57 protein-coding genes (1 of these 57 running past the window's edge) are annotated in these 56,240 nt (G+C 58.0%); 11 read left to right on the top strand and 46 right to left on the bottom strand.

All coding sequences use genetic code 11. The annotated features are described in order from the left end of the window. Positions 1-658: 658 nt before the first annotated feature. The 25 genes from AC1RTP_RS26675 to AC1RTP_RS26795 all read right to left on the bottom strand — a co-directional run bounded on the left by AC1RTP_RS26675 (position 659) and on the right by AC1RTP_RS26795 (position 21,788). Positions 659-1,351: a lytic transglycosylase domain-containing protein gene (locus AC1RTP_RS26675; RefSeq protein ID WP_498611663.1), complete on the bottom strand. Its 693-nt coding sequence runs from the start codon at positions 1,349-1,351 to the stop codon at positions 659-661. Between the two features lie 120 nt (positions 1,352-1,471). Beyond that, on the bottom strand, positions 1,472-2,485 hold the full coding sequence (locus AC1RTP_RS26680; protein ID WP_498611664.1) for a CAP domain-containing protein: 1,014 nt from the start codon (positions 2,483-2,485) through the stop codon (positions 1,472-1,474). Positions 2,486-2,564: 79 nt separating this feature from the next. Beyond that, positions 2,565-2,843 carry a hypothetical protein gene (locus AC1RTP_RS26685; RefSeq protein WP_498611665.1) on the bottom strand — a complete coding sequence of 93 codons (279 nt, stop codon included), beginning with the start codon at positions 2,841-2,843 and terminating at the stop codon, positions 2,565-2,567. A 199-nt stretch (positions 2,844-3,042) separates the two neighbouring features. After that, a complete protein-coding gene (locus AC1RTP_RS26690) occupies positions 3,043-3,342 on the bottom strand; it encodes a hypothetical protein (protein WP_498611666.1) in 300 nt (99 codons plus the stop codon). A gap of 580 nt (positions 3,343-3,922) precedes the next feature. After that, positions 3,923-5,176: a hypothetical protein gene (locus AC1RTP_RS26695; protein WP_498611667.1), complete on the bottom strand. Its 1,254-nt coding sequence runs from the start codon at positions 5,174-5,176 to the stop codon at positions 3,923-3,925. 69 nt (positions 5,177-5,245) lie between these two features. Beyond that, a complete protein-coding gene (locus AC1RTP_RS26700) occupies positions 5,246-5,782 on the bottom strand; it encodes a type 4 pilus major pilin (protein WP_498611668.1) in 537 nt (178 codons plus the stop codon). A 63-nt stretch (positions 5,783-5,845) separates the two neighbouring features. Continuing rightward, positions 5,846-6,946, bottom strand: a complete 1,101-nt coding sequence (locus AC1RTP_RS26705; RefSeq protein WP_498611669.1) for a type II secretion system F family protein — start codon at positions 6,944-6,946, stop codon at positions 5,846-5,848. Next, a complete protein-coding gene (locus AC1RTP_RS26710; protein WP_498611670.1) occupies positions 6,943-8,745 on the bottom strand; it encodes an ATPase, T2SS/T4P/T4SS family in 1,803 nt (600 codons plus the stop codon). Before AC1RTP_RS26710 ends, AC1RTP_RS26705 begins: the two co-directional genes overlap by 4 nt. Before the next feature lie 14 nt (positions 8,746-8,759). Then, positions 8,760-9,281: a hypothetical protein gene (locus AC1RTP_RS26715; RefSeq protein WP_498611671.1), complete on the bottom strand. Its 522-nt coding sequence runs from the start codon at positions 9,279-9,281 to the stop codon at positions 8,760-8,762. Next, positions 9,268-10,545: a type 4b pilus protein PilO2 gene (gene pilO2 / locus AC1RTP_RS26720; RefSeq protein ID WP_498611672.1), complete on the bottom strand. Its 1,278-nt coding sequence runs from the start codon at positions 10,543-10,545 to the stop codon at positions 9,268-9,270. The genes AC1RTP_RS26715 and pilO2 overlap by 14 nt, the downstream gene beginning before the upstream one ends. Positions 10,546-10,554: 9 nt before the next feature. Beyond that, positions 10,555-12,126, bottom strand: a complete 1,572-nt coding sequence (locus AC1RTP_RS26725) for a hypothetical protein (RefSeq protein WP_498611673.1) — start codon at positions 12,124-12,126, stop codon at positions 10,555-10,557. Positions 12,127-12,158: 32 nt separating this feature from the next. Next, a complete protein-coding gene (locus AC1RTP_RS26730; protein ID WP_498611674.1) occupies positions 12,159-12,608 on the bottom strand; it encodes a TcpQ domain-containing protein in 450 nt (149 codons plus the stop codon). Positions 12,609-12,823: 215 nt separating this feature from the next. Beyond that, positions 12,824-14,041, bottom strand: coding sequence for a hypothetical protein (locus AC1RTP_RS26735; protein WP_498611675.1), 1,218 nt, complete (start codon positions 14,039-14,041; stop codon positions 12,824-12,826). Between the two features lie 258 nt (positions 14,042-14,299). Further along, positions 14,300-14,629: a helix-turn-helix domain-containing protein gene (locus AC1RTP_RS26740; protein WP_498611676.1), complete on the bottom strand. Its 330-nt coding sequence runs from the start codon at positions 14,627-14,629 to the stop codon at positions 14,300-14,302. Positions 14,630-14,729: 100 nt separating this feature from the next. Continuing rightward, entirely contained in the window at positions 14,730-15,905 is a 1,176-nt protein-coding gene (locus AC1RTP_RS26745) for a carbon-nitrogen hydrolase family protein (protein ID WP_498611677.1), read from the bottom strand. Further along, positions 15,893-16,204, bottom strand: coding sequence for a hypothetical protein (locus AC1RTP_RS26750; protein WP_498611678.1), 312 nt, complete (start codon positions 16,202-16,204; stop codon positions 15,893-15,895). The genes AC1RTP_RS26745 and AC1RTP_RS26750 overlap by 13 nt, the downstream gene beginning before the upstream one ends. 52 nt (positions 16,205-16,256) lie before the next feature. Next, positions 16,257-17,126 carry a hypothetical protein gene (locus tag AC1RTP_RS26755; protein ID WP_498611679.1) on the bottom strand — a complete coding sequence of 290 codons (870 nt, stop codon included), beginning with the start codon at positions 17,124-17,126 and terminating at the stop codon, positions 16,257-16,259. Between the two features lie 15 nt (positions 17,127-17,141). After that, entirely contained in the window at positions 17,142-17,822 is a 681-nt protein-coding gene (locus AC1RTP_RS26760) for a hypothetical protein (protein ID WP_498611680.1), read from the bottom strand. A 2-nt stretch (positions 17,823-17,824) separates the two neighbouring features. After that, positions 17,825-18,565: a hypothetical protein gene (locus AC1RTP_RS26765; RefSeq protein WP_498611681.1), complete on the bottom strand. Its 741-nt coding sequence runs from the start codon at positions 18,563-18,565 to the stop codon at positions 17,825-17,827. Further along, positions 18,558-19,160, bottom strand: coding sequence for a hypothetical protein (locus AC1RTP_RS26770; protein WP_498611682.1), 603 nt, complete (start codon positions 19,158-19,160; stop codon positions 18,558-18,560). Before AC1RTP_RS26770 ends, AC1RTP_RS26765 begins: the two co-directional genes overlap by 8 nt. Before the next feature lie 25 nt (positions 19,161-19,185). Beyond that, entirely contained in the window at positions 19,186-19,959 is a 774-nt protein-coding gene (locus tag AC1RTP_RS26775) for a nucleotide-binding protein (RefSeq protein WP_498611683.1), read from the bottom strand. Between the two features lie 16 nt (positions 19,960-19,975). Next, complete coding sequence (locus tag AC1RTP_RS26780; protein ID WP_498611684.1) at positions 19,976-20,176, bottom strand: DUF3717 domain-containing protein; 201 nt, start codon at positions 20,174-20,176, stop codon at positions 19,976-19,978. Positions 20,177-20,196: 20 nt separating this feature from the next. Beyond that, positions 20,197-20,643: a hypothetical protein gene (locus AC1RTP_RS26785; RefSeq protein WP_498611685.1), complete on the bottom strand. Its 447-nt coding sequence runs from the start codon at positions 20,641-20,643 to the stop codon at positions 20,197-20,199. A 66-nt stretch (positions 20,644-20,709) separates the two neighbouring features. Then, positions 20,710-20,859: a hypothetical protein gene (locus tag AC1RTP_RS26790; protein WP_498611686.1), complete on the bottom strand. Its 150-nt coding sequence runs from the start codon at positions 20,857-20,859 to the stop codon at positions 20,710-20,712. Positions 20,860-21,569: 710 nt separating this feature from the next. Beyond that, positions 21,570-21,788 carry a hypothetical protein gene (locus AC1RTP_RS26795; RefSeq protein WP_498611687.1) on the bottom strand — a complete coding sequence of 73 codons (219 nt, stop codon included), beginning with the start codon at positions 21,786-21,788 and terminating at the stop codon, positions 21,570-21,572. Positions 21,789-21,933: 145 nt separating this feature from the next. On the opposite strand from AC1RTP_RS26795, the gene AC1RTP_RS26800 reads away from it, so the two are divergent. After that, the gene (locus AC1RTP_RS26800; RefSeq protein WP_498611688.1) at positions 21,934-22,734 is read left to right on the top strand and encodes a hypothetical protein; all 801 of its coding nucleotides are present in this window, start codon (positions 21,934-21,936) and stop codon (positions 22,732-22,734) included. A gap of 17 nt (positions 22,735-22,751) precedes the next feature. Here the strand turns inward: AC1RTP_RS26800 and AC1RTP_RS26805 are convergent, their stop codons facing one another. The 4 genes from AC1RTP_RS26805 to AC1RTP_RS26820 form a co-directional block, all read right to left on the bottom strand. Beyond that, the gene (locus tag AC1RTP_RS26805; RefSeq protein ID WP_498611689.1) at positions 22,752-23,153 is read right to left on the bottom strand and encodes a hypothetical protein; all 402 of its coding nucleotides are present in this window, start codon (positions 23,151-23,153) and stop codon (positions 22,752-22,754) included. 17 nt (positions 23,154-23,170) lie between these two features. After that, positions 23,171-24,646 (bottom strand): DNA cytosine methyltransferase, encoded by a 1,476-nt coding sequence (locus AC1RTP_RS26810; RefSeq protein WP_498611690.1) that lies wholly within the window; start codon positions 24,644-24,646, stop codon positions 23,171-23,173. Next, positions 24,643-24,885, bottom strand: coding sequence for a hypothetical protein (locus tag AC1RTP_RS26815; protein WP_498611691.1), 243 nt, complete (start codon positions 24,883-24,885; stop codon positions 24,643-24,645). The genes AC1RTP_RS26810 and AC1RTP_RS26815 overlap by 4 nt, the downstream gene beginning before the upstream one ends. Before the next feature lie 62 nt (positions 24,886-24,947). Continuing rightward, the gene (locus AC1RTP_RS26820) at positions 24,948-25,916 is read right to left on the bottom strand and encodes a hypothetical protein (protein ID WP_498611692.1); all 969 of its coding nucleotides are present in this window, start codon (positions 25,914-25,916) and stop codon (positions 24,948-24,950) included. 149 nt (positions 25,917-26,065) lie between these two features. Between AC1RTP_RS26820 and AC1RTP_RS26825 the strand changes: the two genes are divergently transcribed. The 3 genes from AC1RTP_RS26825 to AC1RTP_RS26835 all read left to right on the top strand — a co-directional run bounded on the left by AC1RTP_RS26825 (position 26,066) and on the right by AC1RTP_RS26835 (position 28,098). Further along, positions 26,066-26,311, top strand: a complete 246-nt coding sequence (locus AC1RTP_RS26825; protein WP_498611693.1) for a hypothetical protein — start codon at positions 26,066-26,068, stop codon at positions 26,309-26,311. A 33-nt stretch (positions 26,312-26,344) separates the two neighbouring features. Beyond that, positions 26,345-26,749 (top strand): hypothetical protein, encoded by a 405-nt coding sequence (locus AC1RTP_RS26830; RefSeq protein WP_498611694.1) that lies wholly within the window; start codon positions 26,345-26,347, stop codon positions 26,747-26,749. A 134-nt stretch (positions 26,750-26,883) separates the two neighbouring features. After that, on the top strand, positions 26,884-28,098 hold the full coding sequence (locus AC1RTP_RS26835) for a DNA methyltransferase (RefSeq protein WP_498611695.1): 1,215 nt from the start codon (positions 26,884-26,886) through the stop codon (positions 28,096-28,098). Positions 28,099-28,123: 25 nt separating this feature from the next. Here the strand turns inward: AC1RTP_RS26835 and AC1RTP_RS26840 are convergent, their stop codons facing one another. After that, positions 28,124-29,044, bottom strand: a complete 921-nt coding sequence (locus tag AC1RTP_RS26840; RefSeq protein WP_498611696.1) for a hypothetical protein — start codon at positions 29,042-29,044, stop codon at positions 28,124-28,126. 633 nt (positions 29,045-29,677) lie between these two features. Between AC1RTP_RS26840 and AC1RTP_RS26845 the strand changes: the two genes are divergently transcribed. The 6 genes from AC1RTP_RS26845 (at position 29,678) to AC1RTP_RS26870 (ending at position 35,402) form a co-directional block, all read left to right on the top strand. Further along, on the top strand, positions 29,678-30,031 hold the full coding sequence (locus tag AC1RTP_RS26845) for a hypothetical protein (protein WP_498611697.1): 354 nt from the start codon (positions 29,678-29,680) through the stop codon (positions 30,029-30,031). A 52-nt stretch (positions 30,032-30,083) separates the two neighbouring features. Then, on the top strand, positions 30,084-30,833 hold the full coding sequence (locus tag AC1RTP_RS26850) for a competence protein CoiA family protein (protein WP_498611698.1): 750 nt from the start codon (positions 30,084-30,086) through the stop codon (positions 30,831-30,833). 538 nt (positions 30,834-31,371) lie between these two features. Then, entirely contained in the window at positions 31,372-31,710 is a 339-nt protein-coding gene (locus tag AC1RTP_RS26855) for a plasmid mobilization protein (protein ID WP_498611699.1), read from the top strand. Further along, a complete protein-coding gene (gene traI, locus AC1RTP_RS26860) occupies positions 31,707-33,884 on the top strand; it encodes a TraI/MobA(P) family conjugative relaxase (RefSeq protein WP_498611700.1) in 2,178 nt (725 codons plus the stop codon). The genes AC1RTP_RS26855 and traI overlap by 4 nt, the downstream gene beginning before the upstream one ends. A 76-nt stretch (positions 33,885-33,960) precedes the next feature. Next, a complete protein-coding gene (locus AC1RTP_RS26865) occupies positions 33,961-34,452 on the top strand; it encodes a helix-turn-helix domain-containing protein (protein ID WP_498611701.1) in 492 nt (163 codons plus the stop codon). Beyond that, the gene (locus AC1RTP_RS26870) at positions 34,443-35,402 is read left to right on the top strand and encodes a nucleotidyl transferase AbiEii/AbiGii toxin family protein (RefSeq protein WP_498611702.1); all 960 of its coding nucleotides are present in this window, start codon (positions 34,443-34,445) and stop codon (positions 35,400-35,402) included. The genes AC1RTP_RS26865 and AC1RTP_RS26870 overlap by 10 nt, the downstream gene beginning before the upstream one ends. Positions 35,403-35,419: 17 nt before the next feature. Here the strand turns inward: AC1RTP_RS26870 and AC1RTP_RS26875 are convergent, their stop codons facing one another. From AC1RTP_RS26875 to AC1RTP_RS26885, 3 genes are all read right to left on the bottom strand, one after another. Continuing rightward, positions 35,420-37,705 (bottom strand): site-specific integrase, encoded by a 2,286-nt coding sequence (locus AC1RTP_RS26875; RefSeq protein WP_498611703.1) that lies wholly within the window; start codon positions 37,703-37,705, stop codon positions 35,420-35,422. A 421-nt stretch (positions 37,706-38,126) separates the two neighbouring features. After that, the gene (locus AC1RTP_RS26880; protein ID WP_498611704.1) at positions 38,127-38,768 is read right to left on the bottom strand and encodes a hypothetical protein; all 642 of its coding nucleotides are present in this window, start codon (positions 38,766-38,768) and stop codon (positions 38,127-38,129) included. Next, on the bottom strand, positions 38,765-39,349 hold the full coding sequence (locus AC1RTP_RS26885; RefSeq protein WP_498611705.1) for a hypothetical protein: 585 nt from the start codon (positions 39,347-39,349) through the stop codon (positions 38,765-38,767). Before AC1RTP_RS26885 ends, AC1RTP_RS26880 begins: the two co-directional genes overlap by 4 nt. A gap of 248 nt (positions 39,350-39,597) precedes the next feature. Between AC1RTP_RS26885 and AC1RTP_RS26890 the strand changes: the two genes are divergently transcribed. Beyond that, entirely contained in the window at positions 39,598-40,482 is an 885-nt protein-coding gene (locus AC1RTP_RS26890) for a DNA-binding protein (protein ID WP_498611706.1), read from the top strand. Between the two features lie 376 nt (positions 40,483-40,858). Here the strand turns inward: AC1RTP_RS26890 and dnaB are convergent, their stop codons facing one another. The 13 genes from dnaB to AC1RTP_RS26955 form a co-directional block, all read right to left on the bottom strand. Next, on the bottom strand, positions 40,859-42,241 hold the full coding sequence (gene dnaB, locus AC1RTP_RS26895; protein ID WP_498611707.1) for a replicative DNA helicase: 1,383 nt from the start codon (positions 42,239-42,241) through the stop codon (positions 40,859-40,861). 23 nt (positions 42,242-42,264) lie between these two features. Beyond that, positions 42,265-42,480: a hypothetical protein gene (locus tag AC1RTP_RS26900; protein WP_498611708.1), complete on the bottom strand. Its 216-nt coding sequence runs from the start codon at positions 42,478-42,480 to the stop codon at positions 42,265-42,267. Between the two features lie 183 nt (positions 42,481-42,663). Beyond that, positions 42,664-43,128 carry a thermonuclease family protein gene (locus AC1RTP_RS26905; RefSeq protein ID WP_498611709.1) on the bottom strand — a complete coding sequence of 155 codons (465 nt, stop codon included), beginning with the start codon at positions 43,126-43,128 and terminating at the stop codon, positions 42,664-42,666. Positions 43,129-43,196: 68 nt separating this feature from the next. Then, on the bottom strand, positions 43,197-43,553 hold the full coding sequence (locus AC1RTP_RS26910) for a hypothetical protein (protein ID WP_498611710.1): 357 nt from the start codon (positions 43,551-43,553) through the stop codon (positions 43,197-43,199). 59 nt (positions 43,554-43,612) lie between these two features. Next, positions 43,613-43,861, bottom strand: coding sequence for a hypothetical protein (locus tag AC1RTP_RS26915; protein WP_498611711.1), 249 nt, complete (start codon positions 43,859-43,861; stop codon positions 43,613-43,615). A 1-nt stretch (position 43,862) separates the two neighbouring features. Further along, positions 43,863-45,215: a KfrB domain-containing protein gene (locus tag AC1RTP_RS26920; RefSeq protein WP_498611712.1), complete on the bottom strand. Its 1,353-nt coding sequence runs from the start codon at positions 45,213-45,215 to the stop codon at positions 43,863-43,865. A 40-nt stretch (positions 45,216-45,255) separates the two neighbouring features. Beyond that, positions 45,256-45,654, bottom strand: coding sequence for a hypothetical protein (locus tag AC1RTP_RS26925; protein ID WP_498611713.1), 399 nt, complete (start codon positions 45,652-45,654; stop codon positions 45,256-45,258). Positions 45,655-45,790: 136 nt separating this feature from the next. Further along, complete coding sequence (locus AC1RTP_RS26930; protein WP_498611714.1) at positions 45,791-46,042, bottom strand: hypothetical protein; 252 nt, start codon at positions 46,040-46,042, stop codon at positions 45,791-45,793. Positions 46,043-46,116: 74 nt separating this feature from the next. Beyond that, positions 46,117-47,319 (bottom strand): DUF1173 domain-containing protein, encoded by a 1,203-nt coding sequence (locus AC1RTP_RS26935; RefSeq protein ID WP_498611715.1) that lies wholly within the window; start codon positions 47,317-47,319, stop codon positions 46,117-46,119. Positions 47,320-47,672: 353 nt separating this feature from the next. Further along, on the bottom strand, positions 47,673-48,074 hold the full coding sequence (locus AC1RTP_RS26940) for a hypothetical protein (protein WP_498611716.1): 402 nt from the start codon (positions 48,072-48,074) through the stop codon (positions 47,673-47,675). A gap of 70 nt (positions 48,075-48,144) precedes the next feature. Further along, positions 48,145-49,332: a DNA-methyltransferase gene (locus AC1RTP_RS26945; protein WP_498611717.1), complete on the bottom strand. Its 1,188-nt coding sequence runs from the start codon at positions 49,330-49,332 to the stop codon at positions 48,145-48,147. A gap of 10 nt (positions 49,333-49,342) precedes the next feature. Further along, positions 49,343-51,025: a DNA cytosine methyltransferase gene (locus AC1RTP_RS26950; RefSeq protein WP_498611718.1), complete on the bottom strand. Its 1,683-nt coding sequence runs from the start codon at positions 51,023-51,025 to the stop codon at positions 49,343-49,345. A gap of 61 nt (positions 51,026-51,086) precedes the next feature. Next, positions 51,087-56,240: the 3' portion of a helicase-like domain-containing protein gene (locus AC1RTP_RS26955; protein ID WP_498611719.1), read on the bottom strand. The gene runs 984 nt beyond the window's last position; only the last 5,154 of its 6,138 coding nucleotides appear in the window; its start codon lies off the right edge, out of view — the gene reads right to left on this strand; the stop codon is at positions 51,087-51,089.

Genomic DNA, 56,240 nt, shown 5'->3' on the forward strand with positions numbered 1-56,240 from the left:
TTTTGTCGAAATAGGAAGCACGACTTTCATTCGCGCCGCCTTTAGGCCTTCAGGGGCTGGGATTGCGTGCTTGCGATGCTGGTCGTACCAGAATAAGTAACTGGCCGCGGCATAGCCAGTAATGGGTCGGTCGTCTTCAATTGCGACCACAGCGCCTGGCGCCACCCGCGCGACGGTACGCCCAAGCCACCTACACCACACTGCGGCCCTGGATGCCCTACCAAACAAGGGCGACCGCAATACCACGCCGTCGTACTTTAATTCTTGTGCGAGGACGACCGTCTCGCGTACCGCCTGCTCCAACATTTTCGCGCTCGGTATATGCCGCCGCAGATGGGCGGAAAATGTCCCAGATCCGTCCAGCTGCAGGACGACTGCTGGCACGTCGGCACACGGAATACAAAACACTCCCAAAAAGGCCCAGCTCACTAAAGCGATCAATAGGACGCCGGCGCCGGCGGTAATTGGCCAGCCCAACTGGGCGTTGCAGACACACGCCCAACAAGCGATTGCGGCAATGGATGCCAACACGTACCAAAGCCGATGGTCGGGAAACTTTGCAACACAGACGAATAGGCGCCGATGGTATCGGCCAGCGAGCAAACGGCTAATCATGGGACAAATCCATGAATGTAGCCCACCGAGACGAGTTCTTTCATCACCGTAGCGCTTGCTGCACGCCGTCCGGTGCAGGGAGAATGATCACCCGTTCCGTCGTCTTCGTCTTCGCGCTGGGCCTAGGATTGCGCCGCTGTATTGGCGCAAAGGCGCCCAATCCAGGTACGCGTGCGCCGGCATTAATAAGAACCTTCCTGACGTATCCATTTGCAAAACCGTCTTCGAAGTTGCCAGTGTTGAATGCCGATATAGCCGCGCCCAGCGCAAGCTGTTCATCAGGATATTTAGGTGTAGCCTTTTCGAACAGCTCGCTTAAAATTCTGCCGCCCACCGCCAAGTTCGTACAGGGATCAAGCAGCTGCTCTACGGAGACGCCGAAGCGCGCCATGTGCTGGCTACTAACTTGCGTCAACCCTATTCCCACCAGGTGCCCGCTATCAATTAAGCTGCGCGCCAGCACAGATGCTTCCAACGCCGTCGCAGGATACAGACTGCGCACCATGTACTTCCTCTTCTCCCACGGTAGGTTACGCGGGCCGTCATCGGATAACACAAACGTATGGCCACTAGATTCGGTCCTTACGATGGCCCCCAAGGTTTCGATGTGCACCTTCGGGGCACACCGGCTCATCAAGGAGGCAATTTCGTTGCCTGCAGCTTGAGCGCCAAACGGACAAAGCGTAAGCAAGATCGCACCGAGACGTACCTTGATAAGAATAAATTGAATTGACATGGACGAATGCCTAGCTAAAGACGGAGGAGCCCGAATGAGGGATAACGGAACGCCGGCTGCAAACGAGGAAAAGGAGGCACACGTACTGTCGTGCCTCCCATTTGACCAACTCGACCTTGCTTACGAACCGGTCGTGAAGCTCCACGTCTTCGCGACGGCGGCGCCGTTGACGGTGCCTGTGAAGCTCACGTTGTAGGTAGTGTTAGCCTTGAATGGCGATTTGCCGACCAGGTATGCGGTGTTGGCCGCCAGCTGCTTGTTTGGATCGGTGTCTTTAGTCAGCAAGCGCGAATCGTGAGGCGCGCTCTGACCCGCCTCCGTTACCGTGAACGAGGTAACCGCCAGCGTCGTGCTCTCTTCCGACACGACGTTGATCGGGAACGAAGTCTTGGTATTGAAGTCGGCGTAGGCGACATCAGGGAACGGGTTTGGCGTCTCGATGTAGGCCACGCGCGGCACGTTGGTCTGCTTGTCGGCCGGATAGGTCCCGAAGAAATTGCTTGCGTTATATTGCTTCGTGGTCTGGTAGCCGAGTGTCACGACGATGGTTTGGTTCGGATCGTTGGCGACGGCAATGCCCACTTCACGAGGGAACTGGAACATCAGACCCGAGCGGTGATACACCGTCGCGATCAGATCCGTGATCGCCACCGCTGCTCCCTTGCCTTTGCCGTATGCGCCGAATTCGCCGACATACACGCCAGGGTACTGGGTGAACTTTGCGCGGTCCAGTTCCGTTACGCCGGTGTAGTTCGGGCGTGCAGGGTCTTCCAGGTGGAAGTAGGGACGGCCAGTTTTCGGGTCAACAGCCGAAAAGTCCACGTCAGTGTTGGTCATCAGGTACTTCATGTGGTTCTGGTCGGCGGTGTCGAGCTTCGTGTTCTGAGCTACCAGGCCGAGGCCGAGCTTGGAGCGGAAGTCGTTGAAGATCGTGAAGAACGCCAGTTCTTGCGAGCCAGCGGCATACGTCGGAGCCGCAACGCTGGTTTGGATATCCGATGCAGGGGGCGTTACAACAGGGGGCGTGACCGGCGTGACGGGCGCAGTCGAAGCGCCGTTGCCGCCGCCACCACCGCCGCAAGCAGCCAACAGGAATGCGCAAGCCACGGCGGTCAACGAATAATTTGCTTTCATGTTCATACCCTTTTCTGGACGGTTATTTGATTTGCTGCTGAGAATCATTATATCACTTTTGTTGAGTGTATCAACATAATTATCCATCTTTTTTTTCTGCCTGTTGTGCGAGCCGATCGAGCACCTCGCCTACCGTCGAACACGAGAGCGCTCCTTTCTGGGCCGCCAACCATTCTTTAGTTTCGGGACTTACAAAGCATTTCAGCTCAACCTTTCCACTTTCGAGCTGCTTTGCTCGATTAGCCTTTGATGCGCGCTTGAACGTTTCGCCGCGAGAAATTCCGCGAGATGGTCGTCCTCTTTTCGGTTCGGCATCGCGCACCTCATCGATGGAGGCTTCGTTTTTTTTGGTCGTCATAGCGGGATCACAATTCAGATAAATAAAAAGTACGCGGCACCGGCCACGTACTTTGAATTGCTGCGTCAGCCCTTGCCCGCTATGTCAGTAAGGGCAATCGGGCGAATCAACATAGAACGTCTGCGTGGTCGTTTTTGCCGTGCAGCTAGGGCCGGAGAACGTCGTAGTATAGATCGTCATCTTGATCACGCCCAATTGCTCAAAGCCGCACGAATACATCGTCGCCGGGCACGCTGGCGGCGGCGGCGGTGGCGGCGGCGGAGGGAAGGTGCAAGTCGGATAGTTGCTCGCGCCGTTCGCGCACGTTGGAGGCGGCGTGTACGGCGGCGTACAGGTCGGATAATCCGAGGCGCCGTTCGAGCACGTAGGCGTTGGAGCGAAGGTGCAGGTCGGATAGTTGCTTGCACCGTTCGCGCACGTTGCTGACGGGAAGGTACAGGTCGGATAGTTGCTCGCGCCGTTCGCGCATGTTGCAGGTGGCGTGTACGGTGGCGTGCAAGTAGGATAGTCAGAGGCGCCGTTCGAGCACGTAGGCGTTGGAGCCGGCGTAGATGGGATCGCGGTGCAGTCGTTGTACACTGTCCTCCAGGAACCGTAGGACGCCACGCCGTTGGTGTAGGTCACAGTACGTTCCTGGTCCTTCCCATTGCCTTCGTAACCGGAGGCGCACGACAGCGTCCTGTATTGGGTGTCGTACGTGATAACTGGTGCGACGCACGACGGATTCCCCAGCGCGTCGTGTTCCAATGTGTTTGGGCTCAGGCAAATTGGATCATCGGCAACGCAGTGAGCGATACCCGAGCCGGCGCTGGTCCAGTGCTTCCCGGCCGGGCAGTTGTTGGGAGTGGATGGCGCCACGCAGTTGCTCAAGCCAATCCCCGCCGCGCAGTCGGCCGCGAACTTTGCCGAGGTCCTGGTATCCCCAGCTTGTTGGACAACATTCACCGCCCCCGACACGACGGCGGTAGGTTGCGGTAAAGGCAGCGTTTGCGCCTGCACCCCGCCCCCGCCGCCAATTGCCAGCGCGCAGAAGTAGATCGTTGATAATATTTTTTTCATGGGTTTTATTACCTTTCTAGTTAGTACCTGCATTCGAGATTCATGATGTTCGTCAGCCCCACCGTATTGCCCGACACTTCCGCACCAAAGTTGTCCTTCAGCCGGATCTTGACTGCCCACGTTGTTGCGCTGGCGTTCGTCGCAGTCCAATACATCGTCTGCTTCGGAGGGCTTGTGGTGAGATCAAGCGTGACTTGAGTCGCGTCAAATGAGAAATCCGGCACTCCGCCTACGTCACACGTCGGCATATTGACTACCGTGCCGTCCTGCACTACCACGTTGGTGATTAGCACCTTCTTGCCGACCAGGCTGACCAACTTCACATACTTATTGCCCAGCGCGGTGCTCTTGCATACCAAGGTCTCGCCGGTAACCGTTGAGACAGCGGTTACGCCCTGCTGGGCGCCGCAATCAATGCCAGGCGCTGCGCGCGGACTGCCGGCCACCTGCCAAGCGGTGCCATCGCAAACCATCGCGAGCTTGTCACCGCTGCCTATCGCGCCAACGTCGGTGCACGGCGTCCCGGCCAACTTGATGTCAGTCAGGAACTTGCTGCTTTTGACGGTGCCGGTGCTGGTGACGTCGAGCACGTTATTGATCGAATTGCCGCCGACATTGAAATTGCCGGTCATCGAGACCGTGCCATCCTTGCGGACAAATTGCGCGAACGTTGAGGACGAGTATCCGAATCGTGCGCAGAGAATCCCCTTTGCCGTGGAGGCGACAGGATTCGCCGCGGACCAGGTGCCGCCCAGTCCCGACACGATGGCTGGCGTTTCGAAGGTGGAGTACGCGCCGTCGGCGCCAAGCTTGCGAACGGCCAGGCCAAGCCTACCGTAATCGATTTTCCCCCTGGTCGTGAGCGCTGTGTCGATACAAACCAGACCCTCAAGATTGCACAGCGAGCCCGGCGTACTCGGCAATGCGCAGCTGGTCGGGTTGGTGGTGATGAAAAACTTGTAGCTACTCCCCGGAATCAGCGCCGTACCTGTGGAGTTTGGAGGCATCTTCCCAAGTTGCACCAGCTCCGCGACAGTCGGCGCAACCGCATTTGCCACCGTTACGGCGCCGACGGTGATGGATTGCCCGGCCGCCTTCGCATTGATGAGGTTGTAGTAGCTGGCAATATAGTCGTTGCCCGCGTTGCGGGCTACGTCAAGACCGGATGCGATCGCCAGCGCGCGCACATCAGCCTTATCGTTGAACTGCTTCGTCAAATCGCCCGCAGCCAGGATCGAAAGAATGACCAAGGCGAACGCCAGTTGGATCAGCATCCAGCCGCCCTGCGATCGCCTCGGGAATTTTCGTAAAGGTTTCATAGTGTGTGCGGGCGATCTGTTGAGTTACTTCGGAAGGGCAAACTTAATGGTGTTGGCGCCGGCCACGCAGGCAGTACCCAGCGCAGTCAGATCGACCACGCCGTCAGTGGGCTTGACCACGGTGGCGCCAACCGTAATTCGACGCATCACCTTGTCGACCTTTTGCGCCAACGACGTGCACCAGGACTTGGGGTAATTGGTCGAGGTGCATTCCAGGCCGTCGTTAGTGCCCGTCAGGTTGACTGGGGCGCAGGTCACGGTGCCCTTGGCCTTGTTCTGGACGATGGCCCCGACCAGCATTGCATCGGGGAAGATGTTGTTGTTCTTCATGACGGTTTCGGAAGCGCCGGTGTAGTCGGTCGCATTGGTATATTTTTCCTGCGCTGTTCCGGCGATGGACAGCCAGCTATCGACTTCCTCCTTCGTCGCAGCCTTGTCGCGATTCTCGGTAAATCGGTTGTAAATCGGGATGGTGATAATGGCCACGACGACCAGGACGAAAGCGAGTTCGAGGAGGGTGAAGCCTTTTTGTTTTTTGACGGTGAAGCGATTCGTTTTCATAGGATTCCCATGGTTAATTTTAAAATATTACTCTGAAATATTGCCCTGTAACATCTATTTCTTTTACTTCCCTTTTGACTGCATTTGCAGGCCATCAGCTTCTTGCGTGAACTTGTCACTTATCAGCGTGCCGATTGCCGTGTTACCACCATAAAAGATCACCAGTACCGCAACGGTCACGATGGTCGACACCAGGGTCAACCAGACCGCGTTCTTGTCTACGCTCTCGGCCACGTGCTCAAGTCCGTCGGTTCCCAGCTGGATCAGGCCTTCAGCAAAAGCATCATTCGAATCGCTGACACGCGAATTTCCACGTTCCGCATACGTCACCAGGCGCAAGTGCAATTCGGGCGACAACAGCCCGCTGTTGAAGGCCGCAGCGTAGTTGCCGGGCTCTTCTTCCAGCTTGTCCAGTGTCGCTTCGATTCTTGCTGCCATCCATGGCGTCGATCGCTCCTTGAGCGCCTCCAGGGCCGCTACCATGGGTGTCTTGTTCGCCATATACTCGGCCATCGCCGTCAGGAAACCTGCGGCCGACATATCACGGTAGATCGAATAGGGAAGGTGCCGGTCGAATCGCGAGCGCAAAGGGCCGCTCCATTTCTGGAAAGAGCGGTAGAACCATACGCCACCCGCGACCAGCCCCGCCCCGATCACAAACCAATAGGTACGGATCACGTAGCACACCCAATAGAAGATTTGACCCCAGAAACCCCATTGCGACGGCGGAACCATTTCTTCGTACATCGGCATTTGGAACGCACTCAGCACCGGCATTACGAGCACGATCGGAGCGGCAATCGCCGGGCCGCTCAAGGCCTTCCACAGAACCTTTGTCATCTCGCGCCGGCGGCGGATCGATGCCGCCAGGTTGCGCAGCATGCGCGCCCGCTCGACGTCGTTCTTCGCCGCGTCGATGCTCAACAGCGACAGCGTGTCCTCTGCGGGTACGGCGTCACCGACGATATCGGCGATATTGGACGATTCGTCCATCCTGCCGATCATGCCCTCATACAGCTCGGCCATCGCCGCTTGCCCTTGCTCGTCGCAAAACTCGCGCCGGCGGGCCAGGAATAGGTAGAGGCTTTCACTGGCGGCGAATGCTTCCGCGAGATCGCGATAGAAGGCGTCCCGCGCACCCCTGAATTTCGATGCGGCGCTCATACGGATCGCACCCGATTTGCGATCGCGCTGCTGCGCTGTGGTCCCAGATCGAAGGTCTGGAAGTTTCCGTAGCGTTCGCATGCGCGAATGTCAATCAGACCATCGAGAGCATCCTTCAACGCGTGAAGGAAGACCGGCTTGCCTGTCATGTCGGCACTGTCGAATTTGCCGTCACTCATGCCACGCCAGAGTGCACGCGCGCCGAAATCGTCACCTTGACGCATAAGGCGGAGGAACTCCTCATTGCTCGAAGGGTCGAACATTTCCGCAACAACCTTCTGCCCTTTGGTGCCCCGTCCCTTACACGTGGGACACGCCTGGCCGTTGATGTATCCGCCCTTGAAGCGCATCCTCGACGTGTCGACGCCGAAGCGCTCACCAATCGCTTTAACCTGCTTACGAAGTGCCAGAGGAATATTGTCACTGGTCGTAGCGCAGTCCTTGCAGAGCAGCGGAACCAACGACTGGTAAATGCCTAGGGCCATGATGCCGTCCGAGGTGATCGCCCGCATCCCAAGGCCGATCTCTGGGTCCGTCAGCCGTTCGAAGATGCCCATGAAACTGTTCGCGTGGATCGTGGCCAAGCCCAGGCAGCCGATGCGCGCAGCTGTAACCGCAGTGATCCCCGAAGCCCAATTGCGAATTTCACCACTCGACAGAACGTCAAGATTCCCGCGCAACCACGATTCCACCGCTTGCGTATAGAGCTTTGCGCTTTCTTCCGCGTCACCAGGCACGGCCTTGATGGTGGCGTGCGACACTCCCGGCAGCTTGAATTCGACCGGATCATCCAGCGTCACAAATTTATAGTCTTCGCGGTCTTCGAAATTCTCAAGTATGACCTGAACCAGCGTCGTCTTCGCAGAATTCGGGATGCCGGCGACGATGATTAGGCCGCGCCTTCCTTTTGCCGCACGCTCGATCAGGGCAATTTGCGACGCGGTATACCCCATGGTTCGCAGCGTGTATTTCGGAGCGTCCGCGCCCTTCTCGCCCTCGACGCGGAACCGCGCAATGAAGTCGAATCCATCGACAGTAGGATTGACTTGGCACCGCAGAAGCAGTTTCTTACGTCCAAGGTCATAGGTGGCCGTGCACGACGAATAGGAGCGCTCGTTAAAAGCTGAACTCGTATTCGAGTCCTTGTCGATCAGCTTGTTGTACACATAGGCGATAACGTCTTTTGCGAAGTCGCCCATGATCTGTCCATCGGCACCGTTGCGCATTGGTTCCAACAGGCCGTCGATCCTGAAACGCAAACGCGCGACATCGCCGTCCTTTTCCAGGTGAAGATCGGTCGCTCGTTCGCGCATGCCGTATTCCAGCCATTCCGCGAACTCGTTGGCGAATTTTGTGTCTGCAGTGGCGATCGATTCGCCTCCAGTGACCACGATCTTTTTCCGGTTGCGCGCGCCTTCCACGATCTCGGCGGTTGCCCACTGAGTCTTTTCTCGCTCAAACTTCGGGCCCAGCGCCTCGCGAATCTCTTCGAAGATGCGTTTCGCCTGGACCGTCTGGTAAATCTCAACGCTGATCAGAATCGTAGCGACAGCGCCGGACTTCAAGACGACGACATGCTCCACATCAGATGCGCGCAAGCGTACTAATGCGTCCTTCCCCGTCCCGCTAATTACGGCCTCGAACTGGGGCATGTCTTCCGGCTTGCGGCATACCTGCACATTCTCTGGAACGGAAGCAGCAGCGCGCCGGTCTTTGCTTGCGCTCCGATCGGCGCGTGGCTTCGAGGACTTAGTCTCGGCACCACGGCCTTTCAGTTTCGCGATGAGTTTTTTGATCATGTCCGTAGCGCCTTTCAGCAATTCGGCGAGTTGGTGATCGAAGCGCCAACTGCAACGCTCTTGCAAACATCCTTTTCCTTCTTGTTTGCAGCTCGTTTGACCAGGGTTACGCGAGGATACCCGATGGATGAAATTACCCAGGCATCGAATACGTATTCACCCTTTTTCCGGCTGATGGCCTCGCCCTGCCGTTGAAAGTCTGCTTCAAGGTTCGCTGCGGAACCGTGGATCGCATTGAGGAAGATTTCCTTCTCGGGCGCCGGCTCTGGTGCCTTTGGGCTCGGTGCCGCAGCCTTCGCCGCGAGCGCTCCATTCACCTGGATCGCTGGCACATTCGCGCCGCCTGCACCAAATACAGGACCTTGCGCCTTCAGCTTTTGCTCGGCGAGTTCAGCTTCCGCTTTCGCGATCGCCAGATCGGACTTCAGTTCGATGATTCGAGCGTTTTTGTCCGCCAGCTGCGCAAAAGTCACCGCGGACGAATTGGCGCACCAAGCCATGACGAGCACGGTAGCTACAAATTTAATTTTTGACATAGTACGAACCTTTAACAGTGAATTTTGCCGCCATAACCCCACCGGCCAGCTCCAGAGAAATCTCATCGATGGACACGTTGTCCTGCATCGTAGTGAGCGTTTCCTTCAGCAGCCCCAGCGGGCCGGTAACTGTGAATTGCCCCTGTTCGACAATCAGATTCTTGGGGACGCCACTCGCGTTCCCCAGCACCTTGGCGGACTCGATTGAATAGTCCACTCCAAACTCGCCAATGAGATCCTTCTCGAACGCCAAACGCTGCGCCAGCGACGTGATCCTGACCCAAAACACGTCGCCGGCCGGGAGCTTGGCAGTATCGACAGAAACCGGTTTCGCTTCAAAAGCACGAACCACCTTCAGGGCATCCGGCTTCGCCTTGCCCGAACCGAGGTCATACCTGGCGCCTTTCGGAATCTGTTCGATAAATGTTTCATTGGTCCCGCCACGACGCACCCAGTCTTCGACGCAAGCCGTCCGGTTGCAAGCGACCTTCTCGATTGCCCATCCGGCTGCCGTCACCTGACGCTCCGCGAGCGGCGACCAGAAAGCGTTGAAAGCAGCGTTGCCGGACACTGAGGTGCCAGTGAGCGCTTGGGACAGAAACTTCTTGTAGTCCGCGACCGGATCGACCACAGTCTTCTTGGCCTCTTCCTCCTCGCGTTGCTGTTCCATGTAGTCCCAGGTGTATACGCCTCCGATCGCGGCAAGCAGTACGACCCCCATCGCGACTTTCATGGCGAACGGACGACGCACGACGGCTTTCGTCATAGTGGCCTGAGCCGCTGCTTCGCCTATGAGGTCACCGATCTTCCAATCGGTAGCACCGGGGAAATCAGGGTGAGTGCCAAATTCTGCATATGAACCGTGCCCCTCTTCCCGAAGACTTTCGACCCTTTCGCGCACGTGGTTCGGCGCAATCACCAAATCCAAATACGGTGCCCCATCGACCAGTGCCACGAGCGCGTATTTGCTATGCTTCGCGTCCATGGGAAGGATCAATAGCGCATTGCCGTCGGCGCCCACCTGGCTGGCAAACAGCGCAGCCCCGGAAAGAACTGCGCTCTTCTTTCTGTTCTCCGCCGCCGACTTCGCCTGCGTAGCAACGCCATAGCGAACGGCACCGCCGCTGGTCCAACGAATCTTGTATGCGGCCTTGTGCTTTCGCACCAGAGCCGCAGCTTGCGATTTCTCGTGCTTCTCATCGACCTGCTTCCAAACCACCCCGAAGGCGACCCGGACACCAGCTGCTTCCATAAACGCTGCCATGACGATCCCTTAGTAGGCCGAACCGACCATCGTTGGCGTAATCAAGATAAACAGGTGCTCTTTCTGGCTGTCTCCCTTGAAAGAACCTCCCAGTGCGAGCGGCACATCGCGCCCGAGCTTGCGGCGCGTGTACGACTCCAAGACACGCTCGTAGCCGGTAATGAGAGTCGTGACACCAGGCGTGAGGAATGTCTCTTCCTGGAACTCGAAGCCTTTCGTTTCCGGGCCTTCGATCGTCGTCTGGTTCGCGCCTACACCACTGCTCAACGGCACGATGTCGCTCAAGTCCACGATGCCCAGATTGAACAGCAGCGAAATTTGGTTGCTGTCGAAAATGTATGGCTGCATTTTCAGATCGACACCAGCCGTTACTGTGCCGGGTTCAAGCCCTGGCGTGCCGCCGGAGGCGCCATTGATCCCAGGCGGCGCAGGCGTTGTACGGGCAATGTAGACGGTCTGAGCGAGCGACTGCACGGTTGTCGTTGAGCGATTGCGCGTGCGGATATCGTTCTTATACACAGTAGAGGTCTTGCCATACTCGTTCAGCAACGTCACAAACGCCTTGGTGCCGTCAAAGCGCCCTACGCTACCGGTGCCCGTCAGCAGCTGGACGCCGATATTGCCGCCGATTGAGTTCGCCAACGATTTCGGCGACGTCAGCGTCGCCCCCACTTTGTTCAGATTGCTGAAAACGACTTGCCAGTCCACACCCGACTGGTCCGTCTCGTTAGCGCGGAATGAGATAACTTCAACGTGGAAGATCGCCTGACGCGTTAACACTTCATTCTCGCGTTCGATAATCCGCGACGCACGCTCGATCCCATCCGGTGTGTCGATCACGACGATGCTGCCAGTCGCTTCCGATCCGATGACCTTGCCTTCTTTAGAAATGACCTTGTTGATCGCTTCGACTACAGACACCATCGGCGTCATTTTCGCCTGCTTGCCGACCTTCGCCTGGGAGGTGAAACCGGTCGAAATAGTTCCGGTGCCGCTTCCACTGGAAGCCTGAGATTGTCCATTTTTTCCAAGCGAAAAATCGAAATCCGCCGAGCCTGGCTGCACCATCAGGGTAAAGGTCTTCGTCATATATCGCTGGATCACGACCACGCCATCCCGGAATTCCCAATTCAGGCCTTGGGATCGGCAGATCTGGTCGAGCATGGCCTCGGCTGTGGCCGAAGCGTTCAGCTGAATTGGTTTTGGGGTTGCGTCACCAGCAACAGGAACGTTCACGTCTTGAGCCAGGCGGATCGGGATGCCCGTAACAGACGCAATTTTTTCGACCGCCTGCGGAAGCATGAAGGAGACCATTGGATAACGGAACTCGTAGCGTTCCTTGAACTTTTCCGGCAGGACCGTTTGCGCACGAAACGGCATCGATTTGGAGCCGTAATATGGCTTATTCACCTTCACGGTCGCAGAGTTCTTGTCAGCAGCGGGAACAATACCCGCCTGCTCCTTCAGCGCGGCTACACGCGCCAGACCGTCGGACACTGCGACGTTTGTGCGATCAGTCGCGACGGTAGCGCAGCCGGCCAGGTGACCAACAAGCATAGTGAGTGCCAGTGTTCGTTTCATCTTTAATCCATTCACGTTAAGAATTCTGGCCATTACCGCTTGCATTCGAGGCCGTCGCCGATACGACGGACGACGCGCAGAACGCCATTTGAATAGAAGCAGCCTTTAGGCGGGTAATCCGAGGCCTCGAACGAGTCCAATACACGATCGACTGCCTCTTCAAACGTTCCATAGAATGGGGCGTTTGAATCACTGGCCGCGACCACGAATTCGCGAGGCAGCTCCCATGCGATCTGGCGTTTTGGATTCGCCTGGACAGCCCAGCGCTGCAGGGTGCCGTAAATAGAGTGGTCCTCCAGACGCACATCCCAATACTGTTTGGATGTATCTACAGGGGCTACAGAAGTGCCGGCGGAGGCCGACGAAGCGGTCACGGCAGTTGTCGCTGCTTTGACAGGAACAGGCGGCTTGTCGTCAACGATAACGACCCCGGCGAATGCCAGGTGTGGGACTACCGCAAAGGCCAACAGAAGATTCTTCATTGCTATCCTTATTTTTTCTGTGGGCCTTCTTACGTCAGAAGAAGTATCCACTGTGAATTACGATCGATTCGCTGCAATCAAAAATACTTAAATATCTTTATATCATTATGATACATCAAAGTGAGCTAGTCAAACAAAAAAACTAGCCCGCCGTCATCTTGTCCCACTTTGGCAAATACGTTATCAAGTGTTCCACTTCCAACGTCAGAAAAACTCTAAGCGCGAACGTTCGCCATTTGCTCGCGCTTCAATTTCGTCATGCGGTCCCGCAGGGCACTAGAAGGCAACGCCGCGATCTCCTCGTCGGAATAATCGCTCGGCGCCTTGCTTGGGGTTGTCATCACGCTCGCTTCCAAGACACGGGTCTGGGCGACACTTTGCTGGCGGCCGGCAAGAACTGCCACACCGAGTGACGGGGTAAAATCCCCTGTATGGGCAGCAAGGATCAGATGACGAGCAAATGGGACGATACCGGTGCGAAGTGTTTTCTTCAGACGCGCGCCTTCGACTTCGTCCAGTACCGCCTGGCGCGAATCAGCTGGGCAATCGCCAAGAAGCTTCAACAAAGCAGCCTTTTCGGCAGGCAAGGTCCCTGAGGGATACACAAGGTTTTCCAAATCAGAAGAATCACAACCACTACGCTCTTCATTCGCCCCGATGTGGTTATGGCGTGATCCGTCGCGCTGTTGTTGTTGTTGTTTGGTAATCTCTGAAACCGTAGTCTCTGTATAAGCGGTATGACCTTTTGCGACTTCTTGGGAATGTGCTTTTGACACTCCAGCGGCTACGGTAAACGCATCTCCAGTAGATTGGATTTCAGCGTTTCCAGTAAATTCGCTTCCGTCATTTCCTGTGAATTGCGTTTGTTCGTTTGCTGTAAATGAGGAAACCTCATTTCCCGTGGATGGGGTTTCCTGATTCACAGCGTTTGCGGGCGGTTTTTGGGGTAAAACAGGTGGTTTTTGCCAGTTTGGAGCCCTCGCTGGCACTCCGCCAGGTCCGCTTTGCGGCACAGGCGCCCTCTCCTGCCGACGAACGATCGCATCCAGTGCCGTGTCCATGGCCGCGTGATTGCGAAAATAGTACGTTACACCTGCGCGGCGATCAGTAAAGCAGCAGTAGAACTTGCCTTGGAACTTATCCTCGGCTGCTGTCCAGTCACTTTTCGATTTGTGCCTGACGCCTATGCGATCGAACGCGCCGCGGAACTCTGTCAAGGTGAATCCCAGCTCCTCGGTCCAACTTTCTCCTTCCTTGTACATTGGATGACTAGGTGCAGGATCTTGGAATTTGTAGAACCCATCAGGGTACCGCTCGAACCAGTAGTCGAGCTGCTGCATGAGGATGCAGCCTGTGACCGAACCGGCCAAAGGCATGACTTCCTTCACATAGGGGATCGTGTTTCTGGTGAGCGAGAGGATGCGGTTTCTCATCGAGCCGCCTCATGCGGGCAGACGAGATAATCGCAGGTATTGTTTTTGCAACGCCAAGAGGCGCGAAGTGATCTTTGTCCCATTGTCTTCCTTTTTTTCTTGCAAACCGGAAGGCGACGGATTAGAATCGGTCCAACAGGGCGAGTTTCGTCCTGAGTGATCTAACCCATCGCTTCCCGACCTAGTGCTCTTCCCAAGACCTAAGTCAAACTTTTCTAAAAAGCCAAGGCTGCCACCTTGGCTTTTTGTCTATTGGCCTCACGCTGCCATATATTCCACCCTATTCCTTGCACCAGCGACCAGCGCCGAGTTTGCGGCCCCGCTAACGCCCAAAATATCCTGGACCAGCTCAGGCGCCGCCGCCGCCATCTTCAGCAACGAGAGTGCCGCGCCCGACGGCTGGCGTTTGTTGTATTCCCACGAGCGATAGGTGCTCGCCGACACCCCCAGCAGATGTGCGAAATCCTCTGCGGACATTTTTGGAAAGACGATTTTGCGGATGCGGCGAGCATTTGGCGTACCATCTGGGTCGCACAGATCGTTCGCTTGTTGCATCAACGAAAGTTGTACTGGCGTGGTCCGGGTCATGTCGCATACCTTTATGCAATGAAATTTTGGAAGATCTTACACTAAGTACCAAAAATTGCAAAAATAATTTTATACGCTGTGTAAAAACTGTGGCGAATCGCTAAATGTTGCTGGCCCATACACTGGGCACTCCGAAAAGGCGCCCCCAGGTGGTGAATGTCCCTGCTTGGATTGCTGGGATACTGGTCTGCTTGGCCCACCAATCGTTTGAGGGGCCGATCAGGATCTCGGGCCGACTGGAGAAGCTCAAAAGAGCGGGCCAGACCAGGAGCTGCTCGTAGCAGATCAATGTCGCCGTTCGCTTACCCGCTATGGTTCTTATCCCAGAATCGGTCCAGCGCGCTCTGGCGCCCTTACCGCTCCATGGTTCCCACATCGCGATGGGCACAGGTATCCGGTCGGGTACCGTTATTCCATCCTCGTGGCCTATTGAGACAATGGTATTTTCATAGAATGGACCGGTGTCGTCCGGTATATAAGCTCCGATCAATGCCGTTTGTTTGCGGCTTTGGAGTTGGGCTCTTATGCTTTGCCATCGCTGTTCATTTAGCGACCAATCGCCGCCAACCAATTCAGGCAGGACAAATACGGTACCAGGATCAGCTGCTTTGCTTCGCGCGAGTACCAATTGCTGCAGGTCCATCATATTGTCATACTGGGCCGAGATGTCTTTTGCTGATCCCATCGAGGTATTCACTGCCGTCCAGTTTGGCGCTACCGGTTGAGTGTAAGCAAAATTGGCTGCGATAGCGATTCCAAGGAAGGGGAGGGCAGTCAGACCGCGGCGAGCGGCGGCGATGGAGTAAAGCGCGGCACATGACAGCGCCAGGCCGACCCACCCGAGACCGGGGAAATACGCGCCGGCGGCCAGCAGGGGATTAAAGCCGCCGATAATGCCGACCGGCGGAATTGAAATCACGCACATTACTGCAAGTAGCCGTGCTCCACGGTAATTGGCGCCCCAAAATGACGCCCATACTGTGGCCAAGATCACGCTATAGCTACACCACAATGCAATGCCGGCGGCGACTGAGGGGAGGGCGCCTAATTCTCCGAAAAAGACACCAGCGCCGAGCACGACTCCGCGCCCGGCCGCCAAGTAGTAGGCGAGCGCCATGATGAAGGCCGTCGACCTGTTACCGCTTACCCTCCAAATTAATACAAGCGCTGGTGCCATCAATAACCCGACCATGCTGCCAGACCAGGCTATTAATCCCACGCCAGCACCGGCCAGTGCCGAGATGGCCCACGTTGGCGCCTTGTTCACCTTCCACATCCTGTATCCTCTCGCCCTTTTTGAATCCCACCCCGCTTCCAAACGGCGATCGCTTCTCTTACAGTAATAATTTGTTCCTCAACCGTTCGTATGCGACGGGCAAAAGGGGAATCACCCTCTTCGCTGCCGCCTTCGCTTCCGTCCAGAAGGTCCTCCAATTCGCGGCAAAGCTCGCGAATTCGGTCTGCTGTCGCCTGGCCGGCCTCGGCATCGCCGATCAACTCTAGTCCTGCGCACAATTCGAGATAGAGCTTCACAATCCATGTCGAGAAGTGATTGTTGGCGAGGTCATGTGACACGGCTGTCCTTTCTGACGTTGGAAAACGCTAGCGGCCAGCGGGCCCGGACCGCTTACGAAGCCTTCACCAGACGTAATTGAATGTCGTAGCCAATGGCACGGAGTTCCTTGACCGTTTCCGCAGATCCATAAGCGGATTGGTCGAGTTTGGGTAGTAAGTGTTTTTCGATGATACGCAGCAGTCCGTCAGATGCCGGTACAGGATCGAGGGCGGGCTCCGCACTTTGTTGGCCCGCGCTCCGGGCGGCGAGTTGACGCGCCTCGTGGAGTTGGCGCTCCAGCTGCTCGTTTCGAAGCGCCAGATCCTGATTCGAGCTTTGCAGTTCGGCGTTCTGCTCTTCCAGTGCATTGCATTTGATTGTCATTTCGCGGACGCGCGCATGCCCCTCTTCAAGGGTGCTCAGAGCAGCGCTCGCCGGGCCGACTTCCTTGTTTTGAGTGGAAACCTGCGCGGGAGCTTGCGCCACTGGAAGCGGGCGCACGTTCGATTGCATGCCGGCAGGCTCTGCCGCCGCGCGGAAACTGCTCGCTGGCATGGCAACGGTGGTGCCGGTAACCTCGACGCTCACCAAGCGGGCCAGCAGCTTAGCAGCAACGTCGTCATCGACGCTAACCACGGCGCAACCAGTCCATCCAGCCTTCTGCATGAGATAGTTTAGGTTGGTGAAATGCTCTGCATCCTGGCCGAAAATATCCATCGTCTCGACAGGTGCAGACAGGTCTTGAAGTACGATCGAGCACGGGTCGGTCGCAGCGGTTGCGGCATCGGTGTCGGTAAAAACAAAACGGTGCGCGTTGGCAGGGTCTTGCGTATAGCCATATTGCTCCAGGAAGAGCGCGAACTCGGCGATGCTGCAGGGGCTGCCGTGGTTCATCACCAATTGGGCGGAGGCATTGTTTGCCAGAATATCTTGGGTCATCATCAGGTCCTAAGTGGGTTATTTAATTCGCCAACCGGAGGTCAGCTTGCTTTTTTCGTCATACGGTATGCAATACGTGGCGTTGGCCTCTTTTCGGGTTTGGAAATTCGCTTGGCAATCAAGCATGGCTTGAACGGGATTTAGCGCTGAAAACGACTTAGCGGCACGTCCTTGCCCGGAAGCGGCCCAAGCGGCATCGACGCCAGCGGCGTCCAGCCCGGATTTCTTCCCGGCTTGATAGGAGGTGTATGCGATGAAAGCGGCCAGGCTTCCCGACAGCACCACCGCCGCGCCCACCGTGACGGCGAGCGTCAGCATGCTCTTGCGCCGCGCCTGTTTGTCGGCACTGGCCTGCGCCAGCTTCTGGCCTGCCGCGATCGCCTCCTGAGCGACCTTGTTCACGGTGTTAATCAGGCTACCTTTCACCGCTCGTTCTGCGGCTTCGGCTGTCGCCTCCAGGCTGAGCTTGTGGTCAGCGAGAGTTTCGCGCGCCTGCGTTGCGATATTCTTCGCGATGTCGGAATACAGGATTTCGTAGTGGCCAAATGCGAGTAGCATCGCCCAGGCAGAGTCGTGGTCCGCGAACCCTAACAGATCACGGATCTGATAGAACTTCGAAATTTCCTCGGTAGTGGCCTCTCGCCCGATCAGCGTTTGCAGTGCCAGGTCGATTGGTTTTGCTTTAGATAAGTCATTCATGATTAGTCCGTGTACAAGGCGTCGTCAAGCGCCTCAAGCATGTTGTCGCGCCACTCCGCGACTACGAGTTTTGCGTGTAGGGTGTTGCTGCGCTGGTTACCACGTTGCGCAATGAAGTCCGCGAACGAGTAGTTCGATTCCCGCACCACCTGCATGATGCGCGGAGCCATCGCGGGGAGCAGAAGCACGCGATCATCAAACTCCAGCCCGTACGCCGCATCAAAGTGTTCGAACTGTCGCACCTTGCCAAAGGCCAGATTCTTTACTGGCGTGACGTCAGGGAAGGTCTGGGCCAGACGCCCGAAAAAGTGAAGTCCATCAGGAAGGGTGTTCATTACAAACAGAACGCGCACCCGAAACCCGTACGCTTGCACCAGGTGCATGAAGCGTTCGAAAAATAGCATCGCGCGGTCGCTGATCCCGTCGGGCAGGTTTGTGACGACATGCCCGCTCACGAGCACGCCGTCTTCGTCGGCGGTACACAGGTAGTCAGAGAAGGCAGGCCAACCAGCAGCATCGTGCAAATCGAAGCGAATGCAAGGGAGCGTAATACGTTCTTGCGAACCGTTGTCATCATGGGCGCTTTGGGCGAATACGGAAGCGACGTCCGGCGTACGCATGTCGCCCTCAACGACAGTGATTGGTTGGTCCAGCCTATATAGCCAATCGATGAGCGATTTGGACGTGACCGATTTGCCGGACCCGCCCTTGTTGCCAGCAATCAGCCAAACAACTCTATCCATTTGAACCCTCAGGCTTAATCATAAGTGATTTAAGTATATCATTGGAAACCTCGCGGGGAAGGGCGCCGAGGATCTGATAGAGCGCATCCCGCCCGAAACGTTTTGCTTTCGCTCGACTGGACTTCGCGACATTGAACTCAATGTCGCGCCCCACGCCGGACGCCAAATGCGCCAGACGCTGGAGCAGCGGTGGCAGATAGGTCAGCATCGCCGCTTGCAGGCTGGGGTAGCTGCGCGATTTGCATGGCAGCGATGAAAAGCCGCTGTTCCCGACTGACATGCTGCTCGCGACCGACCAGTTTGTCGGGCTCCACTGAACATACCGAACTGCGACATGGAAATTATGGTCGAGTCGGTATTGGATGGCATTGCACACTTCGTCCACGAACACACCGCTCTCGTTCGGGGCAGGGAATACTTGCCGGGCCATCTCGTCTATGGGTACGCACACCCCGCTATCGCTGCCCTTTACCGAAGACAGGGTGCGGTAGCCGCCTGTCTTCCCACCCATAAACAGCCGCTGCGGTCGTCCCTGTCCGTAGTAGACGACGGCGTTGTTTTTCTTGAAGATCGCAGCGGATGGTATGTGGTCCATGGTGGAAGATTTCCAACGTCAGAAATTAAGCGAGCAGCGCTGCTACGTTCGTTTCGTACGCGCTATGGTTTTCTTGCAGCCAGGTGATCAGTTCCATGTTCTCGCTCGGCGTCAATTTGTGGGGCGACTTGGAAACATCGTTGACCGGCATGACAGCCTGCGAGAAAGGCATCACTGCGTCGTTGTTACCCAGGAGCTTATCCACGGTGCGTTCGTGCAACTCGGTCATGTCGATGGTGATCCCGCCCGACTTCTCGAAGCGCTTCTTGGTCTCGCTCCCTTCCCAACGGTAGAACTGATCGGTTTCTCCGAACATCAGGTTCTTCACCGCGACCTTGAAGGTCAGCCCGTCGCCGATCGCGGCCAGCGCTTCGTTCAGCAAGTTCACGCTGTCGGCCTGACGATTCATCACCCACAGCATTCCCAATGGACGATTCAACAGCTTGACTGTCTGGAGGAAGGCGCGGCCCTCTTTTTTGAGCACGTCGCCAATGCCGGCTGGCATGGAAACGACCACGTTCGCGGATGGGTGTGCCACCAGGAAGTCGATCATGTCCATCCAACCGTTGTGAATCCTCAAGTTGGCGTTCAGCACGGGAGCGGAGTCGGCAAACATGCGGGAGACATCCGGATTGCGGGTGTCTCCATCGACCGCCGCTACGGGCAGCTGCTTCTTCTGCATCCAGTCGAGCAGGGTGCAGCTGGCCCAACTCTTGCCGACGCCGCCCTTGTCGCCGTCAACGAAGATGATCGCGCCAGCGGTCGCGGGTTTGCTCGGGTTTTCAGTCATTTTGCTCATGTGTTTTCCTTGGTGGTTATTTCGAACGCCAACGCTCGAAGGTTGCTCGCTGTGTTTCGGTGAGGGAGGTCAAATTGCGGAAGGTTTCCCGCGAATAGATCATTTCACCGTAGATTGTTGCCAGACAGCGTGCATCAGCTGGCAAACAGTGTTCTGGGGCGAATTCCGCGCCGCGTGCCGCGTTGATTGCGGCTTCGAGTTCCATGATGTTGAACATCCTGCGGTCCTCGTAGTGAGTCAAAGTGCAGCCGACGGGCGCGGCCAGTTTGCCGAGGTCGGCCTGCCGCCATTAATCGCAACCTGGCGCGCAGTCTGATGCTTGGCAAACATGGGGGCGCTGGCCAGGTCGCGGATGCGCTCCTGATGGCGCGCTCCGTTGCGGTCGGCTTCGTCCAAAGGAACGGCACATGCGTTGACCAACTGCTTCAATTCACCAATGGGCAGATCGAATTCCTCATGTAATGCAATAAGCAACGAGTCGGAAATGTGTTTGCCCGCGCAGCGAATCCTGCTGAAGACAGGCGGCGGCATTTCGGTGGCCCTGGAGAGTTCGGCGGCGCTCCGGAGGCGCAGCCCTGCCAGGATCACTTCCATGAAAAGCGCACCGTCGACCATCGAGTGTTCAACGCGAATGATCTTGGACTTCAACTCCACCGGATCAGTAAATCTGTTTTGTCGCATCATTTCTCCAAATTGTTGGGCAAATGGCCCAGCGTGCGGGAGCCGTCGCGAAGGCTCCCGCTGCATCACTTACTCAATGATCACTGCCGGTACGAACGTCTCGCGACCATTGACAGTGGAGAGCACGAAGGGGCCTTCAGCCTGCATACGCATCGTGGGTGGCAGCTTGAAATAGTCAGCCTTTTTGATGCGAATTCCGATAAAATTATGTGAGTTCATGTTAGCTTCCAAGTTAGGTTGAACTGGATGCCTGATTCGATTGCCGTCGAGTCAGGCATTTTTTATGGTGCCGCGCTCTTCGACCCTCCCTTCAAAAATTACCATTACGCAACTCCAAGGATTATAGGCACCTGTGCCTACGGTTGTAAAGAACGATTTAATTATTTCACTATAGACCGCTCGAATAGTCGAAAAGCAGTGCACTGCCGACGGAACAAAGCAATTCCCGAATCGGTGTAAGGCATCGTTCGTCGGCGTCAGGTCGGTATCCAACGAGGGTCTCATACTGTCTATTCAGCCCAGCGCGCCCCGCAACCCGTACTGTTACAGATGGCTTTCTCGAATCGGTTCCATAGACGTTGTAGGTGAATGTCGCGTGGTCTAGATCCATTTTCGAATCGGCACGCTCTGCCGTCACCAAGACGAAACCGCTTAGCTCAGGCTCTTCAATGCAAAACTGATCAGTGAACAGTACCATCGCCGCATCGTCCTCGATTCGCTGGAGCGTATGGCCAGGACCACGGGAATTCATCCAGGCACCGTGGACCGGCAAGCTCATGATGACTTCCAGGTCTGCATGGTCATATCCGTTTTCCCTACTCAATGATCGTTCTGACATTAGAGCGGTTCGGCCAGGCAGAGCAGGGGAAAGCCCCCAGTGACCGATAAATTGCTTCATCAAAGGCACTCTCTTTCTGACGTTGGAAAGATTAGACCAGTTCACGGAGCCGCTCGGCTGCCGCGATCGGTGACATGGCGCCGGGGCCACAGCCGCGCAATCCCGAAACCGTCAGCTTTGTCGGGACGGTTCGCCCTTCCCGCGAAAGCGCTTCTGAATCATATTCGACTTCGACATGTGCGCCTCTTGCTTTGGCTCGCGCGATCAGTTCGGTCAATTCTCTAGGGTCTGTCATTTTCGTCGATTTCATTCATGTAGGTCTTCATTATAGGCACATGTGCCTATATATGCAACCAATATTTCTTACGATTTCGCAATAAAAAAACGGCTGTTGTTATTGTGGCGCTAGGCACATGTGCCTATAATGGAGGTTCTTTCCAACCATCATCGAACCTATGCGATCTGCTTCTAAACAAGAATTGCCAGCTTGGGCTACCCCTTACGTAACCGGGGTTCGTGTCGGTCGCGCCCAGGCGCTGAAAGCTTATGCCAACTACTACTGCCTAGACGGCATCGCAGACGATTTTGGCGACGAGTCGCTGGAGCGCCTGTCCATGCATCGTCCCCATATGCTCGCATACGCGAGTCGCACGGGGACTCGGCGGAACCTTGAAGCGATGCGTGCGGCCGGCTGGCGCCTCATCGTTTCCGCAACCGGTGCTCTGCGCGCCGAGGGAATGCCCTACGGACTCGATAACGGCGCTTGGACCGCTTTCCAGCAGAACGCACCATTTGACGAGAAGGCATTCATGCGCGCCGTCGATAAGATGGGCGAGAAGGCGGACTGGATCGTCCTCCCAGACATAGTCTCGGGGGGGATGCGTTCCCTGGACTACTCTCTGGCATGGCTCGACCGGCTGCGCGGCTTGCCAGCGCCCCTGTTGATCGCCGTGCAGAACGGCATGGACGAGGACGATGTTCGCGGTTTCCTATCCCCGTCTGTGGGAATTTTCATAGGGGGCGACACCCAGTGGAAAGAGGCAACCGCCGTCGCTTGGGGTTCGCTTGCTCGGAAGCGCAATTGCTATTTGCACGTAGGGCGTGTTAACTCGGCGCGTCGCATTGCGATCTGTGCCGCTGCTGGAGCAAATAGCTTTGACGGCAGCTCCGCAAGCCGCTTCGCCAAGACCCTCCCCCCGCTCGACAAGGCAACGCGGCAACCGGATCTGTTCGCGTCCTCCAGCTGCTGGGCGTGAGCGCCCGTCCTTGCGGCTTATGCAGGGGGTAGCAGCCGTCCCGCGCAATCCGGACACTTGTCATCGGGCGGCAACAGAGCGAACTCGGCTGCGACGACCCAAGTTGCGCGCGCCCGCGGATGTTTCGTATACCGGCAGACGGTAGGCTTGCCATTCGCGTCCGCCAGATGGGTTTTGCGGGTAGAGAGATTAGAAGCGATATCAAGCCCAATCTTCACATAGCAACGTCCCATCGCGTCCTTCTCCAGGACGCCACTGCGCAGCATTGCCTCGACGGGCCGCTGATCCACGGTTGTGACTGAATCGCCTTCAAAAAAAGCATAGCAACCGGTGGAGGGATCGAGCATCAGACGAACACCAGGCTTGAATCGGTCGAGTACCTTTTTCTGTCCGGTACTAATGGAAGCTTTGGTTGTCATTGGATTTCCTTTTTTGCTTACTCAAACAATGCCATCTGTGTTATCGGCGCGGTCAATGCTTTTGACGCTGGCTCCGCAGCTTTCGCGATAGTCAAAACCGTGTGCTTGCCCACGTTCGCAGCGATGTGTGAATGGACAGCCTTGCAGATCGCCTCGTGCAGCGGATACTCAATGCTTTGGCCGATCTGCTCCGCGCACTGCTCGCTGGCCACCGATTGAAAATCGAAATCGTCTGGAATGCCGTTCAGGTACTGCAGCATGTCCAAGCTTGGCAACAGATAGCGCCCGTCCGGCGTCGCAATATAGACCGAATCCTTGGTCTGGCGGGGCTGAGATTTCAGAATGGTCGGTGCGCACATCGACGTTGGAGTGATAAGGCGCGCACGTCCCGTTTGCAGGCCGTCTACAAGGGCGCGCGTGTGGCTGACGTCGCGGCATCCATGAAGGAAGGACGAAATGTCGTTCCAGATGGGTACGGCGCGCGCCGCCTGTTTTTGCGGCATTTCGAAACCGGGGAAGACCGATGCCACCAGGTACATGCGCGTGCGCTGCGTCTTGCCGCCATAGAGGTCAGCGCAGAACACTTGTTCAGTGACGTGGTAGCCCCACTTGCGTAGCTTGGTGCGGAACAACTCGCCCGCCGCCGAGCGAGCGAAGCCTGGCACTTGCTCCAGCACCACCACGGCGGGGTTGATCGTTTCGATCATGCGCAGGGCATCAAACACCAGGTCCACCGAAGTAGATAGATCTTCAAGAGCGCGCTGTTTGAGGCTGGTGGCCTTCACGGTCGAGAATTCATCGCATTGTAGCGAGATATGTGCGACAGCGATCTGCGGCCCTCCTTCCATGACAGCCGCAACACGGCTCCAGTCGATGGCCGAAATGTCCTCATTGAAGGCGTAGCGCGGCGCGTTGTTGGCCAGCACGGTCAACATGCCTGATTCGGTAAGGTCGCGCCGATCGCGGGCTTCCTGGGGGCGGTATTCCAGCACGGCCTCTATCGTAAAGCCAGTGTCTTGCAAACAGCGCACGTCGACGCCGCTGGTCATCGCCACCATTGCGGCGAACGGGTCGGCAGCTTTGGCCAAATTGCGGCGGATCATGAACGTCCGATTGGCGAGGGGGCGAATCAGGATCTCGCCATGGCGCATCGTAAAATGCAGGCGTTCCGTATAGCCGGGCAGCGCTGCGTCCAGTACGCGTTGGGCGCCGATCTCCACTACCGTCTCAAAGGGATTGTTACGGCGAGTCTTGTACTGCCGCTTGTAGACCTGTTGCGGGCCGCTGGCGTCGAAAGTGAGACGAATGCCCCCAAAACTGGGCAATACCTCTACCGAATGGCGGCAGCCGGCCTCAAAGCCCATAAGTGGCAGAAAATTGGTGGACAAACGAACCTTGCGACGGTCAGCCTGACGCACAATACCAAGTTCCTTGGTGATGACTTGAGGGATATGTGCGGACGCGGTGACATCAGCAAAGTTGGTTCTGATCATATGAGTTCGCTCCACTTAGTTAAATTGCGGTCGTCGTAATCCAAGCCAAAGCACACCTTCACACGATTACAAATCGTTTCCGTTTCACCATCAATGACGATCCGCCCCTTGCCGATAAGTCGTCCAAACAGTGCGCGTTGTTCTGCGGCGCTCATTCTGACCGCGCACCGGCCAAGAACTGAGCCGGTTCTTTCTAGTAGAAAGTATGCCAAGTTTTCGGCATATCCAAATTTGTTCATTTCGTCTCCGGAGACGCCGCGTAATATACGCGGCGTATGCTTCAAATAATGAATCGACAGAGTTACGCGAATTCCAAAGCTTCGGCTTCGTCTTGATCTTCCTGTTCGTCGTGCTCATTGAACAGCGGCTCTTCGTCTTCTTCCTCAGCGCCCGAGAAGATCGGCGCGGTGCGCGGCTGGTCGTCATAAACGCAAACGTACTTCTCCAACACGCACAGGGTTCCTTGGACACGGACCAGGAGGCCGCGCGAGTCGCCGCGCCCCATCGTGCCGTCATCCCACGCTTTGGTGAGCGTCTTGTAGGTGAAGGTGTCGCCCTTCCATTCGCTGGCCAGGCAGATCGAGTAGGCGGTGCATTCGGCCATGTCGCGGCCCCACGTTGCGCCCTTATGGACGTACCGACGACCGTCCATCGTGAAGGTCTTGACGGAGGCAATCTTGTCGCCCGATTCGCAGATCGCCTGTGCTGCATATGCCGGTTCCCAGACCAGCTGGTTGCAGTACACCCGTTCAGCGGAATCGAGATAGCATTCGAGGAAGTGAGTATCCCGATCAAGGGTGTAGGACATCGAATGTCCGCCATCGTTGCGCGTCCACTTGCTCACAACCACGCTACCGACACCAGGGACATACATCCCTGCGCAGATCGTGCCACGCACGTCTTCAGTAACCTTGTATTCGGTGCGGCAGCTTGTCCGGCCCATGTTCTTGCGACAGTGAGCGATGATGCTTTCAATGTCGGAAGCCTGATAGTCGATCTTACTGCCCCAAAGCGAATACTCGTTATCGCTCTCGCCGTAGTTGCACCAGGCGACCTGCTTTGCGTGTTCCTCAATAGCCGATTGAAGTGCGTCTTCGAAAACGGCATGCTCCAAGCCAGTCAATGAGGCGAGGTTCGATTGCGCCAGCGCGAAGCGTTCGGTGTAACCCTGGAACGTGTAGCTCTTCGTGCTCCAGGTGCCGTATGGGTCTGCGCGAAAGGCCGGGGTCTCGTCGCCAAAATCGAAGCCAGCTTGAGCAAATTTGTTCATAAATCCTCCGTTAAGTACATGTGTTTAGTATAGGCACATGTGCCTATCAAGTCAAGCCTTTTATTCCTATTTTGCAATCAATTTCCACTTGCGCAAATAGGCACATGTGCCTATACTGTTTGGTGTTGTGATTGCTCAGGAGATCCCAAATGCAGGTAGTTGATGAAGTAGCTCAAACAGATGGAAGTGGCTGGAGTGCCGTGATGAACGTCGGTGGTGTTCTGTACCGCGCAACCTACGTCGCATCACACCTGGATGTATCGCTGGTCCCCTACAAACGCCCACCCCCCCGTAATAGGAAGGTCGAGAAGATGTTGCGGAGTTGGGCCGAGGGCCAAGTTGCTTCGCTGACGGCGGAATGGCATCTCGCGCACCAGGCGATGTACGCCGAATAACCTGTCCTCAACCTTATTGAAAGAAGAAACGACATGCACACGTTTCCCCCTACCCCAAACATGCAGTACAGCCTTTCCGTCACTCCTAATGCCACGTATCTTGGCTCTTGTCTGACCAAGAACGAAAACGGCGTTGACACAGAGTTGACGCCCGCCCAGCTCGATGAACTGGCCATTTACTTGAAGCTCATCGCCGATTCGCAGCGGGACTATCTCGCGGCGCAGCGCGCTGACGTGGGCCGTCTTTATCACGGGCGCCATAGTGGTCGCAACGTCTACGTCATTGTGGCCGCCGTCGACCGGCTGACTGGCGAAGTATTGGGCCACCCGGCCGACAAGGACGGCGAGATCATCAACCCAGCGGCAAATCCGGTTCGTCTCTACAACTTCTCTCACTTTAAGCAGATCGCGGGCCTGCCAATCCCAGCGGCGGAATAGTCTCATCGGCTGCCTGATCCAGCATATCGTGGCGTGAACTTCACGATATGCTGCTGCATGCGCGAGTGCGGTCGCGCAGTCAGCCAGGCGGCAACTTCACCGCAACGCACCCGATTAAAAATACGAGTATGCCTATGACCTCAAAAGATTTGCTTGCACGCGTTACTGCCGCCTATGCGGAATCCAAAGACGGACGATTAGACAACACCGCCCTGTATAACGCCGTCGCCGATGAGCGCTCACTCGAAAGCAGGGTTCCGATCGGCAAGTCCGGACAACGCCACAATCTGCAAAAGCGGGCCATCCGTTGGCAGCAGCAGACGCTACGGCAATTGGGCATTCTTGAACGGGTGGACCGAGGGGTATGGCAGATCAAGGAACAGATTGGCGAACACCTGCATCGCGCTTTGGCAAGCGTCAAGTTGGTCGCGTACAGCACCAATCTGGGTATGGCTATCTGGGCACAGAACAGCAGCATCTTCCCCGCCCTGAACGAGCCGATCGCGCTTTGTATCACCAGTCCGCCCTACCCCCTCGCCAAAGGGCGTGCATACGGCAATCCAACGGCTGCGGAATACAACGACTTCATCACGCTGGCGCTCGAACCTATCGTTCGGAATTTGCTGCCTGGAGCCAGCATAATTTTGAATTTAAGCAACGATATTTTCGAAACGCAATCACCGGCGCGGTCGCTTTATGTGGAGCGCATGGTTATCGCGTTGCATGAGCGGCTGGGGTTGGCCTTGATGGACCGTTTGCCATGGGTTAACCTGGCCAAGCCGCCTGGGCCTACGCAGTGGGCATCCGTACATCGGTATCACATGAACAGCGCCCACGAGATCATTCTTTGGTTCACCAATGACCCGAAGCGAATTCGTTCCGACAACCGCCGCATTCTGGAGCCCCACACCGAAAGCCAGATGAAGCTGATGCGATCCGGCGGCGAGCAGCGAACAGCGAGCTATGGCGATGGCGCCTACACCTTGCGTCCGGAGTCCTTTTCCCGCATCACCGAAGGCCGCATTCCAAAAAACGTTTTCATGCGTGGAGCCTCGTGCGCGGACACTCTCGCCACGAGGCGCTTTGCCGCCGAGTATGGACTGCCCACGCATGGGGCAGTGTTTCCGACGGCGCTGCCCGAATTGTTCATCAAGTTTCTCACCCAGCCCGATGACCTGGTGGTGGACATTTTCGGCGGCACCAACAAGACTGGCCTCGCAGCGGAGCGGCTCGGCCGGCGGTGGTTGGTCACGGAAGCCATTGTCGAATACCTGGCGCAAAGTACCGGGCGATTCCACCAGGCCGATGGGTTCGAGCTGCATCCGTTGCTGGACCGCTTCGCCGCCTAGTCTTCTGACGTAAGAATTCGCGCCCTTACAGGCGTGAGGGCATGGGAACGAAGTCCTTGCTGGATCTTCCCTTGGTCGGGGCAACCAACTTACCCACTGTGCGAAGCAGGAAAATTTGCTTTGTGCTCAAGAATCCCGTGAATGGCCTGCCCGACGCGCCGACGACGTGCTGCGATTCGGTCAGGTGCAGGTCTTCGTCCAGCTCGGACTTGTCCTTTCCCGCGCTATCGGCTTCGATCATGTCGATGGTTCTGGCTTCCGCGTGCGTCTGGACTGGCTCCGCCAACGATTGCGCCGCAGCCGAAGGGCCAGGCGGCGCTACGCTCGCAAACTGTTGGACGGCCTGGCGGTCGGTTTTCGTCGTACCTGTTTCAGACGATACCCCAGAAGCGGTTTCGTGACGCTCTTCGCTGGGGATAGATGGCGTTGACGCCTGCGGGCTTGGATGTGGTGCTGCTTTGGGGCGCGGACGAACCAGCTTAGGCGGAGCACGCAATGGACCGGGTGGACGTGCTGGAAGGCCGTCGTCGGCGAACGCGTCTACACGTGGACGCACCGCGGCCAGCCGCATGGCGCGATTGGCCGCGACTTTTTCGGCATGTTCCAGGTCTTCCGCCAAGGCTCCGCTGCCAAACTCCTTCCGCAGATTTGCAATCTTCCGCGCGTGATCAGCGTTCTCCGCCGACAGTTCGGCCTCCGTTTTCATCTCGAAAAAGTAGGCCCTCAGCGTTTCGGTGGCGATCTCGATCCCGCCCTCGGCCATCAACTCGGCGAGCTTCTCGAACGATAAGCCGCGCTCCCTGGCCGCAATGAGCGTTCCTATAAGTTGGCGCACGGCCCCTTTTTTCAAGAACAATTCGTCGGCAGGTTCACTGAGCGTTGCAGCGATGATGTTCTGCCTCGATTTCTCGATTGCGGTCTTCTCTACCCTCTGCAGCGCACCCATCGAAACTCCTTTCACACCCTGTGCCAATTACGAATGAGCACATCTTACCATCACAATGAGATTAATAAAGCATTGCCCAGGCGACCCCTGCCCAACTTCGATCTAATTGACGATCCGATGCCCGAAGAATCCACCGCCTCTCACACATGACAGCCCACCCCTTCCCACCCCGCAGCGCCCCCGAAACCGTGCACCCGCCCGTACACGATTCCATACACGGCACGCCAAGACAAGTCTAGGACAGGATGAGAAACATCCGTACGCGACAAGTCGCGCCCGGATGCCGGTCAAAATATTCGGTCGCCTGCGGCGCCCTTCACATTTTTTCCTTTTCTGCCTGCTCAGGGCTTCGCCCCGAGACCCGTACTTCATTAAGTGTTGAGTTGTCACAAGGCAACACCGCCAGGGATGATGCGCCAACGGTGCCTGTCCAGATGAAAGTCGCTTAGGGGCGTTTTGCGGGCCGCTGAGACGGGGCTTGTGAGATTAGGTAGACCTTTGGCGGCGACGATCCGACGAAGGCACTGGCGCGCGGATAACGGCTTCGGATTGGATGTCTAAGGTGTCGCCGGGAAGTCTGCCGCGACTTGGCGGATTATGTGAAAATGGATATTATTTCTTTAGAGGATGATAATGACAATTCCGCAACTTTGCGCTTTACTCGCGGCGGCGTTCGCAGGTGCGCTTGCCGCCTATGTTCCGACGGCCAGGCAACGGCAATGGCCTGTGGGTCATCTATTCGAGCGCGGTATCGTCCCCACAACCGTTTATCTGATTGTGGCCGTGACCGTGCTGGGTCTAGCGTTCGGATGGGCATGGTCGGGCAAAGCATCCTGGTGGTGGCTGCTGTGGATTGCCTTGGCATCGTTCGTGGGTGCGCCCCTGATTACGTCGTTGTTCAAAAGTTGGAGTGCTGCGTTGTCGCTGGTCGCAGCTCCGGTCCTGGCCGTGTTCGCGGTGCTGCTTCCATTCTCCTATTCGCTGTGATGCTCAGCCTGCTATTTCTGCGACTGCGACAAGATTGGGAAGGAGCGCTTAGTTGCCGTTGACTGCAATTCGCGCTTCGACTGGGGAAATTGTCGAGGCATTTGACCTATCGGCAGAGCAGTGGCGCCAGATGAAGAGCGAGCCAACAGGTTCGTATCTCATCCGTCGCAGCAGTCTCCCTGCTATTCTCAAGCAGAATATATTCGGCACGCGCTGGTTTGCGGCCCGCCCAGGTGAGAGTGATCCGGAATGGAAACCGACATCGCCTGAGCATGAGTTCGCACAGGTGCGGATGGTTAAAGCGCTTCGCACCGCGGGCTATAGCGCACGGGTTGAAGAACCCGGTCATACGCCTGCAGGCGAGCGTTGGGAAGCGGATGTCTTTGTCGAATGTCTGGGCCGTAAGATAGCGATCGAAGTGCAATTGTCACAACAGACCTTTGACGAGTATTTGCGCAGGTCTGAGAAATACCTTCAGTCGGGCATTAAGGTTGTATGGCTTGTTAGCAGTCGGCACTTTGAGAACTTCACGCTCGGTTGCCTGAGAAGCAATGGATGGGGGGCGTCATATTCAAATGGTCCTATCGTCAACGGTGAACAATTTCATAGCTCCTTTCCCGCTTTTCCCCTTAGGTTCAATAGCCCTAAGGGAAAGCCGACAGACGACGCAACGAGAGTCAGCGTTTTTCTGCCTCCTAAAGGCTGGCCAGCGCGAGAATTATCATTGGACGATTTTGCTGTGGGCTTAGCTAGTGGGGCCTTAACGCACTCGAAGGGTAAATTTTGGCTGTGGATCGAATAGGCAGCTGCCGACGAACAGTCTCGATTTGTGGCGGCGATACCTTGTGTGTTCAGACCAATTCAGTCGCTAACTGGGCAGGCATGCCGGCGGCGTTGTGCGCTCATCTTCGAGCATCGCCCATACGCCGCTAGTGCGCTGCCCTACCCTTCTTGGCACAGGCACATACTGGGCATAAGCTTCCCTTTATACCCTCCGCCACGAGCCAGCCGGCTTTCTTGGCCTGGCTGTAGCAGTTAGGCCAGCTTGTGCCGAAGAACCGTTCAAAGGCTGGTTCAGCCTGTCCATACACTCTTGGGAACTCCGGACAGTCAATCCCGTCACAGGTGAAATCTACGAAATAGACCGCAACCATAGCGCCTCCTGGACGTTGCTTAGACGCCCAATGTTCTCATGGACTCCAAGGCAACCTATTGCACCTGATCATGCTGCCATCTTAATTTCATAGTGATAGGTGGCGGTTCTGGGGTCTGACGGAGCAGCATAGTAAATTAAATATGTCATAATCGGGTTATTCTGACGTTGGAAATAGCATACCGAAATGACAAAATCACGCGATGTAGTCAAGACCGCGCGGATTGACCTTCGACTCTCACCAGAGGAAAAGGCTGCGATCCTGGAGAAGGCTAGCGAACGCAACATGACCGTTGTTGCGTTTCTGACGCGCGCTGGCCTTGGCCGCGCCACCCGGCAGCGGGCCGACGTCGATGCCATCAATGAGTTGCGCGCTTGCGTAGACGAACTCAAATCCATCCACCACCTGCTTAAATCAATCGCCAATGGAGACCAGCTAATTCCATCGGCGGCGCTTGAGCAGCAGATGGCGGCAATAACTGCCGCAATACAACGGGTGTGGAACAATGGCGGGAACGAAGAATGATTGTCAAAATCGCCGAGAACAGACGCGACGGAAAATCCTCCTTCAAGGACCTCGCGAAGTACATGACCCAAGGTATTGAGCAATCCGGCGAGGCGCCGCAGAAGACGAGTTGGGATAATCTGACCCAGTACATTACTGCCCAGAGTGTGTTGGACTCATTGGGCAACAACGTGGAAAAGACCATCGGCGTAGAGATTGGGAACGTGACGTCATTGGCCACGGCGCCGGCGGAAATGTACGCGGTCGCCAATAAGGCCATCCACGTAAAGAACCCTGTTTACCACTACATCTTGTCGTGGCCGGAGCATGAAAGGCCTGCCACGCAAGACATATTCAGTGCCGCGAGGGACACGCTGCGGGCTCTCGGGATGGAGGATCACCAATACATCATCGCTATTCATGCGAACACGGACAATCTGCATGCCCACATCGAGGTGAATCGCGTGCATCCGAAGACCTTCAAGCCTCAGTATTTGAACTGGGACCACGCGACGCTACACGAAGCTGCACGGCACGCAGAGATCAAATATGGATGGCATCACGACAATGGTATTTACCAGGTCGTTGAGGTGAACGGGAAGAAATCGGTCGTTCGCAGCACCGACTACATTGATCCGGACTTGGTGCCGACGAGGCCGGGCGCCAGTCGCGCTGAAGTCTGGTCCGGTGAAGAATCCTTGGAGACATGGTGCAAGGGAGTGCCAGCGACGGACCTTCGGAAGGTATTGGACGATGATAGCACTTCGTCCTGGCAGGACATTCACCGTGTTCTCGGCCGGCACGGACTGGAACTTATGGACACGGGCGGTGGCGGCCTAAAAGTCGTAGACGTAAGCCCGGCAACCGAGGAAAAGGACGGAAAGCCCATGGCTGTGCGGGCTTCGGCGGCGTTTCGCTTTCTCAAGCGGAAGGACCTCGAAGAGCGCCTTGGCGCTTTCCAACCGCGCGCGCACGACCTCAAACTGGATGAGCCGCAGCGTACATACAAGCGCGATCCGCATAAGCGCCTTGAGTCCAGGCTTGCACGTAAGGCGCTGCGCGATGAGCTGCAAAAGCGGTTTAAGGGCGAGGACAAGGAAGCGCGGCAACGTCAGGCCTTGGCGCGGCAGGCCTTGGCACCGTTCGCAGCGGGAGATAAAGCGCGGCATGAACAGCTGCAGGCGGCGTACCAGGCGCAGCGCTTGGCCATCCGTGCAGATAGCCGTTTGTCACCAGCTCAGAAGCAGCAAATGTATATGTTGGCCAAGCTGACGATGACCAAGGCGCGAAACCAGTTGTCCAAGCAGATAGGTGCGGAGCGCGATCAGCGGCGCCAGTTGCTGCCGCCGGTGAAGTCATGGCGAGCATGGGTTGAAGAACAGGCTCAGCTCGGGGATGAGGCCGCTATCAGTGCGTTGCGTGGGATGATTTATCAGGACGGCCGCGACCTCAAGAAGAAACAGGCGAGGGACGCAGCTCAAGCGAACGAAGACGCAATCCGACCGGCACATCCGCAGGACACAGATCCTCAGATTCGTAGCCTCGCGGATCTGGTGTGGAAAGTCTCCAAAAACGGAAGCGTTCACTACACCTTTAACGATGGCAATCCGGCGTTTCGCGACGAAGGTGATCGGCTCACGTTCGGGCGCAAGGAGGTATCGGACGATGCCTTGGCTCTTACGCTGAGATACGGCGCCGACAAATGGCGCGAAGGTATCCATATTGCCGGCGGCGACTTTGCTTTCAAGGAGCGGGCCGTGCGGCACGCGGTCATGTTGGGTATCAAGGTCCGCAATATTGAATTGCGCGACCTTGAAAAGCAAATCAAGACCGAATTGGACGCAATGGCTGGGCGTTCGGCAAAGCCGGCAGCCAGCACACCGGGGCATAGCAGTGCTCCCCTCCTCCAGGCTGTAAGCGTGCGAGACGACGATATCCACGAGTTGGTGCGCGGGGTGGACCGTCGCGCTAAGCTCTTTGACGCTGTGACCGAAAACAAGACCTACGTGGGGCCTATCGTCGCGCAGAACGCGCGCCATATTGCCCAAGACATCGGTAAGGGTTCATTCGTGGTCCACGAGCGAAGCGCGTTCGCAGTCACGCCGGAGCATGGTGCACACGTCTCTGTACGCTACCGCGCCGGGAAAGCGACTGTCAGTGCGACCAAGGTCCGTGATACGCGCCCAGCTCGCTAGGTCGACCCTGGCGGGGACAGTAAGCGCATAAGGATCAAATGGAGTACAATATTTTGTACATTGATGTGAGGTCAGCATGAATATCCAGGTAATCGGCAAGGAAGTCCACCATCGGCGCCAAGCGGTTGGCCTGACTCAGCAGCGCTTGGCCAAACTGGCGAATTTGTCGCGTCAGACGGTGCAGCGACTGGAAGCGGGCACAATCAAAGATCTAAGTTTTCAGCGTCTCACCGCGCTGCTCGGCGTGCTGGGCCTCAGTTTTGACCAGCCTACCCTTGCCGCGCGGCAGCGCAAGCGCGGCCTATGGATGGCCGCCAAGACGTCCAGTGTCAGCTATCGTGCCGAATTGACGAGCGATCAATTGCAGCACGCGCTTGCGAGCGGCCAGGTTCCCGCCGGACGCGAATCGCATCTGCTGCACTTTCTTGATGAGGCACCGATGCCGCTGGTAGTGATGGCGATCGAGGAAACCGCTCAGCGCGAACAGGTCGATCCGATCGCAGTCTGGTCGAATGTTGCCAAGCTGGCGCAGCAACTGGGCGCCGTACGTAGCGCACTATGGTCATGATGCCAACGCGCGCGTTGCCCAGTGGGCCGTGGGAGGTGCTGTTCCAACAAGCATTGACGGTCATCGATGAGATTCGTCAGCACGGAGGCGTGTCCGATCCATTCGTGACGTTTGGCGGGGGTACGGTTTTAATGCTCCGGTACGACCACCGGGTGAGCAAGGACATCGACCTTTTTGTTCCGGACCCGCAGAGCCTCGGTTTCGTGACGCCGCGCCTGAGCGACGTCGCGGATTCACTGTGCGACTCGCAGTATGTCGAGGCCAACAACTACGTCAAATTGCAACTGCCGCAAGGGGAGATTGATTTCGTGGCGTCCCCCAATCTACTGGCGCCGCAGCACGCGTTTGAAATGTGGAACTTGTTTGGGCACGACGTGCGGGTCGAGACTGCCGCCGAGATCGTAGCGAAGAAGATGTTCCACCGAGGCGATAAGGCCACGGCGCGCGACGTGTTCGACCTGGCGATGGTGATTGAGCGCGAACCAGCTGCACTCAGCCAAGCGCAGCCATTTTTCTACCGTCATGCGGGCAAATTCATCGAGCACGTCCAAGCGCCCAGCGCAGGCTTTATTCGGCAGTTCATGGATATTGATGCCCGCAGCTATCAACCGACGTTCGAGCACGCGGCCAGCAAGGTACTGGCTTACTTCGATAGCATGAATCGGGACTTGGCGCGATCGGCAGAGCAAGCACGCCAATTTGTCGGTGATAAAGGATATTCGGTTCAGGCTGTGGACACGGAGCGCGGCAATTACGTCGGAAAGCCATTGCATACGACCGCTCACCATTTGGTCCAGGACCTTGGCCGCGCGACGGTGGCAATTCACGAAAAACACCGATTACCGGTTGAGGTGAACAATCCCGCGCACGACGTGTCACTGCACCTGCGCTACGCCCATGGCGCAGCGCTCTCGCTTTCTAACTCGCGCTCAAACGTCATCGAGCGCTGAGCTGACAGCGGTACTCGCTACCCACGCCGCACGCCCCACGACTGGAAAAACCGCTCGCTCCCACGCATGCGCCGTTTCGCTTCGACACTGGAATAGTGGCTTGTCGTGTCGAGACTGCGATGCCCCGCCAGCTGGCGCTCGACATCGGCCGGCGTGCCCGCCGCGAGACTGTGCGTCACTTTCGTGTGCCGTAAAAAATGTGTCGTTGCGCGATCGAGCTGCGCGGCCGACTCGGCATCTCCAGCGGCCAGTTGCTGCTGCGCGCAGCGTTTGAAGAATCCCACCAGCTGGTCGTACCAGGTCTGGGCGCCGATTCCAGCGTGCGGATCGACCGCGCCGACCGCGCCGATCGTGCCGGCCGCCCATGGCGCGCGCGTAGCAATATCGACGGCCTGGCCCAGCAGATGCGCTGCCTTGTTTTCCGGGGCAAGCAAGTCCGGCGCCAGTCCGCGCGAGGCCAGGTAATTCAGCAGATCCTCGATGACACCGGGCGGCACCGGCACGATGCGCGCCGTGTTCCCTTTGCCGACCACATGCAATTCCCACCCTTCCACGGTCTCGGGATCGTCGTCGTCGGGCGGGTAGGACACCCAGCGCAGATCGGCGACGGTCGCCGCCACAGCCTCGGCGCGCCGCAGGCCAGTGGCGTACATGCAGCGTAGGCCGAAGCGCAGGCGCAGGTTGGCCGACGTTTCCGGCAATGCGTCGAGCGCGTCGTTGATGACGCGCCACTGCGCCGCCGTCAGGCTGCGGCCCGTGTCGCCCCTACCCTGCGCTGCAGGCGCCGCCCGCGGCTTCGCTAGCCCCGAGAAGGGATTGGCCATCATGTAGCCCTTGTCCCGCAGGAAGCCGTAAAACGCGCCCAGGATCGTGATTGCGCGCGTGGCGGCCGTGGCACCCAGCGGCCCGGCGAACGGGCGCCAGGCGGGCCCGTAGCGCTCCCTGCCGCGCGCCTTGCTGCACCAGGTGTCCGACGGTGTGGGGTTGGCCATAAAGTCCCGGTACGCCGCCGCGTCCGCGAAGTCGATCGAGGACAAGGCTTTGCGTCGTTCGAGCACCGCCCACAGCAGGAAGCGATAGACCTCATTGAGGTAGGACGAAGCCGTCGTGGTCAGGAACATGGTCCAGGCCAGCGGGCCGTCGGGCAGCTGCTCGCCGGGATGCGCGCGCAGCCATTTTTCCTTGATGGCGTCGATTTCGGCTTGGGGCCGCTGCGGCTTGGCGCGGATGAATTCCAGCATCGCGTCGAAATCGTTGTCCACGCCCAGCATGCACTGCGCGGCGGGCATCCTGAAACGCCCGTCCCGCCCGGAAAGCGACACTGGCATGACGAACTTTTCAATGGGCACCACGGCCGTCGCCGGCGCAACCACCATCGCCAGCGCCGCCGCCTTCTGCTGGCGGCGCGGGACGTCGGCGTGCGCGCCGATGGGCAGTTGCGTGTCCTTGGCCACCGCCCGCATCCACGCCACCACGCGCGCGGCCTTGCCGGCGCCAATGGCGCGCATGCTGGCTGCCCAGCCCAGGCCCATGCCGTTGATGCGTTCGGCCAGCTGGCGCAGCGTCACGACGCCCGCCTCTGTGATGGGATCGGCCAGCTCCGGAATGAGCCAGGCCGCCACGGCGTCGTCCGGGCCCGGCTTTCCGGCGGCCAGGCCTTCGAGCCAGTGCAAGGCGGCGATCTGCTTGCGCAGCAGGCGCGCGTGCGCTTGTTGCCGCTTGGTCTGTTCGCCGTACTGTTCCGTATAGGCGCGCAGCTGCTCCTTGATCGGGAAGTCCTCCATCCCCGTTTCGAACGCGAATGCTTCCAACGTTGGAATTTCGCTGGCCGGGCGCAGCTGCGCGATCTTGTTCACGTCGAAGTGCAACAGGCGCGCCATGCCGGGGCGCGCGTGGCGCAGCGCCACGGCCGCGAGATCCGCGCGCAGCTGCTTGACCGCGCTGTTGATGGACCGGACATCGGTCACTGCGCCGTGTTGGGACAGGTAGTGGTCCCAGCGCTCGAAGATGTCGAGGCCTTCGATATAGCTGCGGAAGAAGGCGAAGTGCCCCATGTGGAGCATGAGGCGCCGCGTCGTTCTGGGTGGAGCCTTGACGGGCGGTGCCGCGTCGACGGCGCGGGCCTCAACCTGGCTATCGGCGTCGGGCGCGCCCTCGCCTTCCAAGTCGGGATCGGCCTGCGCCTGCTGCAGGGCCGCGCGGCGCGCCTTCTCCGCCTTCTCTCGCTTCCAGGCCTCGAACTCGGCGCGTTCGTCCAGCTCGACGTCGCTCAGGGTAAAATCTTGCGGCACGCGCCCCGTCATGCCGGGCGCCCGTTGCGGCAGGTTCCGGTACCGGCGGGGGCGACGAGCAGCTGGCCGGCCAGCTGGGGGCCAGGCGGCGCCGCGTCGTGTCGAAGGTGGCGAATGGGCCGTGCGTGGTCTACATTGAAGGTGGAGGCCAGGCTGGCGCCGCTGCCACTGCCGGCGCCGCGCGCCGAGCCGTTCGATTTGCCCGGCGTGGCCGGTGTGGGGGTGCTGCCGAGGGTCATGCGCGCTCCGGTTTGGGGTCCATCGAGTCCCTGCCGCCGTTTCCAAGTGCCTGAAAACGCTGGTGATTTGGAAAAATCGCGTGTCCGGCGGAACGAGCGTCAAAAAAGCCCCCCGAGTTTAGCGCAATTTTTCCACCCTTTGATAAGTTTAGTTATAAAAGGGTGCAAGCACCTTTATTTCCCTTGCCGATTTTTCACGGGCTGGCATGCTTTTCCGGCCCCGCTGCGGCCTTCCGCCCTTGCGACGGCCCGCCGGAAGGCGCACCGTCGGCCCGCGCGCGGGCGCGCGCCACGTTGTCCGGCGTCGGCGCCACGTAGCGCCCCTCCAGCGCCGCCAGCGGCCACAGGCCGAGATAAGTGTCGCCGTAGGCGCTGGCCAGGCGCCGCGGCGCCTTGACGGCCCAGGCGTGCAGCGCCGCGAAGGCGGGAGAATCGTAGAAGTGCTCCGCCTCGAACAGGTCGCCCCGCGTCACCGCCAGCGCCTCGGGCACGATGGGCAGGCCGAAGGTGACGGCCAGCGCGCGCAGGCCGGCCCGCGTAAGCGGCAAGGCGCATGTCGCCTCGTGCCAATACTTGCAGATATGCCATCGCGTCGGCATGTGCGGGTACTTTTGCGCCTCGTTGATCGAGGCCACGCCCAGCGCGCAAGCGCCGTCCGGGCACTCGACGTACAGCGTGTCGCCCCGGCGCATGCCCTGGAAGCGCAGACCTTCGATCGTCACGTCGATGAACACCTGGCCGGCGGGCGGGCGGTGCGCGACCGCGGCCAGCGGCCCGTCGGCCAGGGCGCGCATCCACGCGCGCGCCAGCTTGTATTCTTCGGCGCGGGTTTTCATGCGGCACGCTCGCAATCGACAAGCGCCGCCCAGTCGCCCAGCGGATCGCCGGGCGCCGGCACCGAGCCGGGCGACTGCCGCGCCAACCACGCGCCCAGCGCCGCGCGGGCGGGCGAATGGAGAAAAAAGTGGCGCGGCTCGACCAGGTGCCGGATCTCGCGTGGCAGTAAGGGGAGTACGGGCAGGCCGAAGACGTGCGCCAGCGCCTGCCGCCCCTGCTCGCTCAAGCTCAGGTGCTTGGCCAGGCATATCCGACCGCCGCCGTGCCGGCTGGCTAGCATCCAGTTGCGCGCGAGAGCGCTGTTCTCGTGGGCGGCCGTGACGTGGCCGGGGATTGTGGTGAGGATGGCCGCGCCCAGGCGCAGGCGGTCGCCCGACATGTCTTCGAGGTAGAGGGCGCCCCCATCGGCGACCCCGTGGAACAGCTGGCGCTCGATCTCGACCGCCACGAATGCCCCGGCCCGACCGGGCGGGAGCGCCTCGACGTCTGCCAGGCGCCGCTCGCCCTGGTAAATGTATTCGCCGGCGCCCAGCTGGCGCATCCAGTGGGCGGCAAAGATATCGGGCGGCAGATCGGCCACAGCGTCCTCCATCGAATTGGCGAGTTTCGTTGACTATAGACCGCGCACGGCGTTTTGCAAGCGGCGCGCTCAAGGTGTGCGCGCGAGGCGTGGCGCGCGTTTCCGGGCTGCGCGAATGCACGCCGCCGGCGCGCCGGAATCGGTGGACGCCGGTCAGTTTGTATCGTATGATTGTATCGGTACATTCGTATCGATACATTGTATCGTTACAATGTATCGATAACCCCGCTAAAACACCTGGAGAAAACATGCCCCGCGCACCCACGATCACCCAAGCCGACGTCAATGCCATTTGCGACCGCCTCCAGGCCCAAGGAATCAGGCCGGGCGTACGCAGGATCATCGAGGAGCACGGCAGCGGCGCGCAGGGGACGGTCTATCCCCTGTTCAAGAATTGGGAGGCGGGTAAGGAGCACCCGGCGCAGACCGCTCCGGCACTGTCGCCGGTATTGCAGCGGGCCTTGCTCGATTTTGTGAATCGGGAAACGTCGAGCGCGAAGGCGGCGCTGGAATCCCAGCTGGCCGAGACCGAACAGGCCGCCGCCGATCTGGCGCGGGAGAACGATCGCCAGGCCGGCGAGCTCGAAGACCAGGCCGAAGCGCACAGCAAGCTGCTCGACGGGCTGGCCAGCCTCCAGGGCCGCGTCGACCAGCTCGACAAGGACTTGCTGGCCGCGCAAGAAGAGACCGTGCGCGAACGCGGCGAGGCCGAGAAGGCGCGAACCGAACTGGCCGTGGCGCTGCTGCGCCTGGAAGCCATGCCGCGCTTGGAAAGCGATCTGGCGGCGGCGCGCGGCGAATGCGACACCGAGCGCCGCGCGCGCATCGCGGCCGAACAGGCGGCGGCCGTCGCCACGGCGCAAAAGGAAGGTCTCGCGGAGCGCCTGTCCGATGACAAGGCGCGCATCGAGACGCTGGAAGCGCAGTTGGCCAAGGAACAGGACAGCGCGCGCCGCCAGGCGGCGGAGCTGACGGCCGCGCGGGTGGCAGTGGAAGCGGCCAACGCGCGACTTGAGTCTGCAGACCGCGAAATCAAGAGCGCGCGCGAATCCGCGAGCGAGGCGCGTGCACGGGAACGCGAAGCGATCGAGACGGCGGCGGAGCTGCGCGGGCAGATTAAACCTGCCAAGTAAGCGCCGTTGTGCGCGCATTGTCTGTCTCTGCTGGCGCCGTCATTTTTTCGCCGGCGCCGAACCCGCTACTTAATGTTCAGCAGATCGTATAGGCGGCGTTAAGCGGGTTCAGGCACAGCATTTGGCGGCGGCTCCCGACGTTCCTTGTCCCGCTGCGGCGCAGGTTGGCCGGGTCTCGGCAAGACTTCTTCGCTGGGTTCGAATTCCTCTTCGCACGGTGCTGACGGGGCAGCTTCGGCGAGGATGCTTCGGATGCGCGCTTTCCGCGCAGTGCGATATCGATCTGGCGTAGAAATCATGATACACACCCTGACGTATTTGAATACGGCCAGCATATGCCAGGGTGATGCAAGCGGAGCTGATTTGCCTCATGAAATCAAACTCGCCTTGTGTTCCCGTAATTTCCAAATTTAGTATATTCACCGTTCCATGTCAGGCGAACCGTACCTATAGGGCCAGATCGCTGCTTGCCGATGATAACTTCTGCTGTGCCCTTGTCAGGCGAATCCGGGTAATAGACTTCATCGCGGTACAGGAAGAGGATTACGTCAGCATCTTGTTCGATGGCGCCAGACTCTCGCAAGTCGGACATTACGGGGCGTTTGTTTTGACGACTCTCCAGCGAGCGGTTCAGCTGCGAGAGCGCGATCACGGGGCATTTTAGCTCCTTCGCCAAAGCCTTGAGACCGCGTGAGATTTCAGCGACTTCTGTTGCTCGGTTCTCTGGCTTACCTTGATCCTTATTACTGCCGACCATCAGCTGCAGGTAGTCGACAATGACCAGCCCCAATGCGCCCTGTTGCTTTGCGAGCCGGCGCGCCCTGGCTCTAAGCTCCATCGGGCTCAGACTCGGCGTCTCGTCAATGAATACGGGCGCTTCATTCAATTTCTGAACTGCGTGCGTCAGCCTTGGCCAGTCCTCGTCAATAAGCTTGCCGCTACGAAGGCGCTGCTGATCGAGCTGGCCGACGGAACCGAGCATGCGCTGTGCAAGTGCGGTATCGCCCATCTCCATCGAATATATGACGACAGGCTTGCCGGCCGTAAGCGCCACGTTTTCCCCGATATTGACGGCGAAACTGGTTTTGCCCATGGACGGCCGTCCAGCGACGACAACCATGTCCCCTGGTTGCAGGCCTGACGTCATCTTGTCCAATTCGGTGAAGCCAGTTGCGACCCCAGTAATCTCGCTAGGATCGTCACGGGAATACAAGGCATCGACGCGCTCAACGACTTGGATAAGCAGCGGTTGAATCGGCACCGCCCCGCCTGTCCCGCGGGACCGTTCTTCTGCTATTGCCAGAATCTTCGCTTCTGCCTGGTCAAGCATTCCCATCATGTCTTCGTTGTGCAACGTGTAGGCGTCCTCGCATATCTCATTCGCGACGGAGATGAGCTTGCGTGCAACGCCGCGATTGCGAACGATTTCCGCATAGCGCGTGATATTCGCAGTTGAGGGCGTGTTCTGCGCCATTGCGTTGAGGTACGGCAGACCGCCGCAATCTTGAGCCTTGCCGAGCTGGGTCAATTGCTCGAACACGGTAATCACGTCGGCGGGCTTTCCGCTGTTGATCAGCCGGATAATTTCCTGAAAGATCAGGCGGTGGTCGTACCGGTAGAAATCAGGCGCGCTAACGGCGCTGCTAATTCGATCCCACGCGGTGTTGTCACGAAGTAGTCCACCTAAAACCGATTGCTCCGCTTCTATTGAGTGCGGTGGTACCCGAAGGTTGTCTACGTTGTAGTCATTTTTGCTCATGGATGGCTGCTCTTCTCTTTTAACTAATCGGCGGCGCTGGTGCATTGAATGCCCGACAGACCGAGGTATCCCGCTGGGCTCATTCCGGCTTCGTACGCATCATATGCTTGATCGAGGGGCGAACGCTCGTTGGTTGCGAAAGTAGCGTCGTCAATATCGCGACCGATGATCGCCTCGACGCGATCGATCCAATCGACCCAGGTCATCTTGTTGGCACTGGACCGCGTTTCAATGCTCATGTTCATATCACCGGAAGAGTTTTGACAAGCCATTATAGGCACATGTGCCTATAATGGCAAGGCTTTGATTTGAATCCGTTGCGGCGCCTGGTCGGCGCCGCCCGAAGTGACGAGAGTTGAGGGGGGGAGGTAGAGTGGTATTGCGTGCAGGAAGGCTTTTCCAACGTCAGAAACAAAGGTATGTTACTTCGCCCTTTTCCTGAAATCCCAAGGTGGGATAGGTCGATCCTCGGCCCAAAGTCCTATGTGTTTTGCTTTGGCCGTCGTCTCAGCTTGACTGTAGCTGGCGTCGTTAGAATACCTTCTATACATCCAAGCATAGCCGCGCGCGACCTGCTCACGATTCACATCGACGCCGTTAAAGGAAACTTGACAGACGGACCGGCCGTACCGATCCTGGTCCACTATTTTGACATCAACCGTTTGGCGGTAGATCATGTCAGACAGGGACTGCTTAGACGCCTGTCCGAATGGCTGGCTCTTTTCGGGCGCGTCGATGCCGTACAAGCGGCATTTCACTTCGCGCTTTTCGTTGCTCAACACCCTGATTGTATCCCCATCCGATATGCCGACAACAGTATAGGGTTGCGCCCAAACTGGCGACAACGCGAAAATCGTAACGAGTGCAAGCATCAATCGCATGATCATCTTTTCCGTTCATTATCCTGGCTTCCGGCCAGCTGCGGGCGTCTTGGACGCGGTTCTTCGTGAAGCGCTTAGCCGTAGCAGCGTGTACGCTCAACGTATTCAGGGTGGAGGTTCGGATTCAGCCGCTGGCCGTCAAGCATCCGTTGGGCCGGGCCTTGGTCACCTGCCACGGTCAGCGCCAGATATGCATACAACAGCTCTTGGGCGCGGTTATTGGCTTCCCCGAGATAGGACACCATTCCGAGGATCTGGTTGTTGAAGCTGACCTGTTTCATATCGACGGATTCGTTGCGCAGCTGGTCCTGGAGATAGCAGCAGATAGCTGTCACCTCGGAGGCGAAGCTGGCAGCCTGCCGTGCGCGCCAAGCTTCGAATGATTCGATTGGGCGGCCCCAGGTGGTGCTTTGATTTGGCAGTTGCATCATTATCCTTTCTTGCCCGGCTTCCGGCCGGCAGTCGGGCACCACCAGGGCGCAAGTTTTTTCTAGTGCGACTGCCCAACCGCGACTGCCCCCTTCATTCCCGCGAAAAGCAATTCCATGGCTTGGGACTGAACGCAAACATTGGACGGGCCCATGCCGGCGTGGGCGGCCTGCGTTGCAAGCAGCTTGCTGGCCAAGCCCAATGCCGCAACCGCATCTTGCCAAGGCAGATTGGAGAACATCGCTATTGCCATGACTTCGCAGGCGAATTCTTCAACAGCCTGGCTCAGCGGATTTTCAATCTCGCTCATTTCAGGCACGCCCTTGGCCGCGTTCTTTGGCCGGCTCTTTGATTTTTACATCCGCACGCCCACCCTTGTAGGCGATCGTCAACTGCTCACCGACCATTGGGACCTTGTCCAGCAGCCGCTTGTCGTGGATCGATACCTCATTGCGGCCACGGTCCTGCACAACGTGTACCGCAGTCTGCGCAATAATTACGCCCGAATACCGTCCGGATGAAACATCCACCGTTTTAACGTCGCTTTGCGCCACCAGTGCTAGCGCGCTTTGCAGCGAGCGGCTTACGTTGGCGTTACTCTGTTCGCGCGTCTGCGTGTCGATCGTCTTCGCAATCGACAACGCTGCAGGCGACAGGTTCAGTGCGCCGCGATGCTTCTCCATTTCTTCGGCGGAGGAAAACACGGCAGTAAAGCGCAACGAATTTTCGGAATAGTCGACCGCCAGGCTTCCAGTTTCATAATCGAGATATGGATCACCCAGGGCCACGCGGTGCGGGCGGACGGCTGCACTCTTTGGCGTCGCTTCGCGCGCTTCCATGGCGCGACCGACAAACTCCCGATCGAGCGCATGCTCCGCGGCAAACTCGGCAACCATGGCCATGCTGTTGAACATCACGACGTGCGAGACTTCGCCGTTTTGCGCCGTGAGGTTGACGGCCAGATCCCCGCTCTTTGGCTCGACATAAGCTTCGCCGATGGTCAGCTCGGAGATGTTTTCGATTACCTGGCCCCTGCCGCGATAATACGCGACCGTCACATTTTGGCCGATGGCAGGCTGACTTTCGAGGCGGCGATTCTCGTGCACGACGATTTCGCCGTCGCCAAGGCTTTGTACGGTGAACCCCGCGTTTTGCGAGACGATGGCGCCCCGCGATACGCCGGCGGCGGACTTTTCCACCACAGGGGTGCCGAGGGCCTTAACCGCGTCGTCCAGAACTGGCTTGAGCAGGGAGCCGAATTCGCGCTGCGATTGAATTTCTTGGGCCACCAATGGATGTGAAAATCCTTGGGTTACCAGTTCGTATTCGGCGGTAACCGTCGGGGTCAGCACGTGCATGATCGACGCATCGAGCACCGTGGCCAGATACGCATGGCGCAACGCGAGAAGTTCGGCAACCTTGACGTTGTCCCGAAACGAATGTGGATCGAGTCCCAACTTTTCGGTCAAAGCGTGAATCGCAACATCGCGAAACTCGTGGTCGCGGGCCGAGTCGCCAAGCTTCCCGGCCATGTCACCGTTCATGCTGACCGAGTAAGTCACGACATCGTGGGAGGTGCCGACTTGAGGCCAGCGATTCATCCCGCCCGATGGGCGAATCGATTCAGCGAATTGGGCGAAGGTCATTTCGTGCAGTGGAGTCATAGCGAATACCGGAGAGGGTTATGAAGGGGGATAGACGTCGTCAGTCTTGGGGGCACGGCTGCAAGGGTCGTGGCGCCGGCGGGCCGATTTCTTGGCGCAAACGATTTTGCGAGGAGCCGTCTGCCCTGCCCCCTTGAGTGCTTGGCCGCAGTGCGCGCGCAGAGAAACGCGAAGAGAAGCCGAGCATGCTGATGATGTCGATGGTGATGTGCTGATCGACGCCGCGCACCATCGCCAGCTCCTGTACACCACTTTCGATCGAGGGGAAGTAGATCGGTTCGCCATCGTCATCGACCACAATGAATTGCTGGCCATCGCAGGCGACAAACAGCCTGCAACCGAAACCCGGAATCACGGACAGCGTCGGAGTGAAGTAAGGCGCCGCCTTAGGTCCACGGACGAGCGACGCCAATTCCCCATATGCGATTTTTTTGCTCATTGCCTTCTCCAACTATCCGTAATTTAATTTAAATATATCACAATTTACCGAATCTTACTACGCGCAATAGCAGGCCTGGACACTAGCATTTCCAACGTTGGAAACTAACGACCGGGCCGGCACTAACCTGGTTCGATCACTGCTTGTTCATTTTCAGCGTCATCAGCCGGGTTTCGAGCGCCACTACGGCCCAGCGTGGGCACGGCCGCCAGTTGACGCTTTCCTCATCATTCAACCAAGAGCGTACCGTCCTGACGGAGCAACTACGATTGGTCTGCTCTGTGATGAGCGTGGCTGCCGCCTTTTGGGTGATTTCGCTTTCGGCGAGCAGCTTGGTAAATTCTTCGCGATTTTTCCGCGCTTCTTCGAGTGTGGTCAGGGGCTTCATGCTAATCGAGGAAATAGGTACATGTGCCTATTCTACCCTATTTCCTCTTCTTTCGGGAACGTGTCGCGGTCTAGTTATTTCCGGAAAGGCGCCGGAGCCGGAAATTCGGGAATGTCGTCAGCAGTGCTCCATTGCCAGGACTTGATCGAGCTACCGCTAGTCAGGTCTGCCATTTCCTTCGCAAACTGATCTGTGGCACCGAAAGGCATGATGTACATTGCGACTGGCTCCGCCGTGTCGGAAAGTACGGCACTGGCCAATGGCGCCGTGCTCGGCAGGTTGTAGCGCAAGCCTTTGACGAAACGTCGCTTCTGTTTGGTCAGAGCGTCGATAAGCATTTTCTCATCGATGCTTTCGTAGGGAATCCAGTTTTCATTCACCAGGATCAGTGAAGCCTCTTCGATTGTAGCCACCCCAGCTCCGCTCACGCCGAACGTGCCCACCACCATTAAATGTGAGGTTTCAGTACCGCCCCATAGCGACAGCTCATTCTCGAAACGTTTGACCAGGCGCTTGTACAGGTCTTCATTCATCATGAAATGGGCATCGGACAAATGCTTGAGGATCATTTTTTTGCCGAATCGCGCGTCGCCGATTTCCTTCACCTCGCCAACGACCAGCATCAGGCGACGCGAAGCGCCATCTGATTGAGCTAGCTGGTTGAAGACGGTCAGGCGCCGGCGCGCGATTTCGTCCTTCTTGTCCATGCTCCACGATTCCGGAATGTAGAGCAGATCCGCGACGGAACCGCCCTTCGCGACCTTGTCGGCAGCCGCTTCCAGCAGATACTTCCGTACGACCCACCAACTCCGCTTGCCTTCCATGGCGGGCGACCAGCGCGTCAAGCCTGCTTCATCCAGCAGGTAATGCAGCGTGCCACGTAGCGTCAATTTCTTGCCATCTGTCTTCACGCTGTCATGTTCTGCGCCGCTCGGCGCGGGCGCCGCGCGGGCGCCATTTTTAGACAAAGCGAAATCGAATTTCAGCGTGGTGACGCCGTCAGCGAGATTGGTTTGGATCGCGCCGCCCATGACCTCTCCGAGACCCGACAATTCTGCTGGGGGCTCGTACGAATCGCACGCAGGGGTGTGGAGCGCGCCGCTATGCGGCATGCGCTTGATGATGTACTGGTGGCCAAGTTTGGCCACGTACATTTCGACGCCAGGGTGACGGCACATGCATAGCGGGCGGTTGGGCGAGCCATAGATCGCCGCCAAGGCCTCTTTAAGCCGCGCGTCGTTAGGTTCGTACAGCTTTTCAGCAATCTTATAGCTCATGGTATCTCACTCTAAAATAAATATATTTATGCATTGAAAATAAAGGCCAATAGTTACGCCTATGTTTCGCCGTACTCGTCGCACCAGAATTGCCATGCGAGGACGCTACACCAGGCAACAACCCCTGTCCCGCTCCCCACTACATAACCCACCAAATCCTGATCCCGCGCGACTACACGGCGCCCAAGTGCGCCGGCGCGACCTTGCACCAGGTCTCCTACCACGGGTTGATCCTGTGCCCGGCGTCCAAGCGGAAATCCGCCTTGAAGGCCGTCATCGATTTCAACGGAATCCAACATGATTCCTCGTCTGTACGCGCGCGATAAACTGTCCGTCGCTCAATAAAAAACACATCACTTCCGCCCCTCTTTCTGGTCTTGCTCGCGCTGCTTAACACGCGCCAAGGCCTCCGCCAAGTCTGCGCTATGAGGCTTTCCCGCGACACCGAAAATACCCAAAAAAGCCGCTGCACAGATGATCACGACGGACACCGCGCCGAGCGTCGCATCAGCAAAGATCCAGGCCCCCCATGCAGGCAATTGGAACGGCTCCTGGCCTTGCCCGATGATGCCGTGCATGATGAGGTGCGGCAGGACGAACATTCCGAAACCTAAGCCCAGATTACGCACGCTATCCAGTCGGCTTACGATATAGCTTGCGATCAGCATGGCGCATGCGCCCACTACCAGGACCGGCAGCAATGGCAAACCGAAAACCGCGCATGCGGCCATCGCAACGATTATCAACAGCAGCATCTTCGTTCCTTTCAAAGGTTGTAGTATTTCAGTATAGGCACATGTGCCTATACAGTCAAGGGCATTTCGCTTAAGCTGCCTTTCTTCGATTCAAGATACGCGTCCACTCGAACGTAATGCGCATGCGCGCAATCTCCACGAATTCACTTTGCAGCTCTATTCCAATAAAACGGTAGCCTTCCCGAACCGCTGCCTTACCGGTAGATCCTGACCCGGCAAAGGGATCGAGCACAATGCCCCCGGCTGGTGTCACGAGGCGACACAAGTGTGCCATCAACATCGTCGGCTTGACAGTCGGGTGTACGTTACCCTTTATCGCCCGCTCCCTATTGAGGTTTTCAATATCGCGCAATGTCACCCCGCGCTTGAACTGCGGGCCCGGATCTACCAGCCCTTCGTGCCGGTCGCGCGAGCTGATCTTGGCGCAGTAGAAGAAACGGGCTGCCGAACCGACGTCAAGCCTGCGCTCGCCTGGCGTGGCAGAAAAGTCCGCAGAAGACTTGTTATACCGGCGCGTCGCGGTGGCTTCGTCGTTCGCGTGTCTGCTGAAGCTGCGACGTTGGGCCACGTTGTACACGTTGGACCTGCTAGCCGACGGCTCGGTGCCTCGCACGTCGCCTTTCTGACCAGGTGCGGGCGGAAACAACGCCTTGACGGCATCGCTGTCGTCACGAATAACGTTGGCGGGCCAGCGGCCCAACTGGTCGGTCTCGTCGCTGGTGGAATCTAGCACTCCCGAATCAACTCGGCAGCCGTCTATATTCAGCGCCCCTACCCCGAACCGCCGCATGTTTTCGTCAATCGGCCCGATCGGCATCTTTCTCGCGACGCATATTGGCTCGTGCGCCGGCTTGAGGCCGCCTCGCGCCCACCCCTCGAATCCGGCTTCGATCATGCGCGCGCTGACTTCGTCTCCGCGTTTGGCCTTATCCGTGGTCCAACGTTCGCCCTTAGGCATGCCGGAACCGAAAATCCACATGATCTGGTCTCGAATGACAAAGCCAGCGTCCTCGATCGCGCTCACCATGCGATGGCAGGTACGCGCACCGCCGAAGGCGAGCAGGTGCCCTCCAGGCTTGAGCACTCGCAGACATTCGGCCCATACCGCTGGATCGAATGCCACCCCGGAGCGGTCCCAATCTTTCGCCATTAGATTCAATTCGTAGGGGGGATCGGTGACGATCGAATCGACGGAGTTGTCTGGCATCGCGCGCAGTCGATCGCGCGCGTCGCCGTGGATAAGCATGAAGGGCTGCATTGTCCGGCTCCTACAAGGACAGGCTCATTTGCGGTTTTTCGCGACGCTGCTGGCTCGCCCTTCCCTGTCGATACTGCACCGACACGTCCCAACCGAGCAGAGGCGGTTTGTCGAACGCCGCTCTGGCGTGAGCGACACCTTCATCGCGTCCAGTCTCCTGAATGATCGTGTCGCCCTGAATGGCGACGATGCGACCGGAGTACCTCCCTCGCATCGTATCGGGACGTTTGAGCGTGGCCACCACCTCGCTGGCCAAGTCCGCTATAGGTTCTGATTCCGGCGCGGGCTTGTCGACCTCGACGTTCATATCGCGATCGAGCATCTCCACTTCAGCACGCCCACCAAATCGGTTGAGCGCATTGCCAATGTGATGTGCAACGTCGCGGAATGGCGAGTACACGATCGACTGCCCCAGGACTTCGTGTCCGACTGTCGCGGACAGGCCATCGATCAGATGGGGCGGTATTTGCTTTACGCGCGAATGCTCGCTCACTGAAAGCTGTCTTAGTAAATCAGGATTGTCTGGACTTGAAATCTTGGGCTCGGTGGACCTGACTTTCGCATAGCCTTTCCCGATCGTGCCGACGCTGTCGGCAGTGGCATCGTAAATCTGCATTTTGAATCCCTTGCCGGCGGCCAGGTCGCGTTCTGCCTTCGCCTTCAGGCCAGACATTGTGCTCCATGCTGGGTCATCTGGCGCGACGGCATCGAGCACGTCTCCTAGTTGTTGGGGGCGGCTTTTCGGAGGCATCAACTGATCAAAATCGAACTGGATGCCGTGGGTTACAGCAACCATGCACCAGCGGTCCCTGTTTTCCAGAGCGCCCCATTCTTTGCCGTTCAGAATACGTTCATGCGTCGAATAGCCGAGGTCGCGGAGCTGGTTTCGCAAGATCGCTGCACTGGCCGTTCCAGCGTAGTTCGGCACGTTCTCGAAAAGTACCACCGCAGGGGACGCCTTGTTGATGATGATGAGGGCGCTGACCACGAGGTGGCCGACTTCCGGATGCGCTTCCGCTATCTTATGTCCGCGGCTGGCCAAGCCGGCGACAGAGGCGCCGCTGCACGGAAGTCCCATTTCGAGTATTTCGAGACGTGGGATTTGCGCGAGCCCGCGCTCGTCAAACGCAATCTCTTGGACAGGTGCCGCGAATGGAACGGTGCTCTCCGACCAAGCGTCGTTGTGGATTGCAGCGTGATCGAGCAATTCCGGACGGATCTCGTTGGCGAATTTCAGGTCCGTCTCAATGCCTGCGTTCCGCAGACCGGTGTGGACCGCGTGCGAAAGGATGCCGCCGCCGTGCGCCAGGCTGCCGCTGGCCAGCGGCTCGCCGGCCTCCAGCTTCTCGCGCAAGCGTTTGTATCGTTCCTGCTTTTTCAGCTCGGAGGCCAAGGGCACAAGATATATTTCGCCCTGCTTTACTGCGACGCGGATGGACGCCATCCCATCGAACACCGCGAGCAGTTCCCGGCTATTCAGATCAATTACCGGATTCGCACGTTCACCGACCATTTTGGACGATACGACTCGCGTGCCGTCTGGATTCGCTTGCAGGACGACCGTCTGCCCTTGAACCACAACGTCGTACCTGGCGCCCGGCGTAAAGCCGGCGCGTTCGGTTTGCAGCCCTTCCAGCCAGACACGTGGCGCGCCGCGATTGTTCCCTACTTTCTTGACAAAGTAACCGTCCATACGATTCTCCAATTTTATGTCGCGCGGACGCAAATCACGGCCGCGCTTTCCAACGTCAGAATTACCTGGCTATTCCGGCTGCCACCTCGCGCTCCATCGGACGAACCATTGCATGCCCATTCTTGTATGTGATGCGCACGTTTTCACCGACCTGCAACTTGGCGACAACCAGGTCGTCGCGATGGTGCAGCACGGCCTTACCCATGCCCGTATCCTGAATAAAGTAGTGCGACGATTGCGCGACAATCTTCCCCGCATGAATGCCAGCGTCGCGCCGGGCCAATTCCGCAATGAAGCCGTCCTCGGAGGCGCGCGACATCGCGACAGCTTTGAATTGCGTAACTCGTTCGGCCGCTTCCAGCATGGCCTCGCTCGCGAACCGCTTGCCAGGTGCGCAGGCCACTGCCTGCGCTAACATCGGATCACGCCCTATGCGCGCAATCACGCCGGCGTGGACCTCCTCTCCCCCATCTTCGAAAAGGCGCTCATGTGCACGGTTGAAGATTTCGTCAGAGCGAGACGGTTCGCGGTAGCCATCTAGGTAGTCTTGGGCAGCCTTTTCGATTGCGCCTGCGAGGAATCTTTGCGCGCTCGACTCGCGTTCCGCGCGCGCCTCGGCAAGCGGGTCGATTTCGGCGAATAGATCAGTCTCGTGCACAGGGATCGCATCGAGCGTCGCAGGCGTCCACGTCGATACGTAAGCATTGTCGTCCTGCATCTTGCGCAGTTCACTCATGACATCGCCTACATTTTTGCGCACCAGTTCCAACTCCCTCATTTGTGCGAACGGGCGTCCGAGTTCCGATTTCGCCTTCGCACACTCGGCGATTTCCCGCTCCTTCTTGTCATTAGAACTGGTGATCCAATTTTCAAAATCATCGACATAGTTGTCGATGCGCTGCAGGAAACCAGTCGCGCTAAATTTGTCGTCCTTGTCGTATTGAAGGTTGTCTGGCCGATAGACTTTTTCGCCCTTGATGCTGAATTCGATACGATCCTTCATCACCTCGACGTTGACAGAGAAGCCCCGGTATTTGCAGACGTGCACCACCTGTGGCTTATCGCTCAGGGTCTTTGCACGTCCTTCTATGGCGTGCTGCATGCTGCCAAGGATCGAGTTTTGAAGTTGTTCTTTCGTCTCGTTGGTATAGCGCCTGTCGCCCACCATCACGAACCAGTCCTTGCCAGTGTTCGCGTCGCGGCGCTCGATTTCTTTCCGCCACATCGCCACTTCCTTTTCTGCGCGCTCCTCCGCATCGGACAGCCATTCGATGCGCGACTCTAACGCGTGGCGTGTACGTTTATGATTCGAGTAAAGCGCTTCGAGCTTTTTCAGGTCGGCGGTAAATTGCACCTGCATGAAGATCAGCGGATTACCGGTCGCGGCAGCTTTCATTTCTGCGGCGTTTGCGGCTTCGCCCGCTACGTCCTCGATTACTCGGGAAAGACTGTCCCCACGCCGGAATTGTTCGATCGCGCCGGCCTTGTACTCGATCGTCTGCCACATGCGCGAATCGTACGTCTGCTTTGTGGCGTAGCGGAGGATCTCGACCTCGAAGCCATCCGGGTCTTCCTCGTAGAGCGCGTTGCCTTGCCTGATGATTCGGCCTTCGCGCTGTTCCAGGTCGCGCGGGCGCCAAGGTGCGTCAAGATGATGTTCTGCGACCAGCAATCGCTGAACGTTTGTGCCGGCGCCCATCTTCGCCGTCGACCCCAATAGGAAGCGAACATCGCCCCGACGGACCTGCTCAAACAGTTTTGCGCGTTGCAGGTCCGTCTTGGCCTCGTGGATGAAGCGAATTTCTTCTGCAGGGACGCCGCGGCTTATCAATTTTTCCTTGATGTCGTTGTACACACTGAACTTGGCGGATTTGGTCCCCGCCAGCATCTCATCCATGGAGACTTCCAGTGGGTCCGTTTCAGCCTCGTCCAGGTCCGCATCGTTCCGAATGATCGGCGTCGATGCCGCCTTTTCGAGCTTCGGCGTCGAAAGATCGCAGAATACCAATTGGACGCCACGCTTGTGTTCCCACTTCTCCCAGATCCGGACCATCTCGCCGACCGCGACGTTTGATTTGCTGCCCTCGAAGTCGGGAACGTCGGGCGCGATGAGACGGAAATCCAAACCTGCTTTGCGCGCGTCATTGGTAATCTTGAGGGGGTTGTCGATGCTAGGGTCTTTGGGCAGATTCTCCATCCGGTGGATGATCGAACCCTCCGTCCACTTGGTGATAATTACGCCGTCGGCGCGTCGATGCGGCTTACCCTCGTCATCGAGGACTGCCTCCTGTACGCCCATGAACTGAGCTTGCAGCGGCGATCGATCAACGACGATGTTGGTCGGCTTCCCTCCGCGCACGCGCGGCACGGGGAAGCGGGTGCCCTGCTCTTCGGCATGGCGCTGCAAGTCCTCGCGAGTGATGACATCGGCGAACGAGCGATAGAGTGCCGTCAGTTCCGGGACGTTTTGGAATTTTGAGAAGCGCGAATTCAGTCGGTAGTTCACGCCGGTCGCGTCCAGTTCCCAGCCCGTTACGACCTGGCCGAAGGTGCTGGCCCACGCGTCGAAATGATGGATGCCGCGCCGCTTCAATTCGTCGTACTGCATGTAGCGCTGCATGGTGTAGATTTCCGCGATGGTGTTCGCAACCGGAGTCCCGGTCGCAAAATACACGCCACGGCCGCCATGCTCCTTCTGGAGGTAGCGCACTTTCACGAACAGATCGAATGCCTTGTCGGAGCCCTGGAGATTCCCCAGACCAGAGATGCGGGAAAGCGAAGTGGTGATGAACAGGTTCTTGAATTCGTCGGCCTCGTCCACGTAGAGCGCGTCTACGCCGAGTTCATCGAACGTCACCACCTTGTCTTTTGATCCTGTCTCAGAAGCGCGCTCAAGCTTGGCCTTCATGCGATCGCGCGTCTTCTCCATTTCTTTGATCGTAATCCGGTCCCCACTCTCCGCCTTGACCGCGAGAATGGCGTCCGATAGGTCATCGATCTGTTCGTTAAGAATATCTTCAAGGATCTGCGGCGGCATGCCGATCTTCTTGAAACTGGAGTGGCCGATGACCACGGCGTCCCAGTCGCCAGTGGCGATACGCGCAAAAAGACGTTGACGGTTTTCTTTGATGAAGTCGGTCTTCTCCGCGATCAATACCTTTGCCTCGGGATAGAGCTTGTAAATGTCGTCCTTCCACTGCAACAGGAGGTGATTAGGGACGACGAACATCGGTTTCTTTGTCAGCCCCATTCGCTTGCTTTCCTGCGCGGTAGCGATGCAAGCATAGGTTTTGCCGGCGCCTACGACGTGATCGAAAAGCTCTGTGCCATCCTGGATGCCGCGCCAGATGGAATTCAGCTGGCTCGGCCGCAGTTGGATGGCGTCCGAAGCACCAGGCAGGGTCAAGTGCGAGCCGTCGTAGCGCGGCGGCACGTTTGTGTTGAAACGGTCGTTATAGAGCCGTACGAGCGCCTCGCGGCGGGCTTTGTCGTCCCAGACCCAATCATGAAAAGCGTTGCGGATTTCGTCGGCCTTTTGCGACGCGGCAGACGTCTCGGCCTCATTCGTTTTGCGAATAGGGTTTCTATGCTCGTCATAGCCAATGACGTCGACCACTTCAATCGCGCGATTGGTCAGTACGGCCTCGAAAATCTCGTTCGCCGGCATTCGTGCCGTGCCCCACGTCGAACGCATCGTCGTCTGATCGCCAGGCCGGATCTTTGCCACCCATTTGCCAAGGCTCGGTTGGTACACGATGCTCCGCTGGACGTTACCAAACAGGTGCCCGGCGAATTCGTCCACGACTGCGCTGGGCACCCAGGTCGCGCCCAAGTGTATGGAAATGTCTACCGCCTCGATGTCTACCGGCTGGACCAGTTTTAAGGCCTCGATATTGCCCGCATAGCGGTTGTCGCCCACAGCGGCGGTGATGGCGGCGTTCAGCTTTTCCTTCACGTTACCCGTCAAATAGCGGTCGGACGTTTCCCAGCGTCCGCTGTCAGGATTGAGGAAAATAAGCCCCTGCAGCTCGCGGACAATAGCAAGTTCATCGCGGCCGGAAAGGCGAACCATCAGGTCCATATCCACGCCGCCGGTTTCATTCATGGAGACGACCAGGGCGTCTTTCGACGACGCGACGCTGGTAATCTCGCGCCGCGGCGACATGACACGACGCGAGAAGATCGCTGCCTTTTGCACACTCGGCTCGCGGGGCTCTACGCCGTGTTTTTTCGCCGTCTCCTTGGAAATCCCTTTGTCGTAGTCACGCTCAAGCGATTGGAGCAGCGGATAGTCCGGGTCTTCCCCCATCGCTTGCTTGTTCACCAGGGAGCTGATATGTCCGTTGCGTTTAACGAATCCGTCGTATGCAACGTTCAGTCGCTTGCGCAGTTGCTCGACGGAGGGATCGTTTTGTTCGAGCGTGCGCTCCGCACGCATGAGCGAGCGAAGATCCGCCCGGATACCGACCATCCCTTTAATGCGCTCGATCGCCTTTTCAGATTTGCCCTCGACCCTTCTCGCCTGGCGCTGATCCAGCAGGTCGTCCAAACGCTGTGCAACCACGCCTGCTTCAGATACGAAGTAGGCGCCGATCTTGACGTCGTCTGGGACGTCGATTTCCTCGGCAATTTCGGCAGCGTCCAGTTCGCGCACGTCGCGCGCTGGCCGATAGACGGACTGTGGCAGACGGGCGACCGCTGTCGCCAACGCAGCCTCCAGGTCCTGCTCGGGATGCGCGACAAGAGCTGCGGAGCCTCCGCGGAACGAGAGGTTTACCCTCTCCATCGTTCCAAGGAGCATTTCCGGATGCCTCGTGTAGTAGCTGTTGATGGGGATTTCCTCACCGCCGCTCGGGTCCGGTACCGTGGACGTGTTCACCCACGCACGATCAGTCTCCGCTTCGTCGCCCGCGCGTTGAAGGAAAACGATATCGGTGGTCACTTCTGCGAGCGCATTCTTCTTGAATGCGCTATTGGGCAAACGCACAGCGCCAAGGAAATGCGCGCGCGAGGCAATGTGCTCGCGCGCCCGGCTGTCGGCGGCGTCCATGAAATAGCTGGACACAACGACTGCAACGAGGCCGCCAGGGCGCACTTTGTCCAAGGACTTGGCGATGAAATAGTTATGGATGGAAAACTGGGAAATGTCTCGGTGGTTCGAGTCGAAGACCGATTGATTCCCGAACGGCGGGTTTCCGATCGCCAGGTCGAAATA

It is taken from the genome of Pseudoduganella sp. GW821-FHT11H04, assembly GCF_058807935.1.

What these genes read in the sequence shown, in the direction of transcription:
- AC1RTP_RS26840 (WP_498611696.1), bottom strand. Translation starts at nt 29,044, where the DNA reads ATGGGTGCGCTGCAGAGGGTAGAGAAGACCGCAATCGAGAAATCGAGG.
- AC1RTP_RS26905 (WP_498611709.1), bottom strand. Translation starts at nt 43,128, where the DNA reads ATGATCATGCGATTGATGCTTGCACTCGTTACGATTTTCGCGTTGTCG.
- AC1RTP_RS26825 (WP_498611693.1), top strand. Translation starts at nt 26,066, where the DNA reads ATGCAGGTAGTTGATGAAGTAGCTCAAACAGATGGAAGTGGCTGGAGT.
- AC1RTP_RS26785 (WP_498611685.1), bottom strand. Translation starts at nt 20,643, where the DNA reads ATGATGCGACAAAACAGATTTACTGATCCGGTGGAGTTGAAGTCCAAG.
- AC1RTP_RS26695 (WP_498611667.1), bottom strand. Translation starts at nt 5,176, where the DNA reads ATGCTGATCCAACTGGCGTTCGCCTTGGTCATTCTTTCGATCCTGGCT.
- AC1RTP_RS26810 (WP_498611690.1), bottom strand. Translation starts at nt 24,646, where the DNA reads ATGATCAGAACCAACTTTGCTGATGTCACCGCGTCCGCACATATCCCT.
- AC1RTP_RS26745 (WP_498611677.1), bottom strand. Translation starts at nt 15,905, where the DNA reads ATGTGGAAGGTGAACAAGGCGCCAACGTGGGCCATCTCGGCACTGGCC.
- AC1RTP_RS26760 (WP_498611680.1), bottom strand. Translation starts at nt 17,822, where the DNA reads ATGAATGACTTATCTAAAGCAAAACCAATCGACCTGGCACTGCAAACG.
- AC1RTP_RS26740 (WP_498611676.1), bottom strand. Translation starts at nt 14,629, where the DNA reads ATGACCCGGACCACGCCAGTACAACTTTCGTTGATGCAACAAGCGAAC.
- AC1RTP_RS26795 (WP_498611687.1), bottom strand. Translation starts at nt 21,788, where the DNA reads ATGAAATCGACGAAAATGACAGACCCTAGAGAATTGACCGAACTGATC.
- AC1RTP_RS26805 (WP_498611689.1), bottom strand. Translation starts at nt 23,153, where the DNA reads ATGACAACCAAAGCTTCCATTAGTACCGGACAGAAAAAGGTACTCGAC.
- AC1RTP_RS26790 (WP_498611686.1), bottom strand. Translation starts at nt 20,859, where the DNA reads ATGAACTCACATAATTTTATCGGAATTCGCATCAAAAAGGCTGACTAT.
- AC1RTP_RS26755 (WP_498611679.1), bottom strand. Translation starts at nt 17,126, where the DNA reads ATGATGACCCAAGATATTCTGGCAAACAATGCCTCCGCCCAATTGGTG.
- AC1RTP_RS26930 (WP_498611714.1), bottom strand. Translation starts at nt 46,042, where the DNA reads ATGAAGCCCCTGACCACACTCGAAGAAGCGCGGAAAAATCGCGAAGAA.
- AC1RTP_RS26765 (WP_498611681.1), bottom strand. Translation starts at nt 18,565, where the DNA reads ATGGATAGAGTTGTTTGGCTGATTGCTGGCAACAAGGGCGGGTCCGGC.
- AC1RTP_RS26880 (WP_498611704.1), bottom strand. Translation starts at nt 38,768, where the DNA reads ATGAAAACCCGCGCCGAAGAATACAAGCTGGCGCGCGCGTGGATGCGC.
- AC1RTP_RS26680 (WP_498611664.1), bottom strand. Translation starts at nt 2,485, where the DNA reads ATGAAAGCAAATTATTCGTTGACCGCCGTGGCTTGCGCATTCCTGTTG.
- AC1RTP_RS26735 (WP_498611675.1), bottom strand. Translation starts at nt 14,041, where the DNA reads ATGAGAAACCGCATCCTCTCGCTCACCAGAAACACGATCCCCTATGTG.
- AC1RTP_RS26820 (WP_498611692.1), bottom strand. Translation starts at nt 25,916, where the DNA reads ATGAACAAATTTGCTCAAGCTGGCTTCGATTTTGGCGACGAGACCCCG.
- AC1RTP_RS26780 (WP_498611684.1), bottom strand. Translation starts at nt 20,176, where the DNA reads ATGTTCAACATCATGGAACTCGAAGCCGCAATCAACGCGGCACGCGGC.
- AC1RTP_RS26900 (WP_498611708.1), bottom strand. Translation starts at nt 42,480, where the DNA reads ATGAGCATTGAAACGCGGTCCAGTGCCAACAAGATGACCTGGGTCGAT.
- AC1RTP_RS26910 (WP_498611710.1), bottom strand. Translation starts at nt 43,553, where the DNA reads ATGATGCAACTGCCAAATCAAAGCACCACCTGGGGCCGCCCAATCGAA.
- AC1RTP_RS26950 (WP_498611718.1), bottom strand. Translation starts at nt 51,025, where the DNA reads ATGGACGGTTACTTTGTCAAGAAAGTAGGGAACAATCGCGGCGCGCCA.
- AC1RTP_RS26705 (WP_498611669.1), bottom strand. Translation starts at nt 6,946, where the DNA reads ATGAGCGCCGCATCGAAATTCAGGGGTGCGCGGGACGCCTTCTATCGC.
- AC1RTP_RS26725 (WP_498611673.1), bottom strand. Translation starts at nt 12,126, where the DNA reads ATGAAACGAACACTGGCACTCACTATGCTTGTTGGTCACCTGGCCGGC.
- AC1RTP_RS26730 (WP_498611674.1), bottom strand. Translation starts at nt 12,608, where the DNA reads ATGAAGAATCTTCTGTTGGCCTTTGCGGTAGTCCCACACCTGGCATTC.
- AC1RTP_RS26770 (WP_498611682.1), bottom strand. Translation starts at nt 19,160, where the DNA reads ATGGACCACATACCATCCGCTGCGATCTTCAAGAAAAACAACGCCGTC.
- traI (WP_498611700.1), top strand. Translation starts at nt 31,707, where the DNA reads ATGATTGTCAAAATCGCCGAGAACAGACGCGACGGAAAATCCTCCTTC.
- AC1RTP_RS26845 (WP_498611697.1), top strand. Translation starts at nt 29,678, where the DNA reads ATGACAATTCCGCAACTTTGCGCTTTACTCGCGGCGGCGTTCGCAGGT.
- AC1RTP_RS26815 (WP_498611691.1), bottom strand. Translation starts at nt 24,885, where the DNA reads ATGAACAAATTTGGATATGCCGAAAACTTGGCATACTTTCTACTAGAA.
- AC1RTP_RS26865 (WP_498611701.1), top strand. Translation starts at nt 33,961, where the DNA reads ATGAATATCCAGGTAATCGGCAAGGAAGTCCACCATCGGCGCCAAGCG.
- AC1RTP_RS26890 (WP_498611706.1), top strand. Translation starts at nt 39,598, where the DNA reads ATGCCCCGCGCACCCACGATCACCCAAGCCGACGTCAATGCCATTTGC.
- AC1RTP_RS26675 (WP_498611663.1), bottom strand. Translation starts at nt 1,351, where the DNA reads ATGTCAATTCAATTTATTCTTATCAAGGTACGTCTCGGTGCGATCTTG.
- AC1RTP_RS26775 (WP_498611683.1), bottom strand. Translation starts at nt 19,959, where the DNA reads ATGAGCAAAATGACTGAAAACCCGAGCAAACCCGCGACCGCTGGCGCG.
- AC1RTP_RS26925 (WP_498611713.1), bottom strand. Translation starts at nt 45,654, where the DNA reads ATGAGCAAAAAAATCGCATATGGGGAATTGGCGTCGCTCGTCCGTGGA.
- AC1RTP_RS26940 (WP_498611716.1), bottom strand. Translation starts at nt 48,074, where the DNA reads ATGCTGCTGTTGATAATCGTTGCGATGGCCGCATGCGCGGTTTTCGGT.
- AC1RTP_RS26945 (WP_498611717.1), bottom strand. Translation starts at nt 49,332, where the DNA reads ATGCAGCCCTTCATGCTTATCCACGGCGACGCGCGCGATCGACTGCGC.
- AC1RTP_RS26710 (WP_498611670.1), bottom strand. Translation starts at nt 8,745, where the DNA reads ATGATCAAAAAACTCATCGCGAAACTGAAAGGCCGTGGTGCCGAGACT.
- AC1RTP_RS26870 (WP_498611702.1), top strand. Translation starts at nt 34,443, where the DNA reads ATGGTCATGATGCCAACGCGCGCGTTGCCCAGTGGGCCGTGGGAGGTG.
- AC1RTP_RS26685 (WP_498611665.1), bottom strand. Translation starts at nt 2,843, where the DNA reads ATGACGACCAAAAAAAACGAAGCCTCCATCGATGAGGTGCGCGATGCC.
- AC1RTP_RS26700 (WP_498611668.1), bottom strand. Translation starts at nt 5,782, where the DNA reads ATGAAAACGAATCGCTTCACCGTCAAAAAACAAAAAGGCTTCACCCTC.
- AC1RTP_RS26915 (WP_498611711.1), bottom strand. Translation starts at nt 43,861, where the DNA reads ATGAGCGAGATTGAAAATCCGCTGAGCCAGGCTGTTGAAGAATTCGCC.
- AC1RTP_RS26830 (WP_498611694.1), top strand. Translation starts at nt 26,345, where the DNA reads ATGCACACGTTTCCCCCTACCCCAAACATGCAGTACAGCCTTTCCGTC.
- pilO2 (WP_498611672.1), bottom strand. Translation starts at nt 10,545, where the DNA reads ATGGCAGCGTTTATGGAAGCAGCTGGTGTCCGGGTCGCCTTCGGGGTG.
- dnaB (WP_498611707.1), bottom strand. Translation starts at nt 42,241, where the DNA reads ATGAGCAAAAATGACTACAACGTAGACAACCTTCGGGTACCACCGCAC.
- AC1RTP_RS26800 (WP_498611688.1), top strand. Translation starts at nt 21,934, where the DNA reads ATGCGATCTGCTTCTAAACAAGAATTGCCAGCTTGGGCTACCCCTTAC.
- AC1RTP_RS26935 (WP_498611715.1), bottom strand. Translation starts at nt 47,319, where the DNA reads ATGAGCTATAAGATTGCTGAAAAGCTGTACGAACCTAACGACGCGCGG.
- AC1RTP_RS26920 (WP_498611712.1), bottom strand. Translation starts at nt 45,215, where the DNA reads ATGACTCCACTGCACGAAATGACCTTCGCCCAATTCGCTGAATCGATT.
- AC1RTP_RS26715 (WP_498611671.1), bottom strand. Translation starts at nt 9,281, where the DNA reads ATGTCAAAAATTAAATTTGTAGCTACCGTGCTCGTCATGGCTTGGTGC.
- AC1RTP_RS26835 (WP_498611695.1), top strand. Translation starts at nt 26,884, where the DNA reads ATGACCTCAAAAGATTTGCTTGCACGCGTTACTGCCGCCTATGCGGAA.
- AC1RTP_RS26875 (WP_498611703.1), bottom strand. Translation starts at nt 37,705, where the DNA reads ATGACGGGGCGCGTGCCGCAAGATTTTACCCTGAGCGACGTCGAGCTG.
- AC1RTP_RS26855 (WP_498611699.1), top strand. Translation starts at nt 31,372, where the DNA reads ATGACAAAATCACGCGATGTAGTCAAGACCGCGCGGATTGACCTTCGA.